The 57,671-nt window shown below is 59.8% G+C and carries 40 protein-coding genes, 2 tRNA genes and 1 pseudogene (2 of these 43 running past the window's edge); 21 read left to right on the forward strand and 22 right to left on the reverse strand.

All coding sequences use genetic code 11. The features are described from left to right. A protein-coding gene (gene queC, locus N688_RS04600; protein ID WP_052888182.1) for a 7-cyano-7-deazaguanine synthase QueC crosses the window boundary here: on the forward strand, nt 1–30 show its final stretch. The gene continues 648 nt to the left of window position 1, outside the view; 30 of the gene's 678 nt are visible here — the last part of the coding sequence; its start codon lies off the left edge, out of view; it ends in the stop codon at nt 28–30. A gap of 40 nt (nt 31–70) precedes the next feature. Here the strand turns inward: queC and N688_RS04605 are convergent, their stop codons facing one another. Further along, entirely contained in the window at nt 71–1,285 is a 1,215-nt protein-coding gene (locus N688_RS04605; RefSeq protein WP_081838516.1) for a tRNA dihydrouridine synthase, read from the reverse strand. 84 nt (nt 1,286–1,369) lie between these two features. Between N688_RS04605 and N688_RS04610 the strand changes: the two genes are divergently transcribed. Both N688_RS04610 and N688_RS04615 read left to right on the forward strand, forming a co-directional pair. Continuing rightward, nucleotides 1,370–1,612, forward strand: a complete 243-nt coding sequence (locus N688_RS04610) for a hypothetical protein (RefSeq protein ID WP_052888184.1) — start codon at nt 1,370–1,372, stop codon at nt 1,610–1,612. Next, a complete protein-coding gene (locus N688_RS04615) occupies nt 1,609–2,772 on the forward strand; it encodes an acyl-CoA dehydrogenase family protein (protein ID WP_052888185.1) in 1,164 nt (387 codons plus the stop codon). Before N688_RS04610 ends, N688_RS04615 begins: the two co-directional genes overlap by 4 nt. A gap of 279 nt (nt 2,773–3,051) precedes the next feature. Here the strand turns inward: N688_RS04615 and N688_RS04620 are convergent, their stop codons facing one another. The 7 genes from N688_RS04620 to N688_RS04650 all read right to left on the reverse strand — a co-directional run bounded on the left by N688_RS04620 (nt 3,052) and on the right by N688_RS04650 (nt 10,848). Beyond that, nucleotides 3,052–3,972, reverse strand: a complete 921-nt coding sequence (locus N688_RS04620; protein ID WP_052888186.1) for an alpha/beta hydrolase — start codon at nt 3,970–3,972, stop codon at nt 3,052–3,054. A 52-nt stretch (nt 3,973–4,024) separates the two neighbouring features. Further along, nucleotides 4,025–4,687 (reverse strand): hypothetical protein, encoded by a 663-nt coding sequence (locus N688_RS04625; RefSeq protein WP_052888187.1) that lies wholly within the window; start codon nt 4,685–4,687, stop codon nt 4,025–4,027. A 247-nt stretch (nt 4,688–4,934) separates the two neighbouring features. Next, nucleotides 4,935–5,615, reverse strand: a complete 681-nt coding sequence (locus tag N688_RS04630; RefSeq protein WP_156025294.1) for a CpsD/CapB family tyrosine-protein kinase — start codon at nt 5,613–5,615, stop codon at nt 4,935–4,937. Between the two features lie 220 nt (nt 5,616–5,835). Next, the gene (locus N688_RS04635; RefSeq protein ID WP_052888189.1) at nt 5,836–6,669 is read right to left on the reverse strand and encodes a YveK family protein; all 834 of its coding nucleotides are present in this window, start codon (nt 6,667–6,669) and stop codon (nt 5,836–5,838) included. Between the two features lie 79 nt (nt 6,670–6,748). Beyond that, nucleotides 6,749–7,924, reverse strand: a complete 1,176-nt coding sequence (locus N688_RS04640) for a glycosyltransferase (RefSeq protein ID WP_052888190.1) — start codon at nt 7,922–7,924, stop codon at nt 6,749–6,751. Nucleotides 7,925–7,929: 5 nt separating this feature from the next. Next, entirely contained in the window at nt 7,930–9,474 is a 1,545-nt protein-coding gene (locus N688_RS04645) for a sugar transferase (RefSeq protein ID WP_162179489.1), read from the reverse strand. Nucleotides 9,475–9,618: 144 nt separating this feature from the next. Beyond that, on the reverse strand, nt 9,619–10,848 hold the full coding sequence (locus N688_RS04650) for a glycosyltransferase family 4 protein (protein WP_052888192.1): 1,230 nt from the start codon (nt 10,846–10,848) through the stop codon (nt 9,619–9,621). 831 nt (nt 10,849–11,679) lie between these two features. Between N688_RS04650 and N688_RS04655 the strand changes: the two genes are divergently transcribed. The 8 genes from N688_RS04655 (at nt 11,680) to N688_RS04695 (ending at nt 22,241) form a co-directional block, all read left to right on the forward strand. Next, the gene (locus N688_RS04655; protein ID WP_052888193.1) at nt 11,680–14,046 is read left to right on the forward strand and encodes a Stp1/IreP family PP2C-type Ser/Thr phosphatase; all 2,367 of its coding nucleotides are present in this window, start codon (nt 11,680–11,682) and stop codon (nt 14,044–14,046) included. A gap of 180 nt (nt 14,047–14,226) precedes the next feature. Then, nucleotides 14,227–16,035, forward strand: a complete 1,809-nt coding sequence (gene aspS, locus N688_RS04660; protein WP_052888194.1) for an aspartate--tRNA ligase — start codon at nt 14,227–14,229, stop codon at nt 16,033–16,035. A gap of 356 nt (nt 16,036–16,391) precedes the next feature. Next, nucleotides 16,392–16,811, forward strand: coding sequence for an ArsR/SmtB family transcription factor (locus N688_RS04665; protein ID WP_081838518.1), 420 nt, complete (start codon nt 16,392–16,394; stop codon nt 16,809–16,811). A 509-nt stretch (nt 16,812–17,320) separates the two neighbouring features. Beyond that, nucleotides 17,321–17,393 (forward strand) — tRNA-Arg (locus N688_RS04675). A 501-nt stretch (nt 17,394–17,894) separates the two neighbouring features. After that, nucleotides 17,895–18,593, forward strand: a complete 699-nt coding sequence (locus tag N688_RS04680; RefSeq protein ID WP_052888196.1) for a histidine phosphatase family protein — start codon at nt 17,895–17,897, stop codon at nt 18,591–18,593. 54 nt (nt 18,594–18,647) lie between these two features. Next, on the forward strand, nt 18,648–19,496 hold the full coding sequence (locus N688_RS04685; protein WP_052888197.1) for a hypothetical protein: 849 nt from the start codon (nt 18,648–18,650) through the stop codon (nt 19,494–19,496). A gap of 250 nt (nt 19,497–19,746) precedes the next feature. Continuing rightward, entirely contained in the window at nt 19,747–20,970 is a 1,224-nt protein-coding gene (locus N688_RS04690; protein ID WP_052888198.1) for a glycosyltransferase, read from the forward strand. 143 nt (nt 20,971–21,113) lie between these two features. After that, entirely contained in the window at nt 21,114–22,241 is a 1,128-nt protein-coding gene (locus tag N688_RS04695) for a DmpA family aminopeptidase (RefSeq protein WP_052888199.1), read from the forward strand. Here N688_RS04695 and N688_RS04700 read toward each other — a convergent pair. The 3 genes from N688_RS04700 to N688_RS04710 all read right to left on the reverse strand — a co-directional run bounded on the left by N688_RS04700 (nt 22,217) and on the right by N688_RS04710 (nt 26,420). Then, a complete protein-coding gene (locus tag N688_RS04700; RefSeq protein WP_052888200.1) occupies nt 22,217–24,088 on the reverse strand; it encodes a lipopolysaccharide biosynthesis protein in 1,872 nt (623 codons plus the stop codon). The two genes, N688_RS04695 and N688_RS04700, sit on opposite strands and share 25 nt — an antisense overlap. 18 nt (nt 24,089–24,106) lie before the next feature. Continuing rightward, the gene (locus N688_RS04705) at nt 24,107–24,556 is read right to left on the reverse strand and encodes a hypothetical protein (RefSeq protein WP_052888201.1); all 450 of its coding nucleotides are present in this window, start codon (nt 24,554–24,556) and stop codon (nt 24,107–24,109) included. An 88-nt stretch (nt 24,557–24,644) separates the two neighbouring features. Continuing rightward, complete coding sequence (locus N688_RS04710) at nt 24,645–26,420, reverse strand: glycoside hydrolase family 3 protein (RefSeq protein WP_052888202.1); 1,776 nt, start codon at nt 26,418–26,420, stop codon at nt 24,645–24,647. A gap of 560 nt (nt 26,421–26,980) precedes the next feature. On the opposite strand from N688_RS04710, the gene N688_RS04715 reads away from it, so the two are divergent. Further along, nucleotides 26,981–32,308, forward strand: coding sequence for a HEAT repeat domain-containing protein (locus tag N688_RS04715; protein WP_156025296.1), 5,328 nt, complete (start codon nt 26,981–26,983; stop codon nt 32,306–32,308). 128 nt (nt 32,309–32,436) lie between these two features. Here the strand turns inward: N688_RS04715 and dcd are convergent, their stop codons facing one another. Beyond that, nucleotides 32,437–33,051: a dCTP deaminase gene (gene dcd, locus N688_RS04720; RefSeq protein ID WP_052888204.1), complete on the reverse strand. Its 615-nt coding sequence runs from the start codon at nt 33,049–33,051 to the stop codon at nt 32,437–32,439. A gap of 133 nt (nt 33,052–33,184) precedes the next feature. Then, complete coding sequence (locus N688_RS04725) at nt 33,185–35,290, reverse strand: exonuclease domain-containing protein (RefSeq protein WP_081838519.1); 2,106 nt, start codon at nt 35,288–35,290, stop codon at nt 33,185–33,187. A 319-nt stretch (nt 35,291–35,609) separates the two neighbouring features. Here N688_RS04725 and N688_RS04730 point away from each other — a divergent pair, with 319 nt between their 5' ends. The 3 genes from N688_RS04730 to prfB all read left to right on the forward strand — a co-directional run bounded on the left by N688_RS04730 (nt 35,610) and on the right by prfB (nt 38,430). Next, complete coding sequence (locus N688_RS04730; RefSeq protein WP_238321066.1) at nt 35,610–36,587, forward strand: threonine ammonia-lyase; 978 nt, start codon at nt 35,610–35,612, stop codon at nt 36,585–36,587. A 13-nt stretch (nt 36,588–36,600) separates the two neighbouring features. After that, complete coding sequence (locus N688_RS04735) at nt 36,601–37,212, forward strand: GNAT family N-acetyltransferase (protein WP_272945028.1); 612 nt, start codon at nt 36,601–36,603, stop codon at nt 37,210–37,212. 98 nt (nt 37,213–37,310) lie between these two features. After that, nucleotides 37,311–38,430, forward strand: a protein-coding gene (gene prfB / locus N688_RS04740) for a peptide chain release factor 2 (RefSeq protein ID WP_337588086.1) whose coding sequence is annotated in 2 segments (ribosomal slippage) — nt 37,311–37,376 and nt 37,378–38,430 — 1,119 coding nt in all. Because the reading frame shifts where the segments join, the coding sequence is not laid out codon by codon here. Nucleotides 38,431–38,549: 119 nt separating this feature from the next. On the opposite strand, the gene N688_RS04745 is transcribed toward prfB, so the two are convergent. Next, nucleotides 38,550–39,635 carry a sigma-70 family RNA polymerase sigma factor gene (locus tag N688_RS04745; RefSeq protein ID WP_052888208.1) on the reverse strand — a complete coding sequence of 362 codons (1,086 nt, stop codon included), beginning with the start codon at nt 39,633–39,635 and terminating at the stop codon, nt 38,550–38,552. 1,424 nt (nt 39,636–41,059) lie between these two features. Here N688_RS04745 and N688_RS23930 point away from each other — a divergent pair. The 5 genes and pseudogenes from N688_RS23930 to N688_RS04775 form a co-directional block, all read left to right on the forward strand. Beyond that, nucleotides 41,060–41,341, forward strand: a pseudogene (locus N688_RS23930) (zinc ribbon domain-containing protein); the annotation flags it as partial. Nucleotides 41,342–41,875: 534 nt separating this feature from the next. Continuing rightward, on the forward strand, nt 41,876–42,898 hold the full coding sequence (ftsY, locus tag N688_RS04760) for a signal recognition particle-docking protein FtsY (RefSeq protein ID WP_081838521.1): 1,023 nt from the start codon (nt 41,876–41,878) through the stop codon (nt 42,896–42,898). A 77-nt stretch (nt 42,899–42,975) separates the two neighbouring features. Then, nucleotides 42,976–43,962: an acetyl-CoA carboxylase, carboxyltransferase subunit beta gene (gene accD / locus N688_RS04765; protein WP_081838522.1), complete on the forward strand. Its 987-nt coding sequence runs from the start codon at nt 42,976–42,978 to the stop codon at nt 43,960–43,962. After that, the gene (locus N688_RS04770) at nt 43,946–44,905 is read left to right on the forward strand and encodes an acetyl-CoA carboxylase carboxyltransferase subunit alpha (RefSeq protein WP_052888211.1); all 960 of its coding nucleotides are present in this window, start codon (nt 43,946–43,948) and stop codon (nt 44,903–44,905) included. Before accD ends, N688_RS04770 begins: the two co-directional genes overlap by 17 nt. A gap of 174 nt (nt 44,906–45,079) precedes the next feature. After that, nucleotides 45,080–45,160: transfer RNA gene (locus N688_RS04775), tRNA-Leu, on the forward strand. 395 nt (nt 45,161–45,555) lie between these two features. Here the strand turns inward: N688_RS04775 and N688_RS04780 are convergent. Together N688_RS04780 and N688_RS04785 are read right to left on the reverse strand one after the other, a co-directional pair. Continuing rightward, entirely contained in the window at nt 45,556–46,683 is a 1,128-nt protein-coding gene (locus N688_RS04780) for a YeiH family protein (protein WP_052888212.1), read from the reverse strand. Between the two features lie 101 nt (nt 46,684–46,784). Then, nucleotides 46,785–47,006 (reverse strand): hypothetical protein, encoded by a 222-nt coding sequence (locus N688_RS04785; RefSeq protein WP_052888213.1) that lies wholly within the window; start codon nt 47,004–47,006, stop codon nt 46,785–46,787. 838 nt (nt 47,007–47,844) lie between these two features. Here N688_RS04785 and N688_RS04795 point away from each other — a divergent pair. Beyond that, entirely contained in the window at nt 47,845–48,669 is an 825-nt protein-coding gene (locus N688_RS04795; RefSeq protein WP_162179490.1) for an HNH endonuclease, read from the forward strand. A 181-nt stretch (nt 48,670–48,850) separates the two neighbouring features. On the opposite strand, the gene N688_RS04800 is transcribed toward N688_RS04795, so the two are convergent. The 6 genes from N688_RS04800 to pqqE all read right to left on the reverse strand — a co-directional run. Further along, nucleotides 48,851–52,207, reverse strand: coding sequence for a type 2 lanthipeptide synthetase LanM family protein (locus N688_RS04800; protein WP_052888216.1), 3,357 nt, complete (start codon nt 52,205–52,207; stop codon nt 48,851–48,853). Nucleotides 52,208–52,748: 541 nt separating this feature from the next. Beyond that, entirely contained in the window at nt 52,749–52,997 is a 249-nt protein-coding gene (locus N688_RS22210) for a mersacidin/lichenicidin family type 2 lantibiotic (RefSeq protein ID WP_069803490.1), read from the reverse strand. A 603-nt stretch (nt 52,998–53,600) separates the two neighbouring features. After that, nucleotides 53,601–56,225 (reverse strand): peptidase domain-containing ABC transporter, encoded by a 2,625-nt coding sequence (locus N688_RS04810; RefSeq protein WP_081838524.1) that lies wholly within the window; start codon nt 56,223–56,225, stop codon nt 53,601–53,603. After that, complete coding sequence (locus tag N688_RS04815; protein ID WP_052888218.1) at nt 56,225–56,830, reverse strand: hypothetical protein; 606 nt, start codon at nt 56,828–56,830, stop codon at nt 56,225–56,227. The genes N688_RS04810 and N688_RS04815 overlap by 1 nt, the downstream gene beginning before the upstream one ends. A 156-nt stretch (nt 56,831–56,986) precedes the next feature. Then, complete coding sequence (locus N688_RS04820; protein ID WP_052888219.1) at nt 56,987–57,229, reverse strand: DUF2630 family protein; 243 nt, start codon at nt 57,227–57,229, stop codon at nt 56,987–56,989. Between the two features lie 111 nt (nt 57,230–57,340). Beyond that, a protein-coding gene (gene pqqE / locus N688_RS04825) for a pyrroloquinoline quinone biosynthesis protein PqqE (protein ID WP_081838525.1) crosses the window boundary here: on the reverse strand, nt 57,341–57,671 show its 3' end. Its footprint extends 908 nt past the window's final position; only the last 331 of its 1,239 coding nucleotides appear in the window; the start codon falls outside the window, past its right edge; it ends in the stop codon at nt 57,341–57,343.

Genomic DNA, 57,671 nt, shown 5'->3' on the forward strand with positions numbered 1-57,671 from the left:
ATCCCTGATCCCACCGACTATCTCCAGTAACCCGGCCCTGAGTGAGAAAGGAGGAGACTTCACCCAGAGCTTAGCAGGCGCAGCTGAGATCGAGTGTGGATACTGCCTCTTCGACGACCGTTTCCTCCTCGCCGTCATGCCCTGAGAAGGCATGTGGGTTCTCCAACGCCTGATAGATGATGGCCTCCACCTCCGCCAGACTATTGACGTGCACCAGGGCGTTGCGGACATATTTCGCACCCGGAAAATGGCCCAGGTACCAGCCCATATGCTTACGCAGCTCGACGAAGTGGTCCTCGCCCTTGAGCCTGGTATAGACGCGAGCATGTTCCAGGGCCATGAGCAGGCGCTCCTCACGGCTCGGATTCGGAGGAGGCAGGTCGGCCTCCGTTGGCTCAATGCCTGCCTGCAACAGGCTCTTCATACGCTCGCGATCGTGGAAGATCCAGGGATTACCCAGGGTAGCGCGCCCGATCAATACCCCATGCACCCCTGTCGCGCGAATGCGTTTGGCCGCTTCGTAGAGCGAGTGGATGTCGCCGTTGCCGAGAATCAGAGTATCCGTCTGACGCACGATCTCGGCAGCGGTGGCGATCGCCTCCCAGTTTGCCTCACCCTTATAATGTTGCACCAATGTCCGCCCGTGCAGCGAAATGGCAAACGGCTCGGTCTCCAGCAGATGCCGTACCCAGTCCTTGATGACGATCGAATCGTAGCCCAGGCGGGTCTTCACCGAGACCGGGATCAGCCGCCGCTCGCTGCGTGGCTGGTCGCCCCAGAGATGGATGCGCTCCTCATTCATCTGCCGAATGCGCTGGATGCGCTCCGGCTCCATTCCCAGATCCTCTAGCGTCTGGCCGTTCGCCCAGTCGCGCACACCCCGCTGAGTGGCCCGAATGATCTCTTTGGCTAACTCCGGTGTGCGGATCAGGGCCGCACCGCTACCACGATTGGCCACACTCTTGGCGGGGCAGCCCATATTGATATCGACGCCGTCGAAGCCCAGCTCGCAGGCCACGTGAGCGGCGCGATAGAAGGACTCCGGGTTATTGCCGAAGATCTGTGCAACCACGGGCCGCTCGGCAGGCGTGTAGAGAAAATCGCGAAAGATGCGATCGCTGCCCCGCCACAAGCCCTCGACGTTGGTAAATTCGGTAATCACGAGATCGGGCCGCCCATAGAGACCATGCATGGTACGGCATGGTGCATCTGTTACCCCATCCATCGGGGCTAGCCCAATAATCGGTTGCGGTATCTTCTCCCAAAACGACGGATACCTTGTCATATCTCCCTCGGCTGCTACCTTTCCCTCGTGGGATGCTGAATATCTCGTTAGATGCCCAGACACTGAGGACCGGATAGCAGGCGCATGGCAGCACCTGTCAAGCCCTTCTCTTACCTACTCTATCACTGCGATTATAGCTTTGCCACACCCGATCTGGCAAGTCGACCCTGTCCCCATCCTCTGGCTGTCTGGCGCCCGGCGGTGACCGTGGGATATAATGGGCCGCAGGAGCAGTGGCGCTCGTTGCCGCCTCGGAACCGCAGAGGTCTTGTCGCTGCTCATCCTGTCTGGATCTCCGGCTGCAGTAAAGGAGTCTACGCGCGATGAATTTCTACTTGACTGAGGAGCAGCAATTAATTCGAGATACCGCCAGACGCATCGCCAGGGAGGTCGTTGCGCCTCGCGCACCTGAGCTTGATGATACTGGGATCTATCCCGAGGATATTTTCCAGGTCTATAAGGAGACTGGCCTCTTGGGCCTGGGCTTCCCCGAAGAATTAGGAGGCAGTGGCGCTGGCATCTTTGGCCTGGCCCTGGCCGTGGAGGAAGTTGCCAAGGTCGACAATGCCTGTGCCCTCATTCTTCTCCTGACACGCCTCTCCACCAGCGCCATTCTCAAAGGGGGCACTGAAGAACAGAAGCAGAAATACTGTGCGGGAACAGCGCGCGGCGAGCTGCGTGGCGCCTTCGGCCTCACCGAGCCGGGGGCCGGCTCCGACTCGGCCAATATTGCCACTCGCGCTGTAAGAAAGGGAGACGAATATATTCTTACTGGCACCAAATGTTACATCTCAGGGGCCAGCGTCGCCGATTTCTTCCTCGTTGCCGCCAAAACCGACCCCCAGGCTGGTTCTCGCGGCTTCAGTGTCTTCATCGTCGATCGTGACACGCCCGGTTTCCGTGTGGGGAGAGAGGATCGCAAGATGGGCGTGCATGGGGTTCCTACCTGTGAACTGATCTTTGAGGAGGCACGGGTACCGGCCCGCAACCTGGTAGGGCGGGAGAACGAGGGGTTCAAGCTCATCATGTGGAACCTCAATTCGGTTCGTCCTTGCGTTGCGGCGCGCGGTGTCGGCACTGCCGAAGGCGCTATTCAGTATGCTGTTGACTACGCGCGTCAGCGTCAAACCTTTGGCCAGCCGCTGATTGAGCACCAGACCATTCAGATGATGATTGCCGAGGTGGCCATGCGCATCGAAGCCTCACGCCTCCTCACCTATCAGGCTGCTCTGCTGGTTGATGAAGGGAAAGCCGACCGCGAGCATGCTCATTTCCTCTCGATGGCCAAGGCCTTTGCCACAGAGACCGCTGTCGAAGCCTGCGATAAAGCGCTCCAGATCATGGGGGGCCTGGGCTACATGCATGAGTCACTGACCGAGCGCTTCTATCGCGATGCACGCCAGCTCACGATCGTCGAGGGAACCAGCCAGGTCCAGCGCCTGATCATCGCGCGCGCGGTCAAAGACAATCTGCTCAACTGGTACTAGTGGTAGTGGGACCTACCGCTTGCTCTCAGACCACTGCCTCATCCACGCCAGGCCTGGTAAACTGATGGCTGCCTCTTCGGGCTGAGGTTCCTTCTGCCTTGCCTCTGTCGTGCGCAGCCTGGAGGAGAAATGCAGAGAGGCTGGCCGGCGACGTGTCCTCAAAGAAGCAGCAGGCAGGAAAGAGTAGCTCTGGCTCTTCGCCCGGAAGAGCGATAACGCCCTCTTGCCTGCTGCTGGTCTGCTACTCTGTCTACTGCTCTCGCTTGCTGAGGCGGCCTCTCAGGCGGCTCGTGCCCGGCTAGCAAGCTGACGCTGGATAAAAGCGCCAATGTGCTGGATAGCGCGGGTGGCCTCGGGCATCCAGGGAGCAGCGATTTGCCAGACGTGCCACATGCCTTCCCAGACCTCCAGCTCGACGGCTACACCGGCCTGGCGCGCACGCTCAGCAAAAGCAAGCACATCGCTGAGCAGAATCTCATCGCTGCCTACCTGCAAGAGCAGCGGCGGCAGGCCATGCAAATCAGCGTAGAGCGGGGAAAGCAGCGGCTCCGCCGGATCGTGGTTTCCCACATAGGCGGCTACCAGGGGACCAACAGTCTCAGCCCGTAGAACTGGATCACGCCCGGCATGTGTGCGCAGCGACTCACCCTTGCCATCCAGGGCTGTGGCGGGCGATAGACAGACGGCTGCCGCCGGCAAAGCCTCGCCAGCGGCTCTCAGGGCCAGCAGGGTGGCCAGGACAAGATTGCCTCCGGCGGAATCGCCGGCCAGAACGACCTCTGAAGACTGGCAGTGCTCCCTAAGCAACCAGCGGTAGGCGGTCAGCGTATCCTCGAGCGCTGCCGGGAAAGGGTACTCGGGAGCCAGGCGATAGTCGATGACGAGCGCTCGCAGCTGCGCTGCTGCCGCTGTACGGGCTGCCAGGCCACGGTGACTGCGCGGAGAACCCATGACGAACGCCCCGCCGTGCACGAACATGACTGTGCCGCGGCGGCGCTGGCCCGGTGGCAAGACCCACTCGGCTGGAATTCCTCCCGCAGAAACCGGCTCGCTCGCTGTGCCACAAGGGACCGAGAGAGAAAGGAACCAGCTCCCTTTCTCTATGCTTGCTCGTAGCTGGGCGATGCTGACGTCTGCTCGATTGCTGAGCGAGCCAAGGCGCACAAGATGGCGGAACAGGACGCTTTGCAGGCTGGGCATAACGCGCTCTTTTCCAGAAGCCGTTTGCTTGCGTCAGAAGAGAGCCGACCTCTCATTGACAGGCCGGCTGAGAAGGAGCCAAAGCGTTATCTGCTCCCTCACTTTGATAGTCTATAATTCTCCACTGATGATTGCTATCCTCCTGCAGCGTTAGCGTCAGGCGATAGCTATGTGGGAGCTTACTCCGGGTAATCTCGTAGGTGGAGCTCCACGTATTGTCTTGGATAACGGTCGTATCCTCGACCTGCTTATAGTCTACAACTGTGCCAAAGCAGGCGTCGTAGCGCTGGGCTTGAGCAATGAAGCTGCTCTGAGCGCCTGGTTGGAGTGTCATCGGGGGACCAAGATAGCGATAGGCCTGAGCGTAATCCTGCGTTCCCAGTGCGGCAAGGAAGTTGCTTGCCGTCACTGCGGCATCCTTACTAAGGTTCAGGCCAATACCCAAGTTGACGGCGGCAAAGGTCCCCATGAAGCCGCAGATTCCACAGATGACCAGCGCAACAGCGGCCCACCACCAACGCCATTTACGCCTGCGAGGACGCTCTGGCTCAAAGTCGACATCATCAGGAAGTGGCCAGGCGGCAGGAGATCCCCGCGCAGCCGACCGACGGCGGCGACGGCTCCGACCATTGGCCCCGTCGGCCATCTCAAACTCCGCAAAATCCTCTTCGTAGCGCTCCTGAGACTCTTCATCCCAGTCCCTGCGTCCTGGCATGTGATCCTCCTGCTGGCTATAGCTTCACAATAGCTGGCTCTATCCACATGTGTCACTCTTTGACTGCCCACGGTAGCGGCTAGCGCACTGTGGGAGGCGCCACCTGCTTCCGAACTTTCTCGCTTTCACGTTCACTGCTCTTATCTTAATGACATTATCACTGGAGAACCACCTGAGAGGCAAGCCAGGCCAGGTCAGGTCAGACAGCTTGCTTGCGAGAGACGAGCCAGAGAAAAGCGCCACCAACTCATCCCTGTGTCAGAATGACCCCACTCAAGCGGGCGTGGGCGCGCTTGAGCTGCTCGCTTGCTCTCTTTGCGGCTGTCCTGGTACTCCGCCCCAGCACGACTACCAGGAAGGTCTGATCAACACAGGCACCCAGCAGCGAAGCATCGGCGCCCTCCAAAGCAGGGGCTCCGTGCACCACCAGCAAGCCTGGTTGGCCCTGGCCCTCCTCCAGAAAGCGGCGCAGGTTCTGGAGCAGCTCTGGCAAGCGAGCTGCATAAGGGGCCATCCCATGCGGCATCTCACCCGTACCGCTGCTCAGCAGCCAGAGGTGAGGCAGAAAGGTTGGCGTCAGATAGCGGCTCACCAGAGGTGGAGTCAAGACCTGATCCTGCATGAGCAAGTCCGAGAGGCCTGGTCCCTGGCTCAGGCCGAAGCGCTGGCCCAATCCGGGGTGGCGCACATCAGCCTCAATCAGAACTGTTGGCAGGCCACTTTGAGCCGAAGCAATGGACAAATTGGCTGCCACTGTTGCCTGTGCCTCTGGATGAGAAGGACTGGTCAGCAGAAGAGCCAGAGACTGCTGCTGGCTCTCCCAGTTCAGGCGGATTGTAGCGAATAGCGAGAAAACTGCCTCTACATAGGCTGAACCAGGATCATAATCCGATAGCAAAGGTTGCATCTGCGTATGTGATTCACCCACGATACACTCTCCCGAGCTGCCAGAAGGTCAGGCGGCCAGGCTGCTCCTCTCTCCGGGAACTACCTGACCAGCCATTGTTTGTCACCGCTCTCAACTCGTCTCTTGCCTCCTGCTCCGGTCGCTCCGCCTAATCATAAAAGCAAGAGCCAGATAGCAAAACGTGGTGTGGTTCCTTGCGCGACTCACTAAAAGGTTGCCCTTCAGCGTCGGCTCGACCGGCTCAGGCCACCGAGGCGGGGGGAACCCGCCGTCGCTCTCGCTGCTCCCCAGCGCGTGGCGCCCGGGGCAATTCGCCATAGACGGGCAGCTCTAGCAGCTCAACCACTTCCTCGGCGCTGCGCAAGCGATCATCCAGGTAGTCTACCAGGAAAGCCAGGGCCAGCCCAATGATAAGAGCCACGAGCATGATCGCGGCCAAAAGCGTCAGGCGATTGCCTGCCGAACCGGACCCGAGCGCGGGATCGGACGCGGGACTCACCAGGCGTCCAAGAGCTGCCGGTTGCAGCTGCTGAGTAGTAGGACTGGCAGAGGACGTGCCCTCAATGATATAGTCGAGATAGGTATTCAGGTGGCTTGTCAGAACCTCGCCCACGGCGTTAGCGATCGCCCAGGCTCCGGGAGCTGTAGGCCAGGTGACATCGATGGTCACCAGATTATGCGAGCGGCTTGTCGAAAGGGCCCCGCCAATGGCGCTCACACTCTGCCAGTCGCCCAGATCGGGATTATTCCCGTAGCGCGCCTGGATAGCTGGCATATCCTGAGCGATCTGATCCGAGACGGCCTTATCAAAGCCAGGCATCGTAACCACGCTTGGCACGGCATCGGCCAATGACTCAGCCACCTGCATATCTTCAATATAGCTAGGAATCATGCTGCGAGGGGCTGGTTGCAAGCCCACCTGAATCGTCACCGTCGAGTGGTAGGCTTTCAGCGCCCCGGGCGTCTTCCACAGCTGATAGCCCTGGTAAGCCACATAGAGAGCGGCAATAATAACCACCAGGAGAACGAGCCAGAGACGGCGCCTGACGACACCCCAATAAGCTCGCAATTCCACGATTAACTATCCTTCCTCTCTTCTTCTTGGCGTGGTTGGCATAGGTAAGAGAAGCCAACAGGAGCGGGCTTTCCTGCCGCTAGAGCACTCCCGGGGTTCCAGCTTCCCCCCGCGGTTTATCGCGCGCTACGACTGAAGGGAGCGTAAGAGTCTGCTCGTGCGATCGCCGTTCTGCCAGTTTCGCCTCGATGAATTGGAGCATGCGGCGCTGGAAACGCGGCTTATCGAACTCCAGCGCGTGCTCACGAATCGTATAGGGATCGAAGGCTCGTTCATCGAAGGTAGCCAGCACGGCGGCCAGGCTCTCTACCGTCTGCTCGCGGAAAAAGACCCCGGTCACGCCCTCAATGACGGAGGCCAGGGCGCCGCCAGCTCCATAGGCAATGACAGGGCGGCCTGAAGCCTGGGCCTCGAGCGGCGTGATACCAAAATCCTCCTCGCCCGGAAAAAGCAGGGCCCGGCAGTGGGCAAAGTAGTCCAGCACCTCCGCATCGCTGAGTTGACCGGCGAAGCGGATCGTCGGCCCGGCCAGCCGTTGCAGCCGTGGCAGATCGCGCCCCTTTCCAATAATGACCAACGGCAGGCGTAAAGCATTGCAGGCCTCGATGGCCAGATCAATGCGCTTATAAGGGACCAGACGGCTCACAATCAAAAAATAGTCGCCCCTGGCTTGCGGCTCAAACTTGAAGCGGCTGGCATCGACTGGCGGCGGAATGACCACCGCCTCGCGGCGATAATACTTGCGGATGCGCTCCGCCACCACGGGGGAATTAGCGATAAAGTGGTCAACGCGGGCCGCCGTCACCTGATCCCAGAGACGCAGCCGACTCACCAAAAACGGCAGGAGGCTGCGCGCCAGGCGTCCCAGCTGCTCGCGCTCGACATACTCCTCATAATTCCAGCACCAGCGCATTGGCGTATGGCAATAACAAATATGCAGCGTCTCCGGGCGCGTAATCACCCCTTTGGCGAAGGCGCTGGAACTACTCAGCACCAGATCGTAGCCGCGCAGATCCAGGCTTTCCATCGCGTAAGAGTAAAAAGGCAAATAGGGCTGATGATGGCTCGTCACCAGCGGGAACTGCTGCATAAAGGAAGTACGGATATCCATCCGCCGAAAGGCAGGATCGACCCGTTTCGGGTCAAAAATAGAAGTATAGAGGGGGGCGTCGGGAAACAGTTCATGGAGCGCCAGAACGACGCGCTCTGCACCCCCCATCTGATTCAGATAGTCATGGACGAGCGCCACTCTCATCGTTTCTAGTATGCACCCCGCCTGAAAATGACCGCAGGAATCGTGCCAAACAGGATCTGGAAGTAGAGGCGTAGCGACCAGTTCTCGATGTAGTACAGGTCGAGCAAGACGCCCTCGTCGAAGCTCAAATCGCTGCGCCCACGTACCTGCCAGAGGCCGGAGATCCCCGGCTTAATGGCCAACCTGCCTTTCTGCCACTCCTCGTACTGAGCCACCTCGCGCGGCAGAGCCGGGCGAGGGCCGACCAGGCTCATCTCTCCTTTAAGCACATTGATAAACTGAGGAATCTCATCCAGGCTCAGCTTGCGCAGAAGACGCCCAACGCGCGTTATGCGCGGATCGGCCCGCATTTTGAAGAGCGGCCCCTGAGCCTCATTGCGATCGAGCAGAGCCGTCAGCATCTGGTCAGCATTCTGATACATCGAGCGGAACTTATACATCTGGAAAGGCTTGCCATTCAGCCCGATGCGCGTCGACTTATAGATCACACTGCCGGGCGAATCCAGACGGATGGCCAGGGCGATACACAACCAGAGTGGCGCGCCCACAAGCAGGATCAGGCTGGAGACCGCGATATCGACAGCCCGCGTGACGGCCCGCTGCCAGCGATTGAGGGAAGACTGCCGGATGCCGATGAGGGGGATACCCTCAATCGACTCCATATCGATGCGTGAAAGGCTCAGCTCATAGAGGTCGGGGATCAACTTAAAAGAAGTACCCAACCGCTCGCAGAGGCGCACGGTCCTGATCACCTGCTCATGCAGGTGGGAGGGCAAAGCGATAATCACCTCATCGACCTGCATCGAGCGGATGGCCATGCCCAGATCATCCAGGGTCCCCAACATCTTAAAGCGACCGAAATCGCCAGGGGGGTTCTCCAGGTCGTGGAGGAAACCCACGATCGAGTAGCCCAGGCTGGGATTTGCCGTGATATGCTGCATAATCATCTTAGCCAGGCGACCCGAACCAACCACCAACACCCTGGTCTCTCCCAAACCGAGCTGGTAGAGCGTACCCATAATAGCCGAAGCGATCAGGCGTCCCAGACAGAGCAGCACAATCGAAGTGGCCCAGACAAAAGGGACCAGCAAGCGCGAATTCGCTGTCGGCTGAAAGACGAAGTAGTAGGTGATCAAGAAAGCCATGCCAATCGTGGCCGAGCTAATGATCGCCCACATCTGGCGGAACCAGGTACCAGTCAGGCGCAGCTGATAGAGACCGCGGATGGCGAAGATAGCGATGGCCCCGATCACGATGCCGACCTGCATCTCGGTCAGCTTATCGAGCGGGATAAATGTGGCATGGCCAGGGCTGCCGTCGGTGAGGGCGCGGCGCAGGCGATCGAGCCAGGGGCTTTCAAACAGCAGTTGAAAACGGATAAGGTAAGCGAGATAGAACGAAATCGCGACGAGCGTAGCGTCCAGCAGCACCATCACGAGGCACTCAAGAAGGCGCCACTGGCGGCGGTGGGAGCGCCGCTGTGAGATAATGCGGGTTAGCTGGCCAGTAGCCCCTGTCACTCCCATACTCCCCGTGTTCCCTGCCATCATACTGGCTCCTGCTGCTGAAGCTGTGACCTCTGCCGAGGTCCCCGGTTTTGTGCTCACCGGACCCGCTGCTGGCGTTCTGGAGAGCTGTGCTTGTGAGAGTTCGCTACCTTTCACGGCCATATTCCTGCTTTATTGAACGTTTTGTCACTCCAGTGAAGAAACATGTTGCTCCTTGCGTTGCGGCCACGGCTCAGGCTGCTGTGGCTCCGGCAGCTTCCCGCTGAGGGCCTCTTCATAGATGGCTCGCAGCTGGCGGGCCATTGTACGCAGTGAGAAGCGCTCTGCCACCATGCTGGCCATTGCGCGGCAGTGCTGCCGATAAGCATCGTCGCTGAGTGCCCGATACAGGGCGTTTGCCAGGGCATCCACATCGCGCGGCTCTACCGTCAGGGCCACGCCGGCACCCGCTTCAGGCAAGCTGGAGACAGTAGAGGTGACCACCGGCAGCCCGCAGGCCAGCGCCTCCGCCACCGGCAGTCCGAACCCTTCGTAGAGGGAGGGATAAGCAAAGGCCGTGGCTGCATGATACCATAAAACCTGCTCGCTGTCCGCAATGAAACCCGGGCATAGGACTTCTGACTCAAGCCCCAGGCTGCGAACGCGGGCAAAAATCGAGTCATAGAGCCAGCCTTTGCTCCCCGCCAGCACGAGCTTCTCGCCAATGCCCTGCTGGCGTTTCAAGCGAGCAAAAGCCTCAATCAGTGTATCGAGATTTTTGCGTGGTTCTAGCGTCCCAAGATAGAGAATAAACCCGCTCTCAAGCCCATAGCGAGCGCGGAGCGCCCGTACTGCCTGCTCGTCTCGCTGACCGGCGGTGAAGCGGGCGTCAATGCAGGGGTAGACGGTGCGCAGGCGCTCTGCCGGCAGAGAGAGCAGCTCGATGGCATCGCGGCGCGTGCTTTCTGAGACCGCGATGATCAGCCTAGCGCGGCGCAGGCTATGTAACGTAAAGGTGCGTTGATAGAGCCGTTTCGTGCCTGTCAGAACCTCCGGGAAGCGGAGAAAGGCCAGGTCATGGAGGGTCACCACTCCCTGGCAGTCCGCTGGCAATCGGAAAGGAAGCACGTTCACCGGCGAGTGCAGTAGCTGAATTCGCCGCTGGCGCAGCTCGCCTGGCAGCTTCAGCTGCTCCCAGGCCACGCGCATTGCTGGTCGCTCTTCCGGCCAGGGAGCGCTCACGTAGGTGAGCTGCGGATGGCGTGCCACCGCGGCTAACCGCTCCTCCACCTCATGGCCATTAACAAAGATAGTATAGCTATACTCACCAGGTTCCTGGGCCAGTCCCTCTAGCAACCGGCGAATGTAGCGGCTCACTCCACTATTACGATAGCTCTGGCTGTACGATAAGAGCTGGGCATTGATTCCAATATGCATCACAACTGCTGCCCCTCTTCGAAGAGCCTGTTCCCTATTTTATGCTATAGCAGCCGCTATAACCTGCCAGAAGAACGGCTTGTAGGCTGATCTGGTAACAGCTCTGGGCCTTTTCACCCGCCCTTTGTCTGCTCTCGCTTCCCGAGCGAGGGCTGTGGCTCAGCTTGCCAACGCTCGTTTGATTTGCTGGCATGTAGACCGCCTGCTACCACCACCCTATTACGGATAAACGCATGGCCCTGTCCTTTAGACACAGGGAATCCTGCTTCCCTCAAAGCGACCGTCTCCGCTGGATGGACGAGAAGAAAGAGTCCTGGCACTTGCTCAGCGCACTGGCGAGGGCAGCAGAACGTTGCTGCTCTTGAGCTAGCCGGGCCTGGCTCTCCCGCTGTCACCAGAACCACTCAGGCCAGCTTTCTTGACCGCAGCCCCTTGCCTGTATACAATGCAAAAAAGGAAGCATTCCTCTCCTCCTGGCCGGCTCTCTCTAAAGTAGCCTGGCCGTTCGCCGAGCGAGCCAGCCTGAGACCGGACAGGAGGATCATCCCGAGAGGGAAAGGAACTGCTGGCAACAGAGCGGAAGGGCAGGGCCAGGCCGTGGCCAGTAATGCTACCTGCTTGCTCGTACTGGGGAGGACCCGGCCAGCGTAGAGGGGCTGGTTGGGTTGCTGCCGAGATTGGGCCTGGTGGCGCGGCTTCTACTCGGCCTTGCTATGCCTTTCCCATGCGTTGCGTTTTTCTCGGCGTCGGTGTAATATAGCCTAAAGTCTCGGAATTGCCTAGTGTGCACATCACTCAATCGCGAGCTATCAAGTACGGGAGAGAAGTGCTTTGGCCAAACAACTCCGTCTCGACGTTGCACAGCTAACAGACGTTGGCCGCAAGCGTGAGCACAATGAAGACAATATGGCCTATGTCATCCCCAAGGACCCCCAGGTGATGGCGACCAAAGGCTCACTGTTCATTGTGGCCGATGGCATGGGCGGTCATGCGGCGGGGGAGGTGGCAAGCGAGATTGCCGTAGACACTGTTAGCACGGCATACTATCAGGACGACAGCGATGAGGTTCCGGTCGCCCTGGTCCGCGCCATTAAGCGCGCCAATGCCGCCATTCATCAGCGCGCAGCCGAGAATATGCTGCGCAGCGGCATGGGCACAACCTGCGTGGCAGCGGTGCTGCGCGGGAATATGGCCTATATTGCCAATGTGGGCGATAGCCGCGCTTATCTGATCCGCGGCAAGACGGTCAAGCAGATCTCTCAGGATCACTCCTGGGTTGCCGAACAGGTACGCGCAGGCTTGCTGACTGAGGATCAGGCCCGTACTCACGCGCAGCGCAATGTGATCACTCGCTCGCTGGGCACACAACCCGATGTCGAGATCGATATTTTCACCGAGCCACTGCAGGAAGGGGACTCGCTGGTCCTTTGCACCGATGGCCTCTCCGGGCTGATTACTGAGGATGAGCTTCAGGAGATTGTCAATCGCTTCGTTCCCCAGGAGAGCGTCTATCACCTGGTCGAGCGCGCTAATGAAAATGGGGGTCCAGACAATATCACGGCGATTGTGATCCGCGTCAACGAGGTGGGAGTCGAGCCGCCTCCTCGCCAGCGGCGCCCTGTGGCCGTCGGTGGACCCGAGGAGGATACAGCGATTCTAGAGACTTCGCTGGCTTCTTCGGCTGGCCAGGCGGGGGCACGCTATGGCAATGGCCACAGTGGCACCTTCTCTTTCTCTGCTCGCCCGACGCCCGCTCTGGCAGATGCGGCAGCAGTGGCCGCTCCTGCCTTGCCTCTGCCTAAGCGCCGAAGGCGGGGACGAATCTTCTTTCTCAATGTGGCCCTGCTCACGGTCGTTCTCCTGGCGCTGGTCATCGGAGCAGTCTACTACCTGGTGCTCCGCCAAGGCCCCGATCCCGATCAGGTCCTGGCCCAGGCGACTACTCTGGTCAACCGCGCTGCGGGTGAGCTGAGTGGCGATCCTGTTCGCGCTCTGCAAGATCTGGCGAACGCCCAGCAGTCTCTGCACTCGCTCCAGGGCGTGACGCTCTCAGAGGCTCAGCGAACGCAGCTCACCAATCTTCAACGATTGCTGACCAGCCGCGCTCAGGCTGCCCTGGTTGCCTACAATAAGCGTTTTGGCATTACTTCCCTCCCCTGCTCCAGCACCGAAGTGAGCCCAATCAATACCGGGAGCATTGCCACCCGGGCCCGCAGTCTGGCAATTCTGCAACAAAAGGGGAAAACGCTCTTATACGCCTTAGGTGAAGATAGTCAGCTCTACCCCCTGATGCAGGTTAATCATCAGTATAGCCTGCAGAATCGTCTTGATGTTGGTGGAAACGTGCTCGGTGTAGCGAGCGCTAATGATGGTTCGCAGCTCTATCTCGTCATCGCTCGCACCGGCCAGAGCCAGGGCGCAGCCTCTGTCAGCTATGAGCTGGCTACCCTGCCAGCTGGCCAGACAAAGGCCAAAACCGCCCCGATCGATACAGCCTTGACTTCCAATGGTCAGGTCCCGTCGCTCATTGCGGCCTGGGATAGCGATGTCTATGTGGTCTTCTCTTCTAAACAGGCTCCCAACAGTGCCCAGATTGTCGACTTCGATCGCACCAAGCTGACGGTCAAGCAGGCACCGCTTCCGATCTCGGCCAATGTGGTGAGTTTGGCCGCTTTCCCCAACAATCAGCTCTTCCTCTTACTGGGAGATGGCAGCGTGCAGAGCCTGCAGTACACGTCAGGCAAGGCTCAAGAGCCGGTACCAGTTCCCGTGCAGGTACAGCGTCCCATTCCCAGTGCGCTGCCGGTCAGCGGTCAAAGCTTCACTGCGGCCACTCCTGTGCCGACCGTCACCGTGCCAGCGCAGCAAGGTCCTGTCCCTCTGCTGGCCTCGAACAGGGCCACTCTCTCATCGGGGCTGGTGAATCATATTCCCCATCTCTATGTAGCTGATAGTGCTACCCATCGCGTGCTCGCGTTTACGCCGCTCGGCGGTGGCTCGGCTGGTGGCACTTCTGATTCGAACAGTATCTTAGTGCAGCTTACAGGACAGTACGCCTCTCCAGGTTTGTTTGCCTCTCTGCGCAGTGCTCAGTCTGATCCTACCAGTGGTACCCTGCTCTATACGCTTGCTCAAAATACGGCCTCCCTGCTCAATGTGGTTTCTGTTGACACCGGCTCGTCGGGGAGTTGTGCCTGAGCACGAGATGGTGTACACTTGGTGACAACTATTGCAGAGAGTGGCCAGCAGGGGCCGCTGCCCGAGAGGCATTCTTTCCTTTTCGGGCCACCTCAAGCTCTTGTTGGGCGGCGGTTCTCCTCTAACGTGTGCGTATGTGTGCGTGACTGAATGGCAGTGAAGAAGGAGTTCTGAGCAACCGTGAGTTTCGCCGTACATTATCGTACTCATACCTGTGGAGAGTTGCGTCGAGAGCACTGTGGGCAGCAGGTGCGCCTGGCGGGCTGGGTCAATCGCCGGCGCGATCATGGTGGGCTGATTTTTCTTGATCTACGTGATCGTTATGGCATCACGCAGATTGTCTGTGATCCCTCACGTTCGCAGGAGGCTTATCACGTTGCCAGCGAGCTGCGAGCGGAGTATGTGATCGAGGTGACGGGAACGGTGGTGCAGCGCCTGCCGGGTACGGAGAATCCCCATTTGGAGACAGGAGACATTGAGGTTGTGGCTGCCACCATTCGCCTCCTGAATTCCTCGCGTGTCCCCCCTTTCTCGATCTCTGATGATAGCCGGGTTGAGGAGACCCTGCGCCTGAAGTATCGCTATCTTGATCTGCGACGGTCCAGGATGCAGAAGAACATGGTCCTGCGCCATCGTTTGATCAAGGCGATGCGTGACTATCTAGATGAGCGTGGCTTTTTGGAGATTGAGACGCCCATTTTGATCAAGAGTACACCTGAGGGGGCGCGCGATTACCTGGTGCCGAGCCGGCTCTATCCCGGTCAATTCTACGCTTTGCCGCAGTCGCCCCAGCAGCTCAAGCAGCTGCTGATGGTCGCCGGGCTGGACCGCTACTTTCAGATCGCCCGCTGTTTCCGCGATGAGGACCAGCGCTCGGATCGGCAGCCGGAGTTTACGCAGCTGGATATCGAGATGGCCTTTGTCGATGAGAACGATGTGATGAACCTCATCGAGGGGCTGCTGATCTTTTTGGTTGAGCAGGTGACGCAGCTGCGTATCAAGCAGAAGCCGTTCCCGCGCCTCTCCTATGAGGAGGCACTAGAGCGCTACGGCACTGATCGCCCCGACCTGCGCTTTGAGCTGCCGCTGGTGACCATCTCCGACCTGGCGGCTGGCAACTTTGGGGTCTTTCAGCAGGCCCTCGCCGCCGGCGGCACAGTCAAGGGTATCCGTGTTCCAGGGGCGGCGGGCTATAGTCGGCGCGAGGTGGAGGAGCTGACAGAGTTTGCTCGCAGCCTGGGAGCGAAAGGCCTGGTCTCGTTGGCCATCAGCCCAACGGGCGAGCTGAAGTCTGCCCTGACGAAATTCTTGCCGGCGGAGCAGCTCCAGGCCATTGTCAGCCGCATGCAGGCTGGCCCGGGCGACCTCCTGCTCTTCGTGGCCGATCGCGTTGAGGTCTGCAATGAGGTGCTCTCTCGCCTGCGTCTGCGCCTGGCAGAGCGCCTAAGGCTGATCGATCCCCAGGAATTGGCCTTCTGTTGGGTCGTTGACTTCCCTCTGCTCAGCTATAACGAGGAGGAGAGACGCTACGAGGCCGAACATAATCCGTTCTCGGGAATGCGTGAGGAGGATGTGCCTTTGCTGGAGACGGAACCGCTGAAAGTGCGTTCGCACCAGTACGATATCATTTGCAATGGTACCGAGATCGGCGGGGGCAGCGTCCGTATCAATATCGCTTCCCTCCTCCACAAGGTCTTCTCTTTGATGAATTATAGCGACGAGCAGATTCACGATCGCTTCGGCCATATGCTGGAGGCCTTCGAATACGGCGCCCCTCCTCACGGTGGCATCGCTCTGGGCCTGGACCGCCTGGTGATGATTCTCGCCGGTGAGCAGACGATTCGCGAGGTGATAGCCTTCCCCAAGACGCAGAGCGCTCAGGATCTGCTGCTGAACGCTCCTTCGCCTGTGGATGAGCAGCAACTGCAAGAACTCCATCTTCAGGTGCGGACCGAAGAGAAGGCTCCCCGGCCTCCTGTCCAGCACTGAGGGACACATCCTCAGATCACAAGGGCTGTACAGGCCCTGCGGGCAGCCAACTCTGCTGCGAAGAGACGGGGGTTGCTCCTGCCCGCTGCTGCCGCTTCGGCTCCCGCCTCCCCCTTTAGTCTACTGCTTTTTCTCTATAGACAATTAATTGAAGGTTAATATTTATATGCATCTGAATTTGCTAATATTGTTTAGTAAAATTTGCATCTTTTTCTTGCCCAAAAATTCGCTTGTGAGTTAACGATAGATTTCTCCTTAATACGATTTGGATAGGCAAGTATACTGGAAGTAGATCCCCCCAGATCTAGAGAAAGTTTCAAATCACCCGGATGGGAGGATGGAAGGAGAAGAAGACAATGGCCACAACGAATCAGGGAAACACAACTCGCAATACACAGTCAGCTTCAACGGGATCACTGAGCGTCTTGAGTCGGCAGTCGGGTTCATCCCATCACTCTTCGGTGGGAGTGGGACCCAAGTTTGTGCCGGCTCTCAGCGAAGATGAAGCCATTGGCCAGGCTCGCTTGCTGAAGGCGCTGGCCGACCCCACGCGCCTGCGCATCCTGAGCCTGTTAAGTCGCTATGAAGGGGAGGTGTGTGTCTTTGAGATTGTGGAAAGCTTTACCCTGGAGCAACCGACTATCTCGCATCATCTCCGTATTTTGCGAGATGCGGGCCTGGTGGATTGCCGTAAAAAGGGCCTCTGGGCTTATTACTATGTGCGTCGCGAGGCCCTGAACCGTGCTCGGGATGTGATCAGCGGCATTGTCTCTTAGTCTGACCTGGCCTAATCCACTCTGGCTTGTCTCTGGCCAGGTGCCTCGTATCTGGCTGATGCTTGGGCTGGAAGGTCTGGAATGCCAGCTATGCCCTGGACCATGCTGGGCTGCTCCTTGGTAGAGACTGCTTCCTGCTGGCCTGTGTGGCTGGCCTTTTGCTGGTCCCCACGGGGGTCAGGCATAGGGCGGGACAGAACACGGAGCCTGCTTGCTTCTGCCTGGCTGATCAGCGCTGCTGAGCCAGGCCAGGGCGCGGGGCGGCTGTCTCGGCCAGGCTGAGGTAGGCTGAAGGGCCAGGCGGGTCCAGGCGGCCAGACCGACAGCGCTGCCAGCCTCACCTGGGGGCCTCCATTGCAGAAAGGGTTGTTCGGCGTCCGCAGTAGAGCTGGGAGTCTTCCTTTCCTGTGCATGGAGCCGCCCCCAAATTCTCCAGACTGGTCAATTCCCCTCTTGACAAGGCTCAAAATTTTTTGTATCCTACAAGGCGGAAACGATAAGTGGTAAGTGTGCCTGTAGCTCAGTGGATAGAGCGTTGGCCTGCGGAGCCAAAGGTCAGAGGTTCGAACCCTCTCAGGCACGCCGATTGAGAAGCCCTGATCATCGACAGTGATCAGGGCCTTTTTCTTTGTCTCTGGCCTGCCCGGGTCTGACCTTGACTGGCGGTCCGACTGTTGGGCCTTCGTGTGGCGTCCTGCCTGGGCGAGGGGCCGGGCGGCAGCCAGGTTGCACCCCTCCCTCTCTCCCTGCTAGAATGGAAGCTACACGGCTGTGAGGCAACTGCTGCTGCTGAGGAACCCTGTCTTGTGAGGACCGCCCTCAGTCTCGCTCTCGGTCAGGGGACCGCCTTATCCTTATTCGCTTGCCTGCCTCGCGGGCCGTTGGAGTGTTGCCGTGACTCAGAGCTGGTTCTGTCGCTACCTATCCCGAGCACGCTGGCGCCTTACCTGGGAGCGTCTCGTTGGTTGGGGCCAGGTGTTGGGGCTTGTGGGCACGACGAGGTATCGCCTCTTCAGGTGGCGCCGCCGGCTCCTGCTTGGGTGGCGGCAAGACCAATCTGTGGGGAGCGACGCTGCAAGCCCAATGGAGAAGAAACAAACCCTGCTCTTTGTGCGTCATGGTCAGACTTCCTGGAACATTGAGCATCGCCTGCCTGGCCGCTTGCCTGGCATCCCTTTGACCGATCAGGGGAGGCAGCAGGTAGCGCGCCTGGCCGAAGCTTTGCGTGTGCTGCCGGTCAGTGCCGTTATCAGTAGTCCGTTAGAGCGGGCCCGCGACACAGCGGAAATTCTGGCCCAGAGTTGGGGCCTGGAGATCTGGCTGGAGCCTGATCTGATGGATACCGATGTGGGGCACTGGGCTGGTGAGCGTTATGATGAGCTGCTCAAGAAAGATCCCGCCTGGAAAGCGTTTGTGCAAGATCCGACTGTGGCTCCTGCCTCCGACGTTGAGACCTTTCCCCAGGTCCAACAGCGGGCCGTGGCCGCTGTGGAGCGCTGGCGCCAGCGCCCCGAGGCAGGTGCCTGGCCGCTCTTTGTCGCCCATGCCGATGTGATCAAGCTGCTCCTGGCTCACTACAGTGGCTTGCCTCCGGTACGGGCACCCCTGTTGGGGATCGATAATGCCTCTGTGAGTATCGTAGAACTGGAGAGAGAGTTACCTCCTCGTCTGGTTGCTGTTGGCTGGACTCCGCGCCCGGGCTGGTTGCGCGCGCCGGTGGCGGCCTCGCCAGGCGCTGGCACGCAGTCTGGGGAAAAAGGTACAATAGAAGGAGAGGCTTAGCGCGCTGTCTGGCTATTGTGTATGCTGAGAGAGTGCTGGAAGGAAAGAAGCAGCATGTTTGATCCGCGAGATCCTTACGAGCGCTACTGGTGGCATTACGAGTCACGCCGCCCGCTCTCGGTTGCGCAGATCATCGCCCTGGGCTCGGCTGATGCGGAGACGGTAGCCTTGATCTGGCTCATGCTGGAGCACGGCGCCTCGCTCACTGTGGCTGGGCCGACTGATCCTCAGCCCGGTGTTGGCAAGACCACCACTCTGAATGCTCTGCTCCAGTTTCTTCCTGAAGGGACGGCGCTGGCCTATATGTCCGGCATGTATGAGGATTTCTCTTTCACGCGCTTGCCGGATGTCGATCCCACTCGCACCTATGCTCTCTGCAATGAGGTCAGCGATCATTTGCCGATTTATATGTGGGGGCGGGTGGCCCGTCGCTATCTGAGGCTCCCCGCTCAAGGCTTCCATATCGCTACTAGTGTGCATGCCGATACAATTGATGATGTCATCCATATGTACCGCCGCGATCTGCGTCTGGACGTCGAGGATATTCGTCGTCTGGGCCTGGTGGTCAATATGGGCCTGGTAGGACGCATCTACCCTCCGCGCCGCCGCTGGTTTACCACCCATTATCTGCACCCTGTAGCTCCGCCCGATCGGCCCGAGGAGATCGTCAGGCTGCCTCTTTCCATCTGGAATCCAGAAGACGATAGCTTTGAGCATGCTGATGCCTGCGTGCTCGATGAGCTGACGACGATCACCGGCCTGTCCTCCCAGGAGTTCAGGGCTGCCTTTAAGCGCCGTGTCGCCTGCCTCCAGGAAATCTCTCGGGGACGCGGGATCGATATGCATGAAATGTTCGATGCTATCGAAACGGTGCGAAAACAGGAGCGTCAGAAGCGCTCGTGAGCCAGCCTGACCTGAGCCGACAGCCCCAGCGGAAATATCCGCGCTTTGCCCGCGTGTTCTATATAATGGCTACAGCATGGCGCTGTAGCCTTGATGGTACATTGTTGTCTTCCGCCTGTTTTCAGGAGAGGAAAGGAGGGACGCCTGTGTCCGCGCATCTGCTCTTGATAGCAAGCGAAGGGCGCTGGCCCCGCATTTGCAACTCGTAAAGGTTGATCCAATTCTGGTGACGAGAAGGAGTTTGCGCATTATGAGGCATGCCGTTGCCATGCTCTGCGTCCACACGTCTCCGCTGGACATGCCGGGGCAGACGCCGGACGCTGGCGGCATGAATGTCTATATTCGTTCTCTGGCGCGTGAGCTTGGGCAGCGCCAGGTTGCCGTTGATATCTTTACCCGTCGTACTGATGCTCATCTTCCCCCGATTGTTCTACTAGGGCCACGCACGCGAGTCATCCACATTGAGGCTGGTCCGGTCGCACGTCTACCGAAGCAAGATCTCTCTGCGTATCTGCCCCAGTTTTGTGCCGCGGTCGAGGCGTTCCGTCAGGCTGAGGATCTGAGCTATGACCTGATTCACAGCCACTACTGGCTTTCTGCCTGTGCTGGTCTGGAGCTGGCCAGTCGCTGGCAGGTTGCTCACGTGGCGATGTTTCACACGCTGGCCCGGGTGAAGCTGCTCAGTGATCCCACCAGTCAGGAGCCTCCCCTGCGCGCTGAGATGGAAAAGCAAGTCGCCGCCGCAGCCGATCGCATTATTGCCGCGACAGCTGAGGAGCGGCTCCAGCTCATGAATCTCTATGCGGCCTCTCCCGCCCGTATCAGTGTCATCCCCTGTGGTATTGATCTGCGGCACTTTGTTCCCCAGGATCGTTCCCAGGCTCGTCAGCGCTACTGTCTGCCGTTGGAGCGGCCTCTGCTCCTTTTTGCGGGCCGCCTGGACCCTTTCAAAGGGCCTGATCTACTCCTGCGGGCGTTGGCGCAAATGGAAGAGCAAGCTGAGGCGGTCATTGTTGGTGGCAAGCTACGTGGTGACCGTGAGCTTCAGCATCTGCGTCGACTGGCGGCCTCGCTCGGCCTGGCTGATCGGGTACATTTTCTGGGAGCTTTGCCGCCGTGTGAGATGCCTTTTATCTACAGCGCTGTCGATGTGACGGTCGTGCCTTCTTGTAACGAAAGCTTTGGGCTGGCGGCGGTGGAGTCGCTGGCTTGTGGAACGCCGGTGGTGGCTACGCGCGTCGGAGGGCTGGCCGCCATTGTGCGCCACGGCGAGACCGGCTATTTGGTGCCTCGTTGCCCGAGCTTCTTCGCTGAGCGTCTGGATTTCATGCTACGTCATCCTCTCTTACTGGCTCAGATGCGCCGGGCCGCGCGCCCCTCGGTGATGCGCTTTAACTGGCAGCAGATCGCCTCGCAGGTTCTGAATGTCTATGCCGAGCTGCTCAATGATGGGCGCTACCTGCTGGCGCAGTAGGACGCCGTAGGACGGGGTGGCTTTCTCGTCGCTCACTGGCCGCTCTGTAAGGCTGAGGGGGAGGAGGACCAGCTCCATCCTCGGCTTGAGCAAGTGCAATATGAAAGGAGAAGCCTTGATCTCATCAGGAGGAAGAACGAGCGATGACGCGAGCACGCCTGCGTGACCTGGGTATCAGTCTGGGGCATCTGCCTCCAGGTCGCTTCAATGCCATTACCGATGTGCCTGGGGTTCTGGTGGGCCACTGTACGCTCATCTACGATGAGCCGCGCGTGGCCCGTACTGGGGTCACGGTGATTGTGCCGCGTGAGGGCAGGATCTGGACGGATCAAGCTTTCGCTGGCTATTTCAGCCTCAACGGCTGTGGTGAGATGACTGGCACGGCCTGGATAGAGGAGGCCGGCCTGCTCCATACGCCGATTGCTATTACTAATACCAATGCCGTCGGCGTGGTGCGCGATGCTCTCTGCGCTTTCCCTACGGAGCAGCAGGGTGAGGCCAGTCTGGCGGCGGTTTCTTCTTCCTGGACTGGGGCCTTGCCGGTGGTAGGCGAGACCTGGGATGGCTGGCTCAACGATATTGCTGCCTTCCATGTGCGCAAGGAGCATGTCTTTGAGGCGCTGGCGACGGCGAAGGGGGGCACCGTCCCCGAGGGCAACGTCGGTGGTGGTACCGGTATGATCTGCCACGAGCTAAAGGGGGGGATCGGGACCGCCTCGCGCCTGGTCGATCTGGGAGATGCGCGCTATGTCGTGGGGTCCCTTGTCCAGGCCAACTATGGTGCACGCTATCTGCTGCACGTCGCTGGGGTACCAGTGGGCCGCGAACTCGGCTACGAGCTGGTCCCCAGTCCCTGGTCTACTTCGCCGCCGGCTGCTGGACGAGAGGGAGCGGGCTCAATCATTGGTATTATTGCCACGGATGCGCCGCTCTTGCCCTTGCAGTGCCAGCGGCTGGCGCGCCGCGCCGCTCTTGGCCTGGCGCGAGTGGGGAGCATCGCCAGCAATGGCAGTGGCGATCTCTTCCTGGCCTTTGCCACCGGTAACCATCTGCCCGCAGGCCAACAGCGGCCCTACGCCCTGACGATGTTGCCCCACGATCGGCTAGACCTTCTCTTTGAGGCGACCGTCGAGGCGGTCGAGGAAGCCATTCTTAACGCACTGACCGCGGCTGAAACGCTCAGCGGTTGGCAGGGTCATACTGCCTATGCCTTGCCCCTGGATGAGCTGCAGCGCATTATAGCCCGTTATCGCTCGCGGTCTGTGCGCTGAGCACGAGCAAAGGGGCGCAGGTAGCGAGCGAGCCGCGGATGCAGTGAGTGCAGCAGCCCCAGGTCCTCTTGAGTCAGAGGCCGAATCAGGAGGAGCAGTAGAACCGCTCCGGCCAGGTAGATAAGCCCTGCGAGAATGAGAGTCGGGAAATTATAGGGATGCAGCAGCAGAGAGGGCGCTGCAGCCAGGGCCAGGGCCAGCAGCAGGCGCAGCGTGTAACCCAAAGGATAGCGCTCTGGCAGGAGTCGCCAGAGGAAGCCGAGCAGCAAGGCGCCGCCGATGACCTGGGCCAGTCCGTCGGCGATCAAGGCACCCGCCGGCCCCCAGCCAGGGATGAGCGCGATGCCAAGAATGATGAGCGAGAGCAGGCCGATCCACTGGCCGAGTACTACCTGCCAGGCTTTCCCCACCACGTAGAGCGTTGACTGATGAATGCTGGTACCCAGGGTCCGGATGAGAATTTGGAAGGTCAGGAAGAGGGCGAGGAGTGGCCCAACGGGCTCGTAGCCTTGATAGAGCAGGTGGGCGATCACTGAGGCGTTGAAGAAGCTGAAGACCAGCACCGGGGCCGCTAGCAGCGTTTCGATCTTGATGAGGGCCTGCCAGGAACGCGCGAGACGGGCATAGTTCTGACCGACAAAGGCCGCCGCCAGGGCCGAGCCGGCCACGCCACCAAAGCCTGTGACCATGAGCAGGCTGGCGGTGTGACCAAGCTGGTAGGAGAGATTGAAATAGCCGATTTCTGCCAGCGGCACGGCGAAGCTTCCCAGCAGAATGATCACTGTCTGCTTAAGCAAGGCGCCAGAAACAAGATTGGTAAGCCAGGCCGAAAGCCCGAGGCGAATCACTGGCTTAAGGGGCTGGCGGTAACGCGCTCCCCCTTGGAGCAAGAGCGGCGCCTGCCAGATCAGGAAAGCTGCGGCGCTGGCAAGCGAAACCAGGGCCTGCATCCAGAGCAAACCATCGACGCTGCTGTCCAGCCGTAGTACCAGGTAGCTCAGAGGAAGCTGCACCAGCTGGGCAAGACTGCCGATAACGAAGACGAGACGCATGCGCATGAAAGAGGCGCAGACGGCAGTCTGCAGGCTGATGATGCCATTGCCGAGGACGTAGAAGGCGATAGGCGTGATGTGACGCAGGAGCTGGGGATTGCGCAAGCCGCTGGCCAGATCGCTGGCCCAGGTCCAGGAGCTGGGAAGGAGACCAAAAGGCCAGGCCAGGGCGGGTAGTGCGAAAAGCATCACTCCCATGCACAGAACCAGGGTCAGGCTGCGTAAGAGTAGCAAACGCCGAATTAAGGATGCCGCTGCTGGCTGCCCATGCTCGGCCAGAACTCTTGGCACGTAAGTCGTTGTGGCGTCTTCCAGTCCAAAGGCGACAATATAGGCAATAGTATTAAATGCCGACATTGCCACCGCATAGACGCCATAGAGTTCATGGCTATTGACAAATGCGCGAGTAATGATGAGCGTCAGAATGAAAGAGGAGAGAAAGAACCACAGCCCGTATGCCTGATTGAGCAGATAGCTGATGGGGGTCCGGCGCAGCAAATGACGTGCCTCAGCCTCGGCCCCGCTGCTCTCCACCCTGGTCGCGGGGCCGTTACTGCTGCTCGCGCTGGTGCTGATCACGCTGGTACCGACCACCTCAGTGAGGTGAGGGCGGTTCGGGGTCGACTTTTCGCGCTGGGTCCCATCCTGCCCGCTCGCTTCCTCTGGGAGCGTGGTCTGTGGTGTGGGCTGATCTGCCTGATTTGCCATCCCGTGATCGGACTGAGCAGCCTCACTGGCGAGCTGACCAGTATACAGGCGTTTCAGTCGCAAGGGGTGAAACCTGGGTCGTTGCATAGCTCGTAGTATACACCTTTAGTCAGATTGGTGCAGCTTGAAGAGATGCCGCCCTAGCCAACCAATCCCACCCAGCAGGGCGAACAGCTCCAGAATGCTGACGTTGGCTGTCACGTGGTCCGGCGAGACCAGGTAGAAGGCCCCAATTTTGAAAGTGGCGGCCACCAGAAAGAGACCCAGGCTGAACCAGGCTGGCAGGGTGGCGTAGAGCAAGGCTCGCTGCCAGGCGCGGCAGAGGAAGCCGATCAGGGTTGGAAGGACGTAGAGCAAAGCCGCCACAAGAGGCGCCAGGGCTGGAGGGTAGGGACCGTCCAGGGCCGCTGCCGGTGATTGAGGCAGCAGGCGCGTCCAGAGTTGGTCTGGCACCAGCGCCGTTAACAAGAGCAACGTCTCAACGACGATCAGGCAAATAACGGTAATATGCCAGCGTTTCTCCTGTTCAGCTGTTGGCATACCTAAGCGAAGCATTATGGTTTTCTCTTTCTTTGTGTTAGAATGCATTCATAAACGAAAACATCGAGAGAAGAGTCTCTGATCATCTGAACGGTGAGAAGAGCTACTGTGGTAGATGCAGCAGCCCCAATTGGTATTTCAGCATCAGAATGCGGCGCACTGACTCATCGATGCGCTGGACACTCAGCGTCCCTTCCTCCACTGCTGATTTCAGTGCTTTCAGCATAGCGCCTGCCGTTTGCGCTGAGATTGCCCCCATGAGCAGATCGGCTCCGGCCTGGACCGCCATCACTGCTGCCTGGCTTTCATCGTAGAGTGCGCTGACCCCCTCCATTGTAAGGCTATCAGTGATGACCACGCCCTGAAAGCCGAGCTGCTGGCGAAGGATGCCGCTGATCACCTTGGGCGAGAGTGAGGAGGGCGTGCTGCTGTCGACCGCTTTCACGATCTCGTGGGTGACCATAATGGCATGGACCTGTCCTTGTTGAATAAGGGTGCGATATGGCTGCCAATCGATGGCCTGGAGCTGGGCCAGGCTGCGTGTGAGCACGGGTAGCCCGCTGTGCGGGTCTACGCTGACGTCGCCCAGGCCCGGGAAGTGCTTCAGGGTGCCAAAGACCTGGCCACTCTGCTGTAGTCCTTGCAGGTAGGCTCCTGCCATGCGTGTCACGGTGGTAGGGTTGCTGCCGAAGGTGCGAGTGTCTAGTTGAGGGTTATAGACGCTTGTTACGTCAACGACGGGAGCAAGATTCAAGTTAATGCCGTAGGCTGCCAGGTCGTGGGCGTCCTGTAGACCGGCGGCCCGTGCACGCTCGGGATCATTAGTCGCGCCGATCTCTGCGGCTGAGGGGCGAGGGCCATCGAGGCCGCGCAGGCGATCGACGATCCCTCCCTCCTGATCGATGGCGATGAGCAGCGGAATGCCACTGCCGGCGGTCCGAGCTCCGTTCTGAATCTCTTGAGTCAGCTGCTTCAGTTGGGGAGCGCTTATGATGTTATTGTTAGCTGTGAATAAGATCACTGCACCGACGTTTTCCTGCGTGACCATTGTACTGAGATCCAACGAATAGTAAGGTCCAGTGAATTGAACAAAGAGCATTTGCCCTAACTTTTGATCAAGCGTCATCGTGCGTAGAATCAGATTGATATAGGCCTCAGGCGTGAGCTGCTGCGAGCTTTGCTCTGTAGCGTGGGCTGACGGTGTAGCGGAAGGCAAGGTCGAGCGGATCTGCTGCAAGACGTTCTTGGAGCCAGCCGTTGGACCCCAAAGCATAAAGGCCCAGCCCTGGGGTCCCAGCAACTGGGCCAGGCTGTTTGTGGTGGCATTGATGACCAGGATGAGCAGGAGCAGAAGCAGACTAAAAGCTTGGCCGCGGCTGAGCCGCAAAGCTCGCTCTGCTTCGCCCTTGCTGACGGCTCGCAGGGCCGGCAGTTGGCGGGTGGGCAGCAAAGCGAGGGCAGCGACGGCTCGCTCCGCCATGCTGGCCAGCCTGGGGAGTGGAAGCGTGGGGGCAGTGACAGCGGCAGGTAGCTTGGCTGTTTCGACCTCGGCCAGCTGGGGGGCTTTCTCTGCTGGGGCCGGAGGGAGAGGCAGCTCGCGCGTCTCCTCCTGGGCAATCTGCCTGGCTCGTTCCTCCCTCCCTTGCTCCGTCTCCGCTCCTGCCGCTTTGGGATGGTTGAGTGGTGCCAGGAGAGGCGCTTGCAGCTTTCTAGCGTCGCTCCTGCTACCAGCGCCCATGCCCGCCCGCGGTGTGGGACGTCTGGGCGAGGGCCTGCCGGGAATCCTGATGGCAGCCAACTTGACCGTATCCTCATCCTGCGAGCTAATCTCGGGAGTCTCTGCTGCCTGGTTCTGGCCGGGTGGTTGCTCTCTCTCCATGATTGTGATACCTCATCATAGGACCCCTCTGCGGGGGTGCGCTTCTCTCTTCGCTCTAACAGAGGAGTTTGCCATTCGCTTTGTTCTGCTGCTATTACCAATGACGTATTGCCTGTCTGCCAGTCCAGAGTCTTTTGTCCGTACTCTGATCGGTCAGCAGAAACCTGGAGGCGTTTCGACAGGCTTGTTGACTGGCCCCCAAAAGCGGATAAGTCTGAAGGTAGCCTCGACTCTGAGGCGGGGGACTCCAACACAATCTTGCAACTTTTCCCTTGACCCTGGCGTCCAGATCAGTTCTTCAATCTGCCTGGTATGAAGATAATCCTCCTGTTGGCCGGCTTTTCCTGGCTGCCGGTTGCCTCCATGTCGACACTTGTTCAAGTCACCATTGCTACGCTATACTGTGACTGCTATCAACCGGCAAGTTCTGCGAAAGGTCGCTGGACGGAATGAGAGCGGAACGATCTCCACAGGCCCTCGTAAGCGTACAAAAACTGAGAGGCAGGACTACAGCCCGGCAGCTGCTCGCCTGGCCGCTGCTGGCTGGGACTTTGGCAGCCGTGGCTGGCTTTGTTGTTGAGCTGGTGCTGCACTGGCTGCAAGCACTGGCTGCTCACTGGCCACCAGGACAGAGTGATGGCCGCCAACCTGCCTTGGTATTGTCTTTTGTTTCCTGGCTTCCTTCGCTCTCCTTCGGTGGATGGTGGCCGCTGGCCATCCCTTTGGGGGTCGGCTTGCTTGTCTTTGTGAGCACTGGCCTGCTGCGCCGCCCGTTGGCCCTCCGCGCCTATGCCCGAGCCGTCCGTGCCTCCTCCGCTGATACCCTGGCTGTGCTCCCGCTATCAACTACCTCTGGCACCTATGAAACGGCGCTCGCTTACTACCAGGATATCACTGATCAGAGCGCTGTGCCATATAAACAGGACCTTTCTTTCTCCTCTTTGTTGCAGGAACCTTCTGCTCAGCTGCTGCTGCTGGGAACTTCAGGGGCAGGAAAAACTTTTGCCCTCTCTATGCTGCTGCGATCGGCTCTCGATGCTTTTCTCCGTAGTGGAGGAAAAGATACGAAATTGCCCGTCTATCTCTCTCTAGAGCACTATAGTCTCTATCTTAATAGGCGATCATCGATTGTGGTTGGCGCTCGAGGAGGGGGGAAGGGGCGGAGCGCCACTGGCGAGGTGGAGGAGGGCGAGGGGGAGGGCAAGGCGGCAGCCTCTCAGGAGCTGGAGGTGGCTAGCCTGCAGCCGGAGGCAACTCTTTTTGACTTCCTGTTGGAGAGCCAGGCCCCCGGTCTACGCCATCTGCGGCCCTATCTGGGCCAGCTAGCGGAACGTGGGCAGCTGCTCCTCCTCTGCGATGATTTCCATCTGGTCGAGGCGACCTTCCGTGAGGCGATCATCGCTGAGCTGAGCTATCTCATGAATCAAACGGGCAATCGTCTGGTAGTGAGCGCCTGCGATCTGGCTCATGACGCTCTGCCGCAGCTGGAGCACTTGCTGACAGAGGGAGAAATGGCCTGTGCTGTCCTTACGCCGCTCTCGCCGGCGCTCATCCGTCGCTTGATTGAGCAGGCGTTGCGGGACCAGCAGATTCTGGCGCGGCGACAGTACACCGCTGGTCAGATCATGCGTGCGCTCGAGGAGAGTCGCCTGCGCTATCTGTCTAGTGTGCCGCTCACCCTCTTTAGCTTTCTGGAGATTCTGGATACCCTTGATCTGGGGAATCTTGGGCAGTTCGATAGCCGTGGGCGCCTGCTTGCTCAGCTGCTACATCTCTTGCTCGTGCGAGAGCTGCGGCAAAAGCGCTGGCGCCGTGGCAAGCGTGGCCTGACGGAAGAGGAGTTAGTGGCGCTGCTCCGCCGGCTGGCCTGGGCGCTCTACCAGAGTGGGGCGCGCAATCTCATTGTCCTGCCCTCTGCCCAGGGGCGTCGTCAGAAGACGGTGGCCCGGGCGGTGGCGCTGACCCTGCCTCGCTGGTTCGAAGAGAATCGCTCGCTCCTGTCGCGGCAAGGGATGGTTCTGCCGGAGGATCTCCAGGCTCCGCTGGCTGAGCCAGCGCTCCTGGAGCAGCAGCTCGCCTGTCTGGAGGCGGCTGGTCTATTGGCGCTCGGGGGCGACTGCCTGCGCTTCCGTCATCTCTGGCTGGTGGAATATCTGGTGGCCTCGGTCTTGTTAGAGCTAGATCAGGAGATGGACCAGGGACTGGAGGGACGGCAGGCGGCGCTTGCGCTCTGCTGTGGTGATGCTGGGCGCTGGGCTGGTCCTGTTGCTCTGTGGGCGGGTATCGTCGATGAGCCACTGGCGCTGGCTGAGCGCTTTGCTGGCTTTGGAGAAGCTCATCCCTCCTCTGCCGTGGCGGCTGGCGCTTTGGCGCTTATCTGTGTGGGTGTGGCCTGGGGTCCCCCTCGCTCAATGACTGACGAGCCGCTGAGCCTGCCCCCCCGCCTGCTGCGCTTGCTCAGTGGTATACTGCGCGATGCGACAGGCCCTGAGCAGCTCTCTCGTCTGATTGGGCGCTTCGCTGCAGAGGGTACGCTGGAGATCTATCAGGGGCTGCTGCCCACCGTGATGGTGCCGGGCGTCGAAAACCTGCTGCGGCTCTGCGACCAGAAGTTGCTCTTGGATCGCTTCTTCGATTATCTCTACGAGGTCATTGATCTGCCTGCTTATGATAATCAGGTTCGACGCCTCATTCCTGTATTGGGGCGCCTGGGCGAAGGGGTAATCCCCTATGCTGCAGAGTTGCTGCAGCCAGCAGCCGATCATTCGCTGCGCCTGCGGGCTGCGGCGGTGCGTATCCTCGCTCGCTGTGATGCTCAGCAGGCTGTGGAACCTCTGCTTGATTGTCTGGCGGATAGCGAGCAGGTCATCGTCGAGGGAGCGCTCAAAGCGCTGATTCGCCTTGGCCCCACGCGAGCCTTGGAGCCGCTGCTTGACGCCTTGGAGCAGTATCTGCCCAGCGGCACAGCAGCGCGTCAGGTGCAGCGTGCCATTCTGGTGGTCCTGGACTATTTTCTCGGCGAGGCCGATCCGCAGCGCGCGCTTTCTGAAGAGCAGCGCGAGCGGGTGCTCAGCGCCGTCTGTCCTCTCCTCTCTGGGCAGCAGCCACCCGAGGTACAGCGGGCGGCGCGCGATCTGCTCGCCCGTCAGTTACAGAGGGAGCCGCGGCCCGACAGCGTTCAGCTCCTCATCCAGGCCCTGGCCAGTGCAGACGAGCTGCTGGTGCGCAACGCTATTCGGGTCCTGCAGCAGGGAGATACGCGCCTGACGCCTTTGCTCCTGGAACAGCTAGAAAGACAAAGCCTCGATCTTGTGCGGGCGCGCCTGGTCGAGGTGCTCGGTGGCATACGCGATCTGCAAGCTCTGCCTCTGCTACTGAAGCTGCTGGCCGACGCCTCGCCCCTGGTGCGTCAGCAAGTGGGGATTGCTTTGCAGCATGCCTATGTCCCGGAGAGCATTCCGGGCCTGATCGAGCTAGTGCTGCATAGCAACGAAGATCAGGTAGCCGCGCTTGCGGCGCGTATCCTTAGCGGAATGGGTGAGGAGGTAGTAGAGCCAATTTTGCAGGCTTTACCGCAGATCGTTCCCGGTCGTACGCAGCTCTTGATTCAGGTACTCGAAGAATTAGATGATTCGCGAGTAATTCCGGCATTGGTCAGCCTCTTGGAGGAGGCGCGCAGTGAGCCGCTCCTAACGGTAGCGATCATCCGGACCCTGAGTCGCTTCGCTGATGGGCAGGTTGTGCCGCCGCTGATCGGTCTTCTTGACAGCAAGGAGACGCTTGTCTCTGAAGAGGCCATTCTGGCGCTGAGCCGGCTGCGAGAGGTAGCGCTCTCCGATCTTCTGGATGCTCTGGATGTCGAGCCGGAGCGTGAAACGGTGGTTGCGGCGCGGGTGCGGCGGGCCATTCTGGGGATGGAGCCATTTCCGGGGGAGCAGCTCATTGGGGTCTTAACCCACGGTAGCGAGGCCCAAGTTCAGCAGGTAGCGAAGATCTTCCAGGAGCGGGGCGCTGAGGCTGCGCTGCTGCTTGTTCATCAACTCTTCCATCCCGATACGCGCACACGGAGCTATGTGCGCCAGATTCTCGATGGTATGGCCGGGCAAGTCCTGGTGCCTGCTCTCCTGGAGGTCCTCAATCGTCCGGCCTGGCGCCCGGTACTGGCAGAATATCTGGTGCGCTATCCTGCTGAGGCCGTGCCGCCGCTCATCAGTCTGCTTGGTGATCCTGAGCGTGGCGATGCAGCGGTCTCGATTCTCTTGCTCTTCGGGCCGGACATTCTCTCGACCATTGTTCCGGGCCTGGCCCAAGAGGATGAGCTGGCGCGGCGACGGGCGCAGCAATTGGTGATCTCGCTGGTGCGTCAGCGGCCAGAGACTGTAGAGCAGGTGGTCCAGCTCTTTGGTCCCTCGTTGCCGCCGCGCGCCTATGAGAGCCTGGTGGCGATCCTCGCGGGCGATCTTGCTGATTTGGCTGTGCCTGCCCTTCTGGAGGGCCTGGGTGATGCCTATCTCCTTGGCGGGGTCTCAGAAGTGCTTGCCCGTCTGGCCCGGCGCCGTCTGACGCCTGCTGGACGCGAGGCGCTGGCGGGCCTGGTGGCGGCTCTCCGCTCAGAGGAGCGACGGCATGGGGCCGAAATTACCCTGATCGAGTTGGGCGAGCTGGCCGTTGCTCCTGTGGGCGAGCTGATCACCGATCCAGATCCCCAGGTGGCGCGGGCCGCGCGGCGCATCCTGCGCGATATCGGTACGCCTGCCCTCCCTTTTATCTGGGCCGCTTGTAGCGATCTGGCGCATCGTCAGCGGCGAGAGGCGGCTCTAGAGATCTTCCGCAGTATGCCGACGCTCGTCATTAAAGATGAGCTTCTGGCTCATCTGGCCAGCCGAACGGTCCAGGAAAGCGCGATGGCGGCGACGCTCTTGCAAGAGCGTATCCACGATGAGGCCACGAGCACTGAGCCCTCTCGTCAGGAGATGGTGCCGGCTTTGCTGGAATATGTCCAGCAGCCCCAGAGCGATGAGCGGCTCTGTCGTCGCATTCTGGCTCTGCTTCTCCTGATGGGTGGAGAGTATATCGTGCAGCATCTGGTCCAGGCCCTCTATGAGCGTTCGGAACGCCAGGAACTCTTGATGCGTTGCTTCCTCTTCCTGGGCCGTGAGGGTGAGACCGCCCTCTGGGAGATGTATCATGATCCCGAGACCCCGCCAGATCTGGCCAATCTGGTGGTCAGTATGCTGGGAATGCTGCGGGCCTACCCTGAGATCTGCGAGCTGGCTCTCAGCCTGAGTCAGTATGGCCTCACGCTCAACAAGGAGCGCCTCCAGAGTCCTGATCAGCTGGAGATTTCCCTGCGGGCCCTCGGCGGCCTTCTGGCTGGAGGCCATTGGAATGTTGAGGCGCTGGAAGAACTGCACCAGCGCTTGAAGGAGGGTAGTGCCGAGCGCGATCTGGTAGAGGTGCTGCTGGGCTGGCGCTATGGAGCCTATATTACTCGCCTGGAAAACGATTTGCAGAGTGTTGAACAGGCCCATAAGGAGAATATGCGCAATTTGACAATGCAGCTTCTTCAGGCTCGTAGCCAGTTGAGCGATATAGAGCATGAGCGAGAGCATCTGCAGGAATCACTTAAGAAAACACAGCAGGAGCTAGAAGCCGCTCGACAAGAGCTAAACCGGGTAAATCAGGAATATCAGCATCTTCAGCAGGAGCAGGGCTCCAGAAGTGATGAGCTGGAGCAGGCGCAGCAAACCGTTCAGCGTCTACAAGAGCGCCTGAATGTGGTTGTGCAGGAAAAACGCCTGTTGCAGGACCAGATCAATCAACTGCATGCCCATAATGCCCAGCTGGTTGAGCAGATCAATCTGCTGCAGGGTGCGGAGAATCCCTAGCTGCTGGCAGCAGGCTAGGCTGAGCCGGGCCAATTCCAGCCTGCTCCAGAGAGGTGTGAAGGTGGGGCGCAGCGGATCAGGCTGGGAGCGGAGGCCGGTTTGCTGGGGGTCTGGCCCGGCTCAGCTGATTATGCCTCGTGCTCGGCTTCCGGATGGCGCCGGCGGTGTTGGCTGTACAGAGCGTAGTCCCAGTCCAGATAGGCTTTGGGCAGCATATCCTCGGGGGTCCACTCCTGCTGCTGCCCATATTTCCCCTGGTATTCCTTGAGCGTTTCGCCGACGTACTCAAAGGTGATCTGGCAGATGCGGAAGCCGACGGGCACGACAATGGTCGTCATGGTATGGTTGCTAATCTCCATTGTCCAGCGGCTGATATAGCCTACATCACCCACACCGGCGCAGCGACAGACCGAGAGGCCCGAGCGAGCGACGGTGCTGCGTGCGTACATTTTCCCCAGGTAGCCATTGCGACCGCCGATGATCTCTTGCGTGTGGGCGAGAATGGTCGTCCCGGGACGAATGGCAATCTGGCCGTTCTTGGCGCGACGTGGCTCACCCCAGTAGCGCCGAATCTCCTCCGGGTTGTCCAGGTGGAGGATCTCGACATTTGCATCGCCCTGAAAGTACCACTCACCCAGACGGCAATCATAGGAGTTGGTTCCTAGCTGGCGCTCGTTAAAAGGTTCAATAACGATGTTGCCACGTGCAAGCTCCTCTTTGATACGCTTATCCGATAGCAGCATTGATGATTATTTCCTCCGCGCTGGATGAACTGGCTCTACGAACCACCGCCATGAGCTGGCTCCTGTCCTGGACTGGACTGGCTGGACTGGACTGGTCAGGAGCTGGCAGGAAGGGAGAGCGAGGATGTGGCTGCTATGGTATCACATCTGGGCCATTTTGTCTGCACGCCTGGCCGTCTGGTCCCGGCTCACCCGGCTGGAATGGCGGAGCCGATCCTTGCCGCTGGGTGCAGAGTGCTTGCCAGATGCCTGCAATCAGCTGCTCGCGGGCTGGCCTCTCTGCCAGAACCTGAGCAGTAAAGGGGAAGAAGGCACGGTCCTGGCTATGGCGCTTGAGCCAGCGACTGATGATCATGATCTGATCGATCTCTGCCTGTCCCACCATAGCGGGTGGAGTCTGCAGAGTGGCGGCCCTGGCGAGTAACCTGTCCAGGGCCTGGCGTGTGGCCTGCTCCTCGTGCGGGACCCGTTGGAGTTCAAGCAGGCGACCGTGACGGATCAGAAAGATCTCGTTGTGACCCTCCCAGGCCGAAGGATAGGCGATGAGTAGATTATGAGCGGTAACGGTGCTGCTGATCAGGTGTTGGCTAATCAGCACCTCCTCGGCGCTCTGGAGCATATCGCGCAGGAGGGCGGCCCGCTCGTAGTGAAGGGCCTGGGCGGCCTCCTCCATCTGGCGACGCACGCGGGCCAGCAGCTCGGGGCGCTTCCCCGCCAGAAAGGCACACACCTCCTCGATCAGCGGCTGGTAACGGGCTGGATCAAGCTGGCCAGTACAGGGAGCCAGACAGCGCCCCAAATGGTAACGGAGACAGGGCGCGCTGGGTGCCCCTTCGGGCGGCAAGGGGCGATTGCAGGTTGCCAGAGGAAAAAGGCGCTGAAGCAGCTCAAGTGTCAGCGTCAGGCTGCGTTCGCTGCGGAAAGGGCCGAGGTAGCGGGCCCCCTCGGTCCCTGGTACGTGGGTAATGGTAAGGCGTGGGAAAGGGTGCTGCACGTCAATCTCTAGGAAAGGGTAGCGCTCGTAATCGCGCAGCTGAATGTTGTAGGGGGGCTGCAGCTCTTTGATCAGCTGGGACTCGACGAGCAGCGCCTCCAGCTCCGAGCCGAGAGGGCGTGTCTCGATAGCCTGCACCTGCTGGAGCAGGTTATCGATTCTGGGTCTGACGCCTGGTCGATGGTGATAGTAGGAGGCCAGGCGATTCTTTAAGCAGCGGGCCTTGCCCACATAGAGCACCTGGCCCGTGCCATCTTTCATCAAGTAGACGCCGGGCTGGGCGGGAAACGTACGGCGCCAGGCAGGATTGAGCCACAGTCCTCTGGAACGAGGCTTCCGGGCAATGGTAGGTCGCTCTGCCCTGCTTGGCTGCCTGACCTGCTCTGGGCTTCGTTCTTCCGGCCAACTGAGGGCAGGCCGCAGATATCGCTGCAGCTGCCCATAGGTCGTTACGCCCTCTTGGCGGGCCAACCGCAGGAGCTTGACAAAGACCAGGGCGGTTGCCTCGGCGTCTGCCAGCGCCCGATGGGGAGTCGTCAGGGAGACATGCAGTCGACGGGCGAGAGCTGCTAAACCGAAGCGGCGTTGGTCAGGTAAGAGACGGCGAGCCAGGGTCAGCACGTCAAGCCCTTCGAAGGGCAGACACACCTTGAGCGGAGCCGCTTCGTAGGCGAGGAAATGCAGATCGAAGTCCAGGTTGTGGCCGACGGGGATCGCTCCAGCGCAGAAGCGCAGCAGCTCGGGCAAGACTACCTCGATCGGCGGCGCCTTCGCCAGAGCCTGCTCATCGATCCCAGTCAAGCGCACAATAGCTGCTGGCACTGGCCGCCCGGGATTCACCAGGCTGTGGAATTGCCCGCGGAGCTGCTCACCTTGCAAGCGCCAGGCTCCAAGCTCAATAATGCGGTCTCGCCCCGCTCTCAGACCCGTAGTCTCGGTATCCAAGACGACAAAGTCGAGTTGCGCCAGCTCGCGTTGCCAGAGGCTCCAGATAGCAGGCTGCCAGCGTCCGGCAGGATCGCGCTCAAAGAGATCGGAGCTGGCCAGGAGCTGAGTGAGCGACTGGCACGAGGGGATCTCGTAAGCCAGCTCCTCCCGTTCCTGAAGATCTTGAATGAGCCTCTCCTCACTCAGCGGCTCGCCTGCCGTCTGCAGCACGGCATAGATCTCTCGCAAGATGCGGCCAGAGCTGGCTACTGGCTCTGACTCCTCGATATATTCCAAGGATGGCCTCGACTTTGACATGGGGCGCTGCCTGTGGTGATCAACCGGCTCTTCAGGTGGCCCTGAGAGCAGCACTGCGGATCAATACCGAAGACTACCTATCACCCCCACCTCTCCGGTACCAGAGAGGATAGCACGAGATAGACGGGTTGACAAGAGGCTGGGCCAGCCGGCGAGATGGTATACTGATCCTATACTGCTTATCCAGGCGCGCCCCCTTCCCGTCTCTCGGTAAGTGCCTGGAGGCGCCCGGCCCCAAAGCAGGGCCATGCCCGGACCCAGCGGCGGCAAGCGAGAAGAGCCTTCATGCTTATTATAATAGTTGCCGATGAGAAGAAGAATGGCAGAGCAGATGCAGATTCCAACATTTCAAGATGTTTTGCGTGCCAGAAAAGAAATTGCGCCCTATTTGCCGCGCACACCTCTCTACAGCTATCCGGCGCTCAACGAGCTGCTCGCAGCCCAGGTTTATGTCAAACATGAAAACTATCAGCCGGTAGGCGCCTTCAAAGTACGTGGGGGTGTCAACCTGATTGCGCGCCTGACGCCCGAGGAGCGTGCCCGGGGGGTAATCGCGGCCTCCACTGGCAACCACGGCCAATCGGTAGCCTATGCGGCCCGTCTCTTCGGGGTCAAAGCGCGGATTGTCGTCCCCGAGAGAGCGAATCCGGGCAAAGTAGCGGCCATGCGTGGCATGGGTGCAGAAGTCATCTTTCACGGTCCGACCTATGATGAAGCCAAGGCCCACTGCGAAGAGCTGGCTCGCCAGCAAGGCTACCGCTACATCCACTCGGGCGATGAGCCTTTGCTGATTGCAGGAGTAGCGACCCTGGCGCTGGAGATCCTGGAGGACTGTCCCGACCTGGAGGTACTCATTGTCCCCATCGGTGGTGGCAGCGGTGCTGCAGGGGCCTGTCTGGTAGCTCACACGCTCAGTCCTGGCCTGCGGGTCATCGGCGTCCAATCCGAGGCGGCGCCGGCGGCCTACGAATCCTGGCGTCAGAGACGGCTGGTGACCGCCCCGAATCGCACTCTGGCGGAAGGGCTGGCGACCGGAGTCTCTTTCGCCTTACCGCAGCAGATCCTGCAGGAGAAGCTGCGCGAATTCGTCCTAGTCTCCGACGACGAAATTCTGCGGGCGATTGCCTGGATGGCTGAACTGGCCCATACGCTGGCCGAGGGGGCGGGTGCGGCGGCCCTGGCTGCAGCCTATCGCCTGCGCGACGAACTACGGGGCAAAAAAGTTGCCCTTGTCTGCTCGGGTGGCAACGTCTCCTTAGAGCAATTACAGCGTGCCCTGGCTCTCCGCTTTCAGTAGAGCCTGCCTGAGCGTGAGCGATCCCATCGCCAACAACGGGAGCGAGGCAGGGCCAAGAGCCGCAGGGGCCGAGAGTCTTCTCCGTAAGCAAGAGGAGACAAGCGAGATGAGCGTTACCATTCATATTCGAGAGATCACGCTAGATGATGCAGAGAAGTTCCTGGCGCTCTGCCGCCATCTCGACCAGGAGACGCACTTTATGCTACTGGAGCCTGACGAGCGCACCCTCACTCCGGACGAGCAGCGGCAAGCGCTTGGAAGCCTGTTAGCCGGTGGGCGCTCAACGATTTTTGTGGCGGAAGATCTGGAAAGAGGCGAACTGGTCGGCTACCTGGCCATCGAAGGAGGAACTTATCGACGCGAACGTCGGAGAGCCACGCTAGTCATAGGCGTACTACAGGCCTGTACAGGCCAGGGAATCGGCAGCCGCCTCTTCCAGGAAATGGAGCGCTGGGCTCGCCAACGAGGCTTTCGTCGCCTCGAACTGACCGTCATGGTCCACAATCAGCGGGCGCTGGCCCTCTATCTACGGCAGGGCTTTATGATCGAGGGCCTACGCCGTCAGGCCCTGTTCGTCGACGGGCGCTATGTCGATGAATACTACATGGCAAAACTGCTGGAATAAGCACCTGTCCCTCAGCTCCGACGAAAAAGCCGCTCTAGGCGGTCCGTTGAACGGAACAGCTCTTTCGTCGGGGCCACAAACATGCTACAATAACAACCATGAGTGAGCTGACCTCGCGTATCGAACGCCTACAATGGCGAGTCCACGAAACGATGGTGCGCCTTTGACCTGGCGCACAAACGAGAACACATTGCAGCTTTAGAGGCGGAGACGCTTCAACCCGATTTCTGGGCCGACAATCGCCGGGCTCAGGCTCATATGCAGCGTCTGACAGCATTGCGCGAAGAAGTTGAGACCTGGGAAGGACTGGAGAAGCAGCTTCTGGATCTGCAAGAGTTAGCGCAATTGCTGGAAGAGGAGCCGGAGGCCGATCTGGAGGCTGAGATCACGCGCTCGCTGAATGCCACGGAGCAAGAGGTAGAACAGCTTGAGCTGGCCCTGCTCTTCAGCGGTGAGCACGACGAGCGCGATGCCATTCTGAGCATCCACGCCGGCAGCGGCGGCGTCGATGCCCAGGATTGGGCTGAGATGCTGCTGCGTATGTACCTGCGCTGGGCCGAGCGACATCGTTTCCGCACTCAGATCTACGAATACAATGAGGGCGAGGAGGCAGGAATCAAGAGCGCCACGGTTGAGATCGCGGGGCGCTATGCCTATGGGCACCTGCGTTCCGAGATAGGAACCCATCGCCTCATTCGCCTCTCGCCTTTCGATGCTGCCCATCGCCGCCATACCTCTTTTGCCCGCATCGAGGTCATCCCCGATATTGAGGATGCCATCGAGGTGACCATTCGCCCGGAAGACCTTGATATCGACACCTATCGTTCGACCGGTGCTGGCGGCCAGCACGTCAACAAGACCGACTCGGCGGTGCGCATCCGGCATATTCCGACGGGGATCGTGGTCACCTGTCAAAATGAGCGCTCGCAGATTCAGAACCGCGAGGTGGCCATGCGCATCCTGCGGGCGCGCCTCTACGAGTTGGAACGCCGCAAGCGCGAAGAGGAAGTGGCGCGCCTCAAGGGCGAGTATGTCCAGGCGGACTTTGGGACCCAGATCCGTACGGTCACCCTGCATCCGTATACAATCGTCAAGGACCACCGTACCGGGTATGAGACCAGCGATACCCAGGGGTACCTGGCCGGTGACCTTGATCCCTTTATTCGCGCCTACCTCCAGATGCAGGCGCATCAGGCGGCGGCGGGGGTCCAGCCATAGCTTGGCCCTGGTGGGCACCTGCAGGCTGGTAGCAGGAGAGATGGGCCGGGCCAGCCGGTGCAGCGGTGGCTCCTCTTCCTGCCGCCGCTGGACGGCTTGCCGGCCTCCTCCCTCTCCTTTCAGAGCGAAGCAAATTCGCGCAGACCGTAGTAGCGCTCGGGATAGCGCAGCTTGCGCAGCGCTTTCACCTCGATCTGGCGAATGCGCTCGCGTGTCAGTTTGAAGCAGGCGCTTACCTCGTCCAACGAGTGCGAACAGCCATCCTGCAGGCCATAGCGCATCTCAAGAATAGTGCGCTCGCGGGGATTGAGAATCTCCATCGCCTGCTGAAGGTGGTCATGGAGTCGCTGGCGCGCTTCGCTGTCCTCGGGGGCCATCATGCTGGGGTCCTCCAGCGTATCGGCCAGATGATACTGTTCATCATCGGCCACCGGAGCATCGAGAGAGACAGGCTGCTCCGAGATATTGAGAAGCTCGACAACGCGCTCCTTGGGGAGGCCAACCTCGGCAGCTAACTCTTCAGGCAGCGGCTCAACGCCCTGTTCCTGATAAATGCGTCTGGCCACGCGCTTAATGCGGTAAATGAGTTCTACAACGTGCACCGGAATGTGAATCGTGCGCGAATGCTCCGCGATCGCCCGGCTGATGGCCTGACGAATCCACCAGGTGGCATACGTGCTGAAGCGGAACCCGCGGCGATAGTCGAATTTCTGGGCTGCTCGCATGAGGCCGATGTTGCCTTCCTGAATCATGTCGAGAAGGGGCAGCCCCTGGTTCGTGTAGCGCTTGGCAATGCTGACAACCAGACGGAGGTTGGACTCGATGAGGCGCTGGCGGGCGCGAAGGTCGCCTTGGGCCACGCGCTCGGCAAGCATTAACTCCTGCTCTGCAGTCAGCAGCGGATAGGAGCCGATTTCTTTCAAGTAGAGCTTGACCGTGTCATCGATAGCACTGCGCTCTGATGTCTCCTCGCCATCTTCGTCCTCTTCCTCCTCTTGTTCCAGCTCGGCGAGAACGGCCTCTTCGCTTTCCAGGTCGAGATCAGAAGGGCCGGGCTCATCGAAAGGAGCAGCGGCCTGGTGGCTCCGTTTGCCAGTGCGCCTGGCGTGCCCTGCTCTCTTCTTTGGGTGCTGAGCCGCGAAAGACATGTCATCCACCTCAAGCAGACCAAGATGCGTCTCTGCCTTGTTTCCTCGCACTCCCATTACTCAAGCTCCTTATGGCGCAGATGAGGTCGCGTTGATCACGCTGCTCATGCAACCGATGCCAGTGGATTGAAAGGACCGCCCTGACGGCATGACCGGAGGCGGCACAGGGTTTGCGCTCCCACACTTCTCTGGATTCGCAAAAACCATGCCAAAGGGTAAGAGAAGGTCGCGGAAAAAGGTGAGAAGACCAGGCGCCTGATGGCGAGAGGCAGGTCTGGCCTTATCTCCGGGCGGAGAGATCAAAGCGCAGAGCGCCTGGCGAGCCGAAAGGTGCCGGCACACTCTCCAGAGATCTACTGGAGGGTGAAGAGATTTCCACCTCTGGGGAATTTTCCTCACCCAGGCAGCCAGATAGGCAGTAGCGCAGCGGGCTGCAGCTCCCTGGCACCTTGGGCCGGAGTGGGGCTTGCCCCTCCCTGGTATGCTAATGTGTAGAGTGAGCAAACAGGCGGCGGAGTGGTGCAGGAGGTGAAGCGCAGGAGGAGGATGCTGGTGAGGGCAAGCTCAGGTACGTTCATGTTAGCTCCCATCCTGGCCTCAGACGATGCTGACGATCCTCAGCCACGCTTGCTTCTTGCTTGCCATTTCGGCAGAAACAATTGTGTGTGACGAATAGATATGTTATAATCGTGTGGTATCGAAGAGATACACGCGCGAGCGGTTGGGATTGGCCGTTCCCAGCAAAACCGACCCCTCATAGGGAAAGAGGGTGTCACACAAGAGACAATCTGTGGTATGATAGCGGCGGCATGGACTATGTATGACTGCTGTGGGGACGCGGATGCAGAGGCGGAGGCTCCCCCTCGGCTTACTTCTTCGCCCAGCCTCGCCTGGTCTCGTGGTTAGGCAGGCGAATACAATCCTCCAGAGAGAAGGAAGGAGGCGATTTCGTGGAATTCTCGTTTCCTCGGTGTCGCAAATGTAGTGAAGGTGATCTGGTTCCGCTTTCGGACTTCGGCAGCCAGGGAGCTTCTATCGAGTACAAGGCCTGGGTTTGTACCAATCCCTCTTGCCTGTACAACATCAAGATCAGGAATGGAGATATCATCATTAATGAACCCATTAGTGATGGCTCTCTCCATCAGTACCGTGGCAGCCGCTCGTGAACCGGCCTCCAGTCGCTAAGATCCCATTCCTAGAGCAATCGACACAGTACCTGGATGGTCACGGTGGTGGGCAACAGGGATACCCGCCGCTGCCCTGCCCCCGATCCGGTTCTGTCGCGTGCAACGGGTCTCTTTGTGTGTTTAGCTGCTGAAAAGGCGCTGGCACGACACGCTTGCTCTGCCTGATGCCTTTTCAGCGCACACTTGTAAAGCGAGGGCGTTCTCACCTGCCGCACGGCTCCGTCCCAGGTGAGCAGGCCCTCACTTACAGGTCACGGCTCAGAAAGCCCCGCTCTTTCAAGGCGGGGATGAATGAGCGTTCCTGTCATAGCTGTGAAAGCGGCTTTCACGAGTCAAGATTGCTCAGCATGTGGCACACGCGTCAAGAAGTCTCTGTCAGTCAGGACGCATATCTGTCCTGGCTGTGGGCTGGTACTCGATAGAGACCACAATGCCGCCATCAACATGCTGGCAAAGGCATTAGACCGTACCGGTGGGCAATCGGGAACGGGTCTCTCTCAGCAGAGACGCAACGCTTCTGGACAGACCGCCTCTACCCGCTCTGGCAAGGCCAAAGCGAGCAAGCGGGCTGGATGAAGGAAGAACCCCCTGCTTTCTAAGCAGGGGAGTGTCAGAAGTTCGCTCTATTCACTCATTTCGTCCGCTGCGTCCTACCCCAGCTAGCCTCAGCTTTCGACCCTGACGGAGACCGTCGAGGGAGGGAGACGGTGCACGACGCGCGCTTGTGCCGCTCCTGCCCTACCTGTTGCTCTCTGCACTTGCGTTTTGATCTGCTTGCCGTTCCGCCCGCTGGTGCCTGTGGGCTGGACCTCCCTTTACTTCTCAGCCGGGAATCGTCTACAATGAAAGCTGATGGCAGGGACCGGCATGAGGCGAGCGATGCCTGTCAGCCTGCTGATCTGGCCCCTTCCTGCCGTCTGCCTAGTGCTGGACCGCCTGCCGACAGTAAGCGCCTGCCTGGTTCCCGTGCTCGTCCTGGTTGCTGGAACAACGATCGCGCAAGTGGGCCAGAGGCTAACCAGGCGAGAAAGCAGGTAGAAGAAGAGCACAGTACGCTGTTTGCGAACGATGGAGCTGAAGCGTCTGATCGCCTGAAGGAGTCGAATCACGGTGCTGAATAGATTTTTTGGTCGTAAATCAAAAGAGGAAGAAGAGGCTGCCAAGCGAGAAGAAGGCATTGGGGAGCCAGAGCGAAAGGGGACGGACCCGGCACTCGAACGGCGGCTGAGCTTCCTCAAGGTCAGCTTGAGTCGTACGCGCCAGCTCTTCGGGCGGGTCCAGGAGAGTTTCCGGCAGGATGAGCCGGTGACTGACAGCTTCTGGGACGAGCTTGAGGAGTCCCTCATCGAGGCCGACGTCGGAGCTAGCACGACAGCCTGGCTGCTTGAGCGCCTGCGCGAGCGGGCTGAGCAGGAGCGCTTGCGCAGCACCGCCCAGGTGCGACGTGCTCTGCGCGAAGAGCTGCTGGCTCTGCTCGGCAAGGCGGCGCCATTGCGCTTTGCCACTCAGACACCCCTGACAGTCATGCTTGTCATCGGCGTCAATGGCTCGGGTAAGACCACCACGGTGGCCAAACTCGCTTACCGGCTCAAGCAGGAGGGCCATCGAGTCATCCTGGCGGCTGCTGATACCTTCCGCGCCGGAGCGATCGAGCAGCTGAAAGCCTGGGGTGAACGCATTGATGTTCCGGTGATCAGCCAAAACCCCGGTTCTGACCCTGGGGCAGTAGTCTATGACGCCATTCAGGCCGGTCTCTCGCGCGGTCATGATGTCTTGCTGGTTGATACCGCCGGGCGCTTGCATACGAAGTTCAACCTGATGGAGGAGTTAAAGAAAATTGGAAAGGTGGTGCAGAAGTTCCTGCCTGAGGGACCCCAGGAGCTGCTGATTGTGATCGATGCAACCACAGGTCAAAATGCGCTATTGCAAGCGCGCAAGTTCGCTGAAGATGTTGGTCCGACAGGCGTCATCATTACCAAGATGGATAGTACAGCCAAAGGTGGCTTTGCCTTTGCTGTGGCCGATGACCTGGGTGTGCCTATCAAGTTCCTTGGTACCGGTGAGAAGGTCACCGATTTAACGCCGTTTGATCCTGAGAGCTTTGTAGAAGCACTGCTGGCCCAGGATGAATAAGGAAATCAAGCTGCAGCTACGGAGAAAGGCACTATAAACGACGCATCGCAACGTCACAAACATACGAGGGTACTGTTATGGCGAAGGAAGCGGCGGGCTCTTCCGGTGGGCCGCAGCCTGAGCAGCGCTCAGGGCCGGGGGTTGCCCCCGATAATTTGATGGTCAAATGCCCCAAATGTAAGGAGATCCTCTATAGCCGAGACTGGGAGAAGAATTTAAAGGTCTGCTCCCGCTGTAACTATCACTTCCGTTTGACGGCCCATGAGCGGGTCAACCTCCTGCTTGATCCCGGCAGTTTCGTGGAGCTGGATGCCGCGATGGTGTCGGTCGATCCTCTAGACTTCGTGAGCCGCTCGCAGTCCTATGCCGAGAAGCTGCAAGAAGAGCAGGCCAAGGTTAACCTCAATGAGGCGGCGATCCGCGGCTACGGGACGGTTGAGGGGCTGCCGCTCTCGCTGGCGGTGATGGATTTCCGCTTCATCGGCGGGAGTATGGGCTCGGTGGTGGGCGAAAAGGTGACGCGCGCTATCGAGCTGGGTCTGGAGCGCCGCTGGCCGGTGCTGGTTGTTTCCACCTCGGGTGGTGCTCGCATGCAGGAGGGGTTCTATTCCTTGCTGCAGATGGCCAAGACAGCGGCGGCTCTGGCGCGTCTGGGCGAGGCTCACATTCCCTATTTCAGCTTGATTACTGACCCGACCACGGGGGGCGTCACCGCCAGCTTTGCCATGCTCGGCGATGTGATTCTGGCCGAGCCGGGGGCCTTGATTGCCTTTGCCGGGCCGCGCGTCATCGAGCAATTTATGCATGTGAAGTTGCCCGAGGGAACAGTCAATTCCGAGTTTGTACTCCAGCATGGGATGATCGATGCTGTGGTCCATCGGCGCGAGTTGCGCGCCACGCTGGCCCGCCTGCTGCGCCTCTATAAGGTCCCAGGGGCTACTCGGGCGCAGCAGCCGGCTTCCGCTGCGCCGCAGTCCCAGGTCGAGGCGGCGACCCTGTTGTCCCGACAGTCCTCGCAGTCGCGGGCCGAGGTTGGAGGAGGTCAGGATGGTCTACGATCTTGAGTTTGAGAAGCCCCTGGCGGAGCTAGAGAAGCGCATTGCCTCCCTGCAGCGTAAGGGGGAGCGCCTCCGCCCGGAGGAGCATGGCCAGTTGCAGGAGTACGAGCGCGAGCTGCGCCGTCGCACAGAGGAGATCTATCGCAGTCTAACGGCCTGGCAGACGGTTCAGGTGGCGCGTCACAAGGATCGTCCCTACACTGCCGATTTCATCCATCTGATGTGTGAGGAGTTCTTCGAGCTGCATGGCGATCGCCGCGTGGGCGATGATCACGCCATCATCGGCGGCCCGGCCCTCTTCAACGGGGAAACAGTGATGATCATCGGCCACGAGAAGGGGCGCGGCATGCGCGAGAAGATGTATCATAACAACGGCATGCCTCACCCGGAGGGCTACCATAAGGCTATTCGCCTTATGGAGCAGGCCGAGAAATTCGGCTATCCGGTCATCTGCCTAGTCGATACTCAGGGGGCCTTCCCTGGCCTGGAGGATGAGGAGCGGGGTCAGGGCAGCGCTATTGCGGCCAGCCTCTATGCGATGGCTCGCCTGCGCGTACCCATCATTGCGGCGGTAATTGGTGAGGGAGGAAGCGGCGGCGCTCTGGCCATCAGTGTGGCTGACCGTCTGCTGATGTTAGAATATAGTATTTATACAGTTGCCGCTCCCGAGGCCGCCGCCTCGATTATCTGGCGCGATAAGGTCTATGCTCCCCAGGCGGCAGAGGCCATGCGCATCAGCGCGCGCGAGCTATATGCTTTGGGGCTGATCGATGATCTGGTACCTGAGCCCCTGGGCGGCGCTCACCATAACCATCGGCTGGCGGCGGAGAATCTTAAGACGGCCCTCATTCACCATTTACAGGAGCTGAGGCAGATTCCTGTCGATCGACTGGTGCAGATGCGCTACGAGAAGTATCGCACTGTCGGACCATTTGGTTTTGCCTCGTGAGCATAAGAGGAGCCTGGAACGCACGGTTTTCTACTGGCTCACGCGGGGCTTGACGCCAGCGGCAGACTTCTGTATACTGAAAGCTGTCAGACCGCCGAAGCGATATCCTCGCTGACGGGCTGGCAGCTTTCCTGAGTCTGGGCAGCTACCTCTGGTGTCGCTGCTAGCTCCAGAGCCGGTGTGGCGGAACGGTATACGCGCCTGTCTCAAAAACAGGTCCCGCAAGGGTTGTGAGTTCGAGTCTCACCACCGGCACCTCCCTAAAGACGTACCACTCTCGTCTCCCTGGATTCCTCCCGAGGAGGAGGCTAGCTTCCTGCTTGCCCTCCGCTGAGGGAGCATTTTAGCCTCTCTCAGAGTATCATGCTCCTCGTGAAGCCAAAGGCGCTGACTGGTCGGTTAGCAGCGGCTTCGTCTCACTCTACAGGAGGGTAGGTTAACCCATGCCACAGTGCTGTCCTGTCCTGCGGGGCAGTGGACTGCTGTCGACCAGCCCAGGCTGACAGGGCTGCGGGCAAGCCCCTGGCTTGAACCAGGGGGCATTGACGCCAGAGAGGAAGAGGGCGGGATGAAGCCCTACTTGTAGAGAAGCTCATCCCGCTCTCTTCTTTTCGATTCTGGTCTGGCTGCGTGAACTGAGATGTGGCTCTCTAGCTATGGAAGGCGAAGACGCCGAAGATGAGAGAGGCGAGTAACAAGGCAAAGAGCGTATTAAAGAGGGTGGCCAGACCGTAGACCAGTACTGGGCGTAGTCCAGCCTCTCTGAAGCCCTCTAGCCGGAAGCCCAGACCGATGCTCACGAAGGCCAGTGTAAAGAACCAGGTGCGCAGCGCGTTAAGATCGTTAATAATCGCCTGACTGGACTGTAGTAGGTGCAGGTTGATCAGGACTGTCATGACTAGTGAGGCGAGAATGAAGCCGATGACGAACTTGGGGAAGCGCGTGAAAATCTCGCTCCAGCGCGGTCGCTCGCGCCCGCTGTCCCGTTCGACGCGCGTAATCCAGTAGAGGGTAAGCAGGAAAGCAATCAGGCCGATGAGTGCATTCTGCGAGAGCTTGACAACGGTGGCATACTGCAGGGCCGCCTGCCCGGCAATGGCACCGCTGGCCGTGACGGCAGCGGTGGTATCGATGTTCCCTCCGATCCAGGCCCCGGCTACTGCCTGACTAAGGTGCAGCCAGTGGGCGATGAGTGGCTGCAGAAAGATGAGTGGCAGCGAGAAGACAATCACCAGGCTGGCAACATAGCCCAACTGCTCGCGCTTGGCCTGCACCGCCGCCGCGGCAGCGATGGCCGCGCTGACGCCGCAGATCGAAACGGAGGCGGCGATCAGGGCGCGCAGATGACGCTCTAACTTGAAGGCCCCTCCAAGGAACCAGGCTGTCAAGAAGACCGAGCTGATCAGCAGGACGGCCTGAATGATGCCCCCGATGCCAATTTTGAGCAAGTCAAAGAGGTTCAGACCAGCCCCCAGGAGAATGACGCCGGTTTTAAGAAATAGCTCGGTGCGAAAGGCAGCAGCCAGCCGCTCACGCCAGCCCAAGAGTGTCAGAATGCCATTGGCCAGAAGGCCTAGCGCAATGGCATAGACGGGAAATTCAATGCTGCTGAGGGTGCGCCGGACATTCCCACTGAAAAAGGTGGGCAGAACCTTGGTTAGCCACCACACGGCCACGCTCAATGCGAAGACGATCAGCAGGGAGCCAAACAGGGTAAGCCAGAAGGCTGCTGGCCTGCGCTCGCCTGATGCGGAAATAACTGATGTGCTTGTGCTCACGTCTCGCTCCTCCTTTCCTTTCCTTTGCTGGGCCGCTGGTCCAGCTCAGCAGGGTAAGCGAAAAACCGATCAACCGGATGAATCACTGTCCGTCTTACCCGTTACGGGATGGAGTGCAGGATACGGGTGATGATCAGGACAACCAGGGCCAGCCCCAGAATGAGGGCCCACCAGTCTTCATTGAGCAGACGGTACCACGGGCGGACAGCGACGCTGCCGCTAGCCTGTGTAAGTGCCTCCTGGTTGATCTCGCTGGCAGGTACTCCTTCTGCCAGCTGATCGGCTTTGTTGTTTGGCAAGGGCAGGTTTTCCTCTGTAGCCATCGTCTTTTCCTCCTTCTTGTACTTGACCAAGTGTTGGCTCCTGGAGCGGCCCCAGGCGCTCTAGATGCTGGTAGTAGACGGCTCCTACGCACGTCACAAGGGCCTTCCTGCCGGGTCCGTGGCTGCTGCTGAGAGCCAGCCTCTAATGTTGATATTGTTGATTAATTTAGTAATGAAAGTGTGCCATAGCAAGAGGCCGGCTGTCAAGGTCCAGGCGAGAAAGTTGGTTTGCCGGCAGAGAGAGCGTGCGCAGAAAGACAGGAGAGGGGCGCTCTTGGTGGGCTGCTCTATACTAGGGGAGGAGAAAAGCGATGAGCCTGGTGCGTGATTCCTGACGAAGCAAAGGCGCTCATCGCGCCTGCTGTGCGTTGCAGGGAACAGTCACGCTGGCTGCTCCCTGCAACGCTGCCAATACCAGGTGGGTGCTGGTTAGATCTGCCGGTGCCCTGCAGCGTGACTACGGCTTTCGCTACAGACCCATCCGTTGACGAGGCTCCACGTCTCCTTTCACTCAGCTCCTGGGCTGGATCTCTCGATGCGATCGCTACTTGCTCTTCTCCGCCCCGTGTTGACCGGCCTGGCAGCCACTGTTTTTCAAGTGAAAAGACTGGAACCACGGTTGTATAATAAAGCATATTTCCGCAAGCATCCTCCGATGGGAAGGAGCAGGCTGATGGTCACGTGCAAGCGCTGTGGAAGGACCATGCAAGGGGTCACTGCTTTTCTCCTCTTTAAGAGAGACCTTATGCTTTGTCGAGCTTGTGATTGGCAATTACAAAAGATTGCGGAAAACTACCGTCGAATCTTCGTGGCGACCTTTAGCGAAGGCGTTTTCAGCATGGAGCGGTGGTCGCAGTTGCGAGCGGATGCTCTGGCGGCAGGAGTAGAGGAAGAGCGGCTGCTCGCGGTCATTCGTTATGAGGCTGTCGGCGTGATTGAACGGGTCCTAAGTCGTGCTACCGCCAGTGCACCCCTCACCGATGAGACGGAGGCGCTTGTGCGTCGGCTCATAGTGCTCTTTCGTATCCCTCCTGAGCAGGCCCACCGGCTACATCGACGTCTTCTCATTCTTAACATCTATCGGGGGCGTCTCCCGTCAGTGGCTCACCACGAACTGGAAAGGCAAGGGTTACGTCTGGAGTCCGACGAGATCTGTCACCTGCTTGTGCCAGTCACCTATTATCGTCTCAGTCCGACTACCCCCAGGCCGGTGGCGGGGCAGCTACTTGCTTCCAACAAAAAACTTCGTTTTCTGTCTCCGACGGGGGGAACGACCATTCCCTGGAGCTCTGTGATGCGCATTCAGCTCGCCAGGATGGGCCAGCCACCGCAGCAAGGTCTTCAGCTCGAACTCAGCAAGAAAGCTGGCAGCGGCTTTTACCTCTTGCCTGATCCTGAGGTAGCCTGTGCCATCATCGACACCCTGGTACGGATGGCCAAGCGTCAACTGGTGCTCGTCGATGAAGCCAGCAGCCGTCACATTCCCCAAGAGGTACGGATCGCTGTTTGGCAGAGAGATGGGGGCCGCTGCGTCGAATGTGGTGCAACTGAATATCTCGAGTTTGATCACATCATTCCGCTCAGCAAGGGCGGAGCTACAAGCGTCGACAATTTGCAGTTACTCTGCCGTAAATGCAATGCGCGAAAGCGAGATCTTCTCTAGAACAGCACGTACATCCTGTGCCGAGCGATTGAGGGCAACCCCTGTGGCCGGGGGAGCAGCCGTAGCGACTGCTCCCCTTGGTTCCGAACTGGGTCGAACCTCTTCCCCGCTCCTATGGGTCTGGCCTGTCTGCCAGCTCCGTAACAGTGTGTGAAGGACGTCTGTGCTCAGCGGGCTCCGTTCAGACTGCTGGCGGTGAGTATCCGGCAGGTGGAGAGAGCAGCAGTACTGATGGAACGCGCTCGGGGGACGCCAGGCGCAGGAGCGCAAAGCCGGCTCCAGCCAGCCCCGTCATCAATCCAGGTGTTTCCACACCGAACGGCACTCCGCAGACCCAGCCCTGGTGCTCCATATTCTCCAGCAAGGCGGCGGCAATGCGTGGGATGTGCTCAGCGAAGGCCTCGCCAGGCAGCAGACGCGCTGCAGAGATCAAGATATCCAGGTTTCCCAGGTCGCCGTGACAAAGGGAGTGGTTCAGACCAAAACCCTGGGTCAGGGTCGTGCGCAGACCGGCCTTGATCTCCTCTCTGAGCGCTTGATCGTCGAGCAGAGAGAGCAGAGCCAGACGCGAGAGAGCGACGCCGGGCGCGCCATGACACCAGGCCACCATATATTTCTCGCCCGCCGGCTGCCCGGCACCGGCACTGGAAGAAGGTGGACGCTGGCGCAGATCAAGCCAATTCTGGCGTGAGGGTGAAAAAAGCGTACGTTCATAGGTCAGCGCTGCACTGGCCATCTCCGCAAAGCGAGGCTCTCCACTGGCCTGGGCTAACTGCATCAGATACAAGGCGATCCCGGCGTTTCCGTGGGCAAAACCGGCCAGCGCGACCGGCTGACGTGCCGTTGGCCAGCCGCAGCCGCCCCGGGCTTGGAGTTGGGCGTGAGCAAGCAGATGCTCGCCGCAGCGGACGGCAGCCGCCAGCGTTTCGGGCGAGGGAGACACAGCCTGCAGGCAGAGCAAGGTCGCGATGGCGCCTGCTGCTCCGCCGATCACATCGTAGACCTGATCCTGCTCGATCTTCTCCACGAGCAGAGGGACCAGCTCCTCCGCCTGGCGATGGAGCGCTGGCTCGTGCCAGAGGGTCCCCAGATGGCAGAAGAGGTAGATCAACGAGCCGAGGCCGTTGAAAGCGCCAATGCCGTAGGCACGGGGGAAGTACTTGCGGCGCATGATCTGCTGCTGAATCGTACGCAGGGCCATCCGTGCCAGCTCAGTGTGGCGCTGCTCGCCTGTCAGATAGCCCAGATAGGCCAGAAAGAGGGCGATGCCGGCCAGACCATTGTAGAGATCGCCATCGGCGGGCAGTAGGTGCCACTCGCGATCATTCACCGGTGTCACGCCCAGCCAGCCCACATATTCCCCCTGGTAGAGAGCAAACTGGCGCAAGCGGTTACCGATCGCCGAAGCGGCGGCCAGCAGCCGCTCCAGGGTAGGCGGAGTGTGAGCGGGATGCAGCTCCAGGCGTGTATAGCTCTGGGGAGTAGTGGCGTCAATCATGCTTGTGAAAGAAGCGCGAATAATCCACAGCTGCTTTTCCAGATCCAGCTCGCTCAACTCAGCCAGACGTCGGCGCACCACTTCCAGGCCAGGCTCGCTGAAGAACGCCGGCAGGCGCTCGCCCTCTGAGGTGAAGAGGTCGGTCGAGGCTGCCGTGGTGGTGAAAACGGGAATATCCCCGCGCCACAGGTCACGCCGCTCAGCGGGAATCAGCGGCACCAGGTAAGGGAGGCGCTCCGTGGTGGCCCACAGCCGGTCAAAGAGGCGATCCCGCTCCAGGGCGTCGCGCAACACATTAGGATGCAGGCTATCGACCAGCAGCTGCGTGTAGATCCTGGTTGGACGCAGCACGCAGCGGACCTCGGCCTCGGCAAAGCGCGGAAGGTAGGTCTCGAGCAGCTCTGAGCGCTGGGCCATGAGAAGGCGGTAAGCGCGAGTGAAGCCCTCGATGAGGCACTGGCTATAATCCAGGACATTGATATCCTGATCATTGAGGCGCGGGCGATTCTCTTTCACGGGCAGTTCGACCCGCTCATTGGCCAGGCGCATCTCATCGGTGCCTGTGCCCTTCCATCTGGGAACGGGACGCGGCGAGAGCTGGCCGGGCTGACCGCCGAGGCCGCTCATATCGATCCCCTCACCCTCCTGGTTCGACCAGAGGCGCTGTGGCAACAAGCCCACACGCAGCACCGAATGGCCGATGGCCTCCAGACCCGGTGCGCCCTGGGCCTGCAGCACCTCGGGATTGATCTGGGGTAAAAAGAGCGTCTCCAAATCGATCAGCATAGGATACTCGCCAGCAGCGATAATGTTCTCCGCGTGGAAATCCGAGGCCTCCAGCGCATAGAGCAGGGCCAGATATGCCCCCTGACGTTGATAGAAACGCTCGATCTCCTCGCGAGAAGAACAGTGGCGAGCCTGGACGAACTCCACCCAGCCGTAGTGACCCCGGTCAAGGACCGTCAGCGTACGCAAGGGTGGGCTGAAACCCCGTGTGTTCATCCAGGCGAGCAGCTCCTGAAAATGGCGATCGATGGCCAGCGAGCGTGGCTTATAGACCAGGCGAAACCCCGAGTCCCAGCGCAGCAAGATCACACTCTGCCCGTTGCGATGCAGGTCGCCGGCCCCCTGGTGGATCTCGCATAGCGAGCCGGCCTTTCCACTGATGTGGAAAGTAGAGCAGATCAGTGGCCAATCGTCGGCGAGGCGCTTCAGCAGCTCCAGCGAGCGACAAACCCAGCGCTCCAGCGTCTCTGTCACCAAACGAGCCAGCACGACGTATTCTTGCAGAAAATCGAGTGTTGCCTCGCGCTTACTCAGCTGCTCCAGAAAATACTGAAAGCGCTCTTCCGCAGTGGCCCCCTGTAAGCGGCCCTGAACCCGTGCGACATGAAGCTCCAGGACGATAGCGCGCGAAATCGAGGGGAGCAACAGCCCGGGGATATTGCGTGCCAGGAGATCAAGGACCCTCTCGGGGTCGAACGAGAAGGAGGGAGAGCGCTGGGCCAGCTCCCGCAAGCCTGCGGCCAGCTTTTGTCTGGCGTGCCTGATCAGCGGCAGCAAAGGATGGAGGAATGAGCGCGTATGGCTCCCTTCCTCCAGACCCGGCAGGGGAGAAGACCAGGCTGCCCCGCCCTCTTCTTCCTGGTCGGTTGGGCTGGCGTCGGGAGTCGAAAAGGCCTCACTGAGAGCCAGAAGCCAGGCGGGAGGGGTAGGGCAACGTGCGCGCAGGGCCTCGGCGGGTTCGCCCAACAGGAGCAGCAGCTCCTCCTCTCCTAATCCATCGAGCGCAAGGCGGGCGGCAAAGCGACCCTCTTCCTCGCTCATGGCCGGTAGCTCTTTCCAGCGCTGCAGGCGCTGCCGGGCCCGGGCCTGGGCCTCCGCATCAAGCGAATCCAGGCCAGGAGCAAATGGGGTCGTGCGCAACAAGGCCAGACGCTCGCTCAAAGTCAGAGCGCGGTACCAGCCGGCCTCTTGCCAGCGACCCTGCGGGTAGGAAGAAACGGAAGCGGTGATAGTCTCGCTCGTTGTCTCGCTCATGGAATCACATGCTGAGATGCAGCGCAGGGGCAAGCGATCCCGCCGCCTTGGTCAGCGGTAAGGATACTGGGTCTGCGCCGTATCTCCTTTCTTTCTTCTTCATTGCTCGGTCGTTACCGATGGGATGCTGCAGCACTTGTTGCCTGCTGCTCATGTGGCCTGTCAACATGGAAGAATAGAGGTGAGCGGCGCGAAAAGATCTGCAACCGCTGGAAGATAAAGAGCGCGGTGGTGGCTGATCTCAACTGACCTGCAGAGTGCGAGCCGTTAACGGTCGACTCGATCATCTGGCATTCCCGAAGCGAAGGTTTGACCTGGCTTGGCGCAAGCGCTGACAGATAAAGGAAGAGCTGGGGATAGGGTTCCCGAATGCGAGAGTTTGATGGGCGCCTGCTCATCTCCTATCCTGGATAGGTGAACAAGCGCCAGGAGGCTAAGCCTCAACTGGCGCGAACAGAGGGTCGGGACGGAGTCAGGCATCCCAACCCTCTGCGTATCCTGATCAGGCCATACCGAGACCCCTGGCGTGGGGCGACGACTGCTAGAGACAGCCGCCAGCGGCGTTGGTATTGCAGAGGCCGAGGAGCACAGCCAGGGACTGCAGACAGAGCACGGCAACCGTGTTATTGCACTCGTCGGTGTTGCCGTGACCGCCCTGGACGGCCTCCAGATCTGCATCAGTCAGCTCGACCTCACCGATGGGGCTCTCAGGCAGCAGGCTGAGCTCCTCCTCGCTGAGGCTCTGGCGATAGGCTTCATCTTTCCATGCGCGAACGATGTCGAACTTCATGTGCGTGCGTTTCCTTTCTTGTACCTTTGGTGTTGTTGTGGTGTCGTGCGTTCGGGCACCCCGTCTACGCTTTGGAATCACGCTGCCCAGACAGGTGACTTCCTGACGTCCCCAAGGTGGCCCTCCGACATCCGGCTCACCCTGCCTGAACAAAATACGTTCAAAGCGTATTTGTTACCCGAACGCCTAAGTACATTGTACGGATAAAGCCAAATATATAAGTTTCAATATATCATTTTTAGGGAATGAGAAGAGCAAGGGCGTCGGTTGGAGTGAGGAGAGTGGTGGGCCCCTGGCTGAAGCGAGAGGCTTTTCCGCTGCCTTCTCGACCTGGGCTTTGGGGCCTGGCTGGTTGACGAGATCCCGTCGTCCCGCAGAGCAAGGCTGTAACGGATGCTGTCACGATGGTCCTGGCCTGGTGGTGTAGGGCAGGGCCATTGCTGCCAGGACTACTGCTTTTGGTCTCATGAGGGGCGAAGCAGCGTCAGAGAAGCTAAGTGATCAGGTCGGTGCTGATAGCAAGAAAAGGAGCAGGCTTATTCCTCTGGAGGAAGCCAGCGGTTCCCAGGATCTTCTTTCTGGGGCCAGGCTCGAGTCTGTGCCTTAGTGGCCGGCGCGAGCCTGGCGTTCCTCCTGTTCAAGTTGCTGTCGCATAAGCTGGGCGTAGTAGCCATTTTGCTGGAGTAACTGCTCGTGGGTTCCCTGTTCGATAATCATGCCATCGTGCATCACCAGGATCAGATCGGCGTCGCGGATGGTACTCAGGCGATGAGCGATAATAATTTGCGTGCACGGGTAGGCGCGCAGATTCTCGGAGACGCGCTGTTCAGTAAGCACATCGAGATGGCTTGTGGCCTCGTCGAGGAGCAGAATGGCCGGCTCATTGACCAGGGCGCGTGCCAGGCAGAGGCGCTGCCGCTGGCCGCCCGAGAGAGCGCTGCCGCCCTCGGCCACTGGAGTATCGTAGCCCAACGGCATCCGCATGATATCCTCGTGGATAGCCGCAGCGGTCGCCGCTTTGACGATCCGCTCGTAAGGGACATTGGGATCGTTGAGACTGATATTCTGCAAGATGGAGCCACTGAAGATCTGGCTATCCTGCAGAACGACACCAAATTGACGCCGTACCTCCTGGTAGTTGAGCTGGCTTAGTGGCAGCCCATCGTAGTAGATCTCGCCTTCGGTCGGTGTGTAGAGGGCCAGCAAGAGCTTGCCCAGGGTGCTCTTGCCTGAGCCAGTGCGCCCGACAATGGCGACTTTCTGGCCCGGTTCAATACGGATGTTGATCTCCTTAAGCACCTGTGGGGCATCTGGTCCATATTGGAAACTCACGTTCTGCACGTGAATGCGTCCGCTGAGTCGTGGAGGCAACTGCGCCTTCTCGATGTCCTGTTCCGGCTCTGCTGTCGTGACGTCGGTCAAGCGCTCCAGATGGGCATAGAGGATCTGGAACTGCTGCCCGCTGCTGACGAGCGAGGCCACGGGGGTCAGGAATGCGCTGGCCAGTGTGTTGAGAGCGAGCATGGTACCAACGCTGAGATGGCCGTTGAGGACCTGGTAGGCGCCAATCCACAGCAAGGCGATCGGCGAGAAGATGCGGAGAATGGTCATGGCCGTATTAATGCCGGCCTGCAGGTAGCTGAGACGCAGGGTGATATTCAGCCGCTCGTAGAAAAGATTCGACCAGCGCTCCAGTGCGCGCTGCTCGGCGCCGGCGGCCTTGAGCGTAGCCATACCGGCCAGGGTCTCAGCTAGATAGCCCTGAGCCTTGCCCTGGGCCGCCAGATCGCGGCTAGCCAGGTCCAGCACGATACGATGGGTGCCCAAAAGGACCAGGACCTGGAGCAGTCCCAGGCCGAGGGTCAGGAGGGCGAAGATCGGCGATTGCCAGAGCAGAATGAAGAGGTAAGCGATGACTGTGCCGCTATCCAGCAGGGTTGAGATGAGCTGGTTGCTCAGCGTATCGCGGATAATGGTATTGCTGCCCAGGCGCTGCAGCAGATCGCCACTAGAGCGCTGTTGAAAGAAGCTGAAGGGCAGAGTGAGCAGATGCTCGAAGAAACCGAGCACCAGCTGAATGTCGACGCGGGCTCTCAGGTAGACCAGCAGCCACTCGCGGAGAATGGTTGTAGTGGCCTGTGCCGCCAGGAGGAGGAGCAGGCCGAGGCCCAGGATGCTCATGATGTCGACCATGTGGGCTGGCAGGATCTGGTCGATGACAATCTTGGTGAGCAGGGGCAGGAGCAGGCCGAAGAGTTGCAGGAAGAGAGAGGCCCCTAGTACCTGGAGCAGGGGGCCGCGCGTTTGACGGGCGAACTGCTTGACCTGCATCCAGAGTGTGACACGGTGAGCACTGCCCTCGGTGCTGAAGTGTACCCCTGGCTCGAAGAGGATCACAATGCCAGTGAAGCCGGCATCGAACTCTTCGGGCGTGAGCCGCTTACGTCCCCAGGCGGGGTCGATGACCTCGACCCAGCGGGGGGTCCAGCGCTCGACGACGATGAAGTGCTTAAATTCCCAGTGGACTACTGCCGGCAGCGGAACGGAGCGGAAATCCTCAGTGCGCTGCAGCGAGATGGCTCGTGTGCGCAGCCCATAGCTACGCGCGGCTTTCACAATGCTCAATGCTGAGAGGCCGTCGCGTCCCAGGCCATGCCGCATGCGCAGCTCGGAGACCGAGGTAGGACGCCCGTAGTAGTTGAGGATCATGGCCAGACAGGCATAGCCGCACTCGACGACGTTCATTTGGGTAAGGGGACGGACGCGCCGCCGCCGCCAGCCTCGACAACCTCGGCCAAAGCAGCCCTGCTTTCTGGGACGTTTGCCGTCCTTGCCTGTTGCGATCCCTGGTCTGACCTGACCCTGTTGCTCGGTGGGCCGGGCCGCCGCAGCCGCAGGAGGCTGCTGGTCGCCTGCCTGCCTGTAATGCCCAGCGGCAGCAACTGAGACTGCTGGCACTGGCACCGGCGCTGGTGCTGGCACCGGTACTGGCACTAGTACTGCTGGTACTGGCACTGGTGTGGTTGCTGGTGCTGGCTTCTGCCTGGCTGGCAGGCGCAGATGAGGACGGATCGCTGGATAGTCGCCTTCCTGCTGAAGCACAATCGGGCGAATACGCCGCCGCTTGAGCGGTCGACCTGCAGTGATATATTCTTGTGGATCGAAGATGTCTACATAATCGCGATCCTGGGTTACTTCCTGTCCATACTGACCATAGTCGTGCATCATCACGCTCCCTGGCCTCCCAACAGCTTCCCAACCCCTGGCAGCAAGTTCAAAAGGCGGGTAAAACCGGTCTGTACCTGTGCCGTCAGACTTGTCCCAGCATAGATGCTGACTGAGAGCTGCTGACCAAGAGGGACCAGCGCAGCTACTGAAGGGCGTGTGACCGGTGAAGCCGCCTGGCGTGTGTTAGCTGCACTATAGTAGCTACAGCTGGTTGCTGGGCTGATAACGCCTGGCAAAATACGTGCGATCTGGCTGTTCAGCGTAAGATTGGCAGCTGGTAGCGTTATTTGCACAGGTTGCCCTGGCCGCAGTCGCTGGCGTGCTTCCCAGGGGAGGAAGATCACTGCAACGGTCCCTTGCTGCTGCGCCAACTGGAAGCGCTCGCTTAATGCTTGCGCGTCCAGGACCACCCCCGGGCCAGCAGTGTAGGTCGGAATCTCTGTTGTCCAGGCAAGGGCTGCGGCAGCGAAGAGGAGCCCGAAGAGGAGCCAGAGCAGCACAGGTACGGGTAGAGCCATGAAATGTGGAAGAATATCTTTTTCTCGCCCATAGAGATGATGGTGCAGTGCACGCTGACGAAAGATCGGACGTTGATGTACTTGCATCGATCTTATTCTGCCTTGCTACCAGAAGGAATAGAGAAAGAACCTCTAAGTGCATTATATGAAGTGGACCAATTGGGCGAGAGGATGGGATGGCGAGAAAGGAGAGAGAGGCAGCCAGGCTGCCTCTCTGGGGATAGGCAAAACTGGGCAGGAGGGTTATTGCAAGTAGTGCTCAACGGTACGAGGATCACGCGGCTGCGCCTCGTCGGGGTTAAGACGAGCATGGCGGCGAGCTCGCCGCTGACGCAGCAAGTCCCAGCATTGATCAAGCCGAATCTCTAGCTCTTTCATGCGTGCGCGCTCCTCGTCCGTGAGGCCCTCTTCTTCTGCCTTCTTGAGTAGCTGATGTTCCTCGTCCACCAATGCATCGATACGCTGCAGAATTTCCGCATCATCCATCGCTAGCGATTACCTCCTCTCTTGAACGATCACACAGCGGTCTACCTGTGATGCTTCCTTGCCGATTCTCTTCAGCCACAGCATAGAAATAAAACTCGGAAGTGTCCCTCCTTATTCCCCCTGGCTGGGTTTAGGGTTGGTGCGGAAGCGGATGGGGAGCAGGGGTCGGCCATCTGGGGCGAAAGGGCTAGGAAAAGTGGACGAGGAGCCTGACTGCTGCTCAGCCTCAGCGAGAATAGCGAGGAGGCGGGAGCGGTGAGGAGAAAGGCTGCAGGCGGGGTCGGTATTGGCGGCGTCCCCTGTCAGCAGGAAGGCCTGGCAGCGGCAGCCGCCGAAGTCCTGTTCGCGCAGTGGGCAGCTGCGGCAAGGCTCGGGCATCCACTGGCTGCCGCGGAAACGCTCAAAGGCTGCTGATTGCTGCCAGATCCAGGCCAGGGAATGC

The organism is Thermogemmatispora carboxidivorans (assembly GCF_000702505.1).
Lineage (GTDB): Bacteria > Chloroflexota > Ktedonobacteria > Ktedonobacterales > Ktedonobacteraceae > Thermogemmatispora > Thermogemmatispora carboxidivorans.

Excerpts from the sequence above, each read along its gene's own strand:
- N688_RS04605 (WP_081838516.1), bottom strand. The coding sequence starts at position 1,285 with ATGACAAGGTATCCGTCGTTTTGGGAGAAGATACCGCAACCGATTATT.
- N688_RS04610 (WP_052888184.1), top strand. The coding sequence starts at position 1,370 with ATGGCAGCACCTGTCAAGCCCTTCTCTTACCTACTCTATCACTGCGAT.
- N688_RS04615 (WP_052888185.1), top strand. The coding sequence starts at position 1,609 with ATGAATTTCTACTTGACTGAGGAGCAGCAATTAATTCGAGATACCGCC.
- N688_RS04620 (WP_052888186.1), bottom strand. The coding sequence starts at position 3,972 with ATGCCCAGCCTGCAAAGCGTCCTGTTCCGCCATCTTGTGCGCCTTGGC.
- N688_RS04625 (WP_052888187.1), bottom strand. The coding sequence starts at position 4,687 with ATGCCAGGACGCAGGGACTGGGATGAAGAGTCTCAGGAGCGCTACGAA.
- N688_RS04640 (WP_052888190.1), bottom strand. The coding sequence starts at position 7,924 with ATGAGAGTGGCGCTCGTCCATGACTATCTGAATCAGATGGGGGGTGCA.
- N688_RS04645 (WP_162179489.1), bottom strand. The coding sequence starts at position 9,474 with ATGATGGCAGGGAACACGGGGAGTATGGGAGTGACAGGGGCTACTGGC.
- N688_RS04650 (WP_052888192.1), bottom strand. The coding sequence starts at position 10,848 with ATGCATATTGGAATCAATGCCCAGCTCTTATCGTACAGCCAGAGCTAT.
- N688_RS04665 (WP_081838518.1), top strand. The coding sequence starts at position 16,392 with ATGGCCACAACGAATCAGGGAAACACAACTCGCAATACACAGTCAGCT.
- N688_RS04680 (WP_052888196.1), top strand. The coding sequence starts at position 17,895 with ATGGAGAAGAAACAAACCCTGCTCTTTGTGCGTCATGGTCAGACTTCC.
- N688_RS04685 (WP_052888197.1), top strand. The coding sequence starts at position 18,648 with ATGTTTGATCCGCGAGATCCTTACGAGCGCTACTGGTGGCATTACGAG.
- N688_RS04690 (WP_052888198.1), top strand. The coding sequence starts at position 19,747 with ATGAGGCATGCCGTTGCCATGCTCTGCGTCCACACGTCTCCGCTGGAC.
- N688_RS04695 (WP_052888199.1), top strand. The coding sequence starts at position 21,114 with ATGACGCGAGCACGCCTGCGTGACCTGGGTATCAGTCTGGGGCATCTG.
- N688_RS04700 (WP_052888200.1), bottom strand. The coding sequence starts at position 24,088 with ATGCAACGACCCAGGTTTCACCCCTTGCGACTGAAACGCCTGTATACT.
- N688_RS04705 (WP_052888201.1), bottom strand. The coding sequence starts at position 24,556 with ATGCTTCGCTTAGGTATGCCAACAGCTGAACAGGAGAAACGCTGGCAT.
- N688_RS04710 (WP_052888202.1), bottom strand. The coding sequence starts at position 26,420 with ATGGAGAGAGAGCAACCACCCGGCCAGAACCAGGCAGCAGAGACTCCC.
- dcd (WP_052888204.1), bottom strand. The coding sequence starts at position 33,051 with ATGCTGCTATCGGATAAGCGTATCAAAGAGGAGCTTGCACGTGGCAAC.
- N688_RS04725 (WP_081838519.1), bottom strand. The coding sequence starts at position 35,290 with ATGTCAAAGTCGAGGCCATCCTTGGAATATATCGAGGAGTCAGAGCCA.
- N688_RS04730 (WP_238321066.1), top strand. The coding sequence starts at position 35,610 with ATGGCAGAGCAGATGCAGATTCCAACATTTCAAGATGTTTTGCGTGCC.
- N688_RS04745 (WP_052888208.1), bottom strand. The coding sequence starts at position 39,635 with ATGGGAGTGCGAGGAAACAAGGCAGAGACGCATCTTGGTCTGCTTGAG.
- accD (WP_081838522.1), top strand. The coding sequence starts at position 42,976 with ATGGCGAAGGAAGCGGCGGGCTCTTCCGGTGGGCCGCAGCCTGAGCAG.
- N688_RS04770 (WP_052888211.1), top strand. The coding sequence starts at position 43,946 with ATGGTCTACGATCTTGAGTTTGAGAAGCCCCTGGCGGAGCTAGAGAAG.
- N688_RS04785 (WP_052888213.1), bottom strand. The coding sequence starts at position 47,006 with ATGGCTACAGAGGAAAACCTGCCCTTGCCAAACAACAAAGCCGATCAG.
- N688_RS04795 (WP_162179490.1), top strand. The coding sequence starts at position 47,845 with ATGGAGCGGTGGTCGCAGTTGCGAGCGGATGCTCTGGCGGCAGGAGTA.
- N688_RS04800 (WP_052888216.1), bottom strand. The coding sequence starts at position 52,207 with ATGAGCGAGACAACGAGCGAGACTATCACCGCTTCCGTTTCTTCCTAC.
- N688_RS22210 (WP_069803490.1), bottom strand. The coding sequence starts at position 52,997 with ATGAAGTTCGACATCGTTCGCGCATGGAAAGATGAAGCCTATCGCCAG.
- N688_RS04810 (WP_081838524.1), bottom strand. The coding sequence starts at position 56,225 with ATGATGCACGACTATGGTCAGTATGGACAGGAAGTAACCCAGGATCGC.
- N688_RS04815 (WP_052888218.1), bottom strand. The coding sequence starts at position 56,830 with ATGCAAGTACATCAACGTCCGATCTTTCGTCAGCGTGCACTGCACCAT.
- N688_RS04820 (WP_052888219.1), bottom strand. The coding sequence starts at position 57,229 with ATGGATGATGCGGAAATTCTGCAGCGTATCGATGCATTGGTGGACGAG.